At 75.6% G+C, this 56918-nt stretch carries 48 protein-coding genes (1 of these 48 running past the window's edge); 22 read left to right on the top strand and 26 right to left on the bottom strand.

The genetic code is table 11. The features are described from left to right. Positions 1-695 carry the 5' portion of an ATP-binding protein gene (locus tag ACFWDO_RS08365; RefSeq protein WP_380315737.1) on the bottom strand. The gene continues 517 nt to the left of window position 1, outside the view, so the window shows 695 of its 1212 coding nt (coding positions 1-695); it begins with the start codon at positions 693-695; its stop codon lies off the left edge, out of view. Continuing rightward, entirely contained in the window at positions 692-2113 is a 1422-nt protein-coding gene (locus tag ACFWDO_RS08360; protein WP_380315740.1) for a PP2C family protein-serine/threonine phosphatase, read from the bottom strand. The genes ACFWDO_RS08365 and ACFWDO_RS08360 overlap by 4 nt, the downstream gene beginning before the upstream one ends. Before the next feature lie 226 nt (positions 2114-2339). Here ACFWDO_RS08360 and ACFWDO_RS08355 point away from each other — a divergent pair, with 226 nt between their 5' ends. Both ACFWDO_RS08355 and serA read left to right on the top strand, forming a co-directional pair. Then, positions 2340-4652 (top strand): HelD family protein, encoded by a 2313-nt coding sequence (locus ACFWDO_RS08355; protein WP_380315743.1) that lies wholly within the window; start codon positions 2340-2342, stop codon positions 4650-4652. 69 nt (positions 4653-4721) lie between these two features. Continuing rightward, positions 4722-5960, top strand: coding sequence for a phosphoglycerate dehydrogenase (serA, locus tag ACFWDO_RS08350; protein WP_380315746.1), 1239 nt, complete (start codon positions 4722-4724; stop codon positions 5958-5960). A gap of 84 nt (positions 5961-6044) precedes the next feature. Here serA and ACFWDO_RS08345 read toward each other — a convergent pair whose 3' ends face one another. The 3 genes from ACFWDO_RS08345 to ACFWDO_RS08335 all read right to left on the bottom strand — a co-directional run bounded on the left by ACFWDO_RS08345 (position 6045) and on the right by ACFWDO_RS08335 (position 7398). Further along, positions 6045-6230 (bottom strand): DUF5302 domain-containing protein, encoded by a 186-nt coding sequence (locus ACFWDO_RS08345; RefSeq protein WP_380315749.1) that lies wholly within the window; start codon positions 6228-6230, stop codon positions 6045-6047. 169 nt (positions 6231-6399) lie between these two features. Then, positions 6400-6933, bottom strand: coding sequence for a transcriptional regulator NrdR (gene nrdR / locus ACFWDO_RS08340; RefSeq protein ID WP_380315752.1), 534 nt, complete (start codon positions 6931-6933; stop codon positions 6400-6402). A gap of 126 nt (positions 6934-7059) precedes the next feature. Then, positions 7060-7398, bottom strand: coding sequence for a LysM peptidoglycan-binding domain-containing protein (locus ACFWDO_RS08335; RefSeq protein WP_380315755.1), 339 nt, complete (start codon positions 7396-7398; stop codon positions 7060-7062). A 250-nt stretch (positions 7399-7648) separates the two neighbouring features. Here ACFWDO_RS08335 and lexA point away from each other — a divergent pair, with 250 nt between their 5' ends. After that, positions 7649-8470 (top strand): transcriptional repressor LexA, encoded by an 822-nt coding sequence (gene lexA, locus ACFWDO_RS08330; RefSeq protein ID WP_380315758.1) that lies wholly within the window; start codon positions 7649-7651, stop codon positions 8468-8470. 82 nt (positions 8471-8552) lie between these two features. Here lexA and ACFWDO_RS08325 read toward each other — a convergent pair whose 3' ends face one another. The 3 genes from ACFWDO_RS08325 to hflX form a co-directional block, all read right to left on the bottom strand. Next, positions 8553-9512, bottom strand: coding sequence for an L-lactate dehydrogenase (locus tag ACFWDO_RS08325; RefSeq protein WP_380315761.1), 960 nt, complete (start codon positions 9510-9512; stop codon positions 8553-8555). Positions 9513-9521: 9 nt separating this feature from the next. After that, entirely contained in the window at positions 9522-11579 is a 2058-nt protein-coding gene (locus ACFWDO_RS08320; RefSeq protein WP_380315764.1) for an ATP-dependent DNA helicase, read from the bottom strand. A 99-nt stretch (positions 11580-11678) separates the two neighbouring features. Further along, positions 11679-13244, bottom strand: coding sequence for a GTPase HflX (gene hflX, locus ACFWDO_RS08315; protein ID WP_380315767.1), 1566 nt, complete (start codon positions 13242-13244; stop codon positions 11679-11681). Positions 13245-13393: 149 nt separating this feature from the next. On the opposite strand from hflX, the gene ACFWDO_RS08310 reads away from it, so the two are divergent. Beyond that, entirely contained in the window at positions 13394-13996 is a 603-nt protein-coding gene (locus ACFWDO_RS08310; protein WP_380315770.1) for a class I SAM-dependent methyltransferase, read from the top strand. 12 nt (positions 13997-14008) lie between these two features. Here the strand turns inward: ACFWDO_RS08310 and dapF are convergent, their stop codons facing one another. Both dapF and miaA read right to left on the bottom strand, forming a co-directional pair. After that, on the bottom strand, positions 14009-14935 hold the full coding sequence (dapF, locus tag ACFWDO_RS08305) for a diaminopimelate epimerase (RefSeq protein ID WP_380315773.1): 927 nt from the start codon (positions 14933-14935) through the stop codon (positions 14009-14011). After that, positions 14932-15993 carry a tRNA (adenosine(37)-N6)-dimethylallyltransferase MiaA gene (gene miaA, locus ACFWDO_RS08300; RefSeq protein ID WP_380315876.1) on the bottom strand — a complete coding sequence of 354 codons (1062 nt, stop codon included), beginning with the start codon at positions 15991-15993 and terminating at the stop codon, positions 14932-14934. Before miaA ends, dapF begins: the two co-directional genes overlap by 4 nt. Positions 15994-16144: 151 nt before the next feature. On the opposite strand from miaA, the gene ACFWDO_RS08295 reads away from it, so the two are divergent. From ACFWDO_RS08295 to ACFWDO_RS08285, 3 genes are read left to right on the top strand one after another with little or no spacing between them, the layout of a single operon-like run. Then, positions 16145-16624 (top strand): YbjN domain-containing protein, encoded by a 480-nt coding sequence (locus tag ACFWDO_RS08295; RefSeq protein WP_380315776.1) that lies wholly within the window; start codon positions 16145-16147, stop codon positions 16622-16624. Further along, positions 16621-18567 carry an HSP90 family protein gene (locus tag ACFWDO_RS08290; RefSeq protein WP_380315778.1) on the top strand — a complete coding sequence of 649 codons (1947 nt, stop codon included), beginning with the start codon at positions 16621-16623 and terminating at the stop codon, positions 18565-18567. Before ACFWDO_RS08295 ends, ACFWDO_RS08290 begins: the two co-directional genes overlap by 4 nt. Further along, the gene (locus ACFWDO_RS08285; RefSeq protein WP_380315780.1) at positions 18564-20549 is read left to right on the top strand and encodes a hypothetical protein; all 1986 of its coding nucleotides are present in this window, start codon (positions 18564-18566) and stop codon (positions 20547-20549) included. Before ACFWDO_RS08290 ends, ACFWDO_RS08285 begins: the two co-directional genes overlap by 4 nt. 96 nt (positions 20550-20645) lie before the next feature. Here the strand turns inward: ACFWDO_RS08285 and ACFWDO_RS08280 are convergent, their stop codons facing one another. Continuing rightward, a complete protein-coding gene (locus ACFWDO_RS08280; RefSeq protein ID WP_380315782.1) occupies positions 20646-21395 on the bottom strand; it encodes a hypothetical protein in 750 nt (249 codons plus the stop codon). Positions 21396-21514: 119 nt separating this feature from the next. Here ACFWDO_RS08280 and ACFWDO_RS08275 point away from each other — a divergent pair, with 119 nt between their 5' ends. Further along, on the top strand, positions 21515-22093 hold the full coding sequence (locus tag ACFWDO_RS08275) for a YbjN domain-containing protein (protein WP_380315784.1): 579 nt from the start codon (positions 21515-21517) through the stop codon (positions 22091-22093). Continuing rightward, positions 22090-22677 (top strand): YbjN domain-containing protein, encoded by a 588-nt coding sequence (locus tag ACFWDO_RS08270; RefSeq protein WP_380315787.1) that lies wholly within the window; start codon positions 22090-22092, stop codon positions 22675-22677. The genes ACFWDO_RS08275 and ACFWDO_RS08270 overlap by 4 nt, the downstream gene beginning before the upstream one ends. Positions 22678-22722: 45 nt before the next feature. On the opposite strand, the gene miaB is transcribed toward ACFWDO_RS08270, so the two are convergent. Continuing rightward, complete coding sequence (gene miaB, locus ACFWDO_RS08265) at positions 22723-24366, bottom strand: tRNA (N6-isopentenyl adenosine(37)-C2)-methylthiotransferase MiaB (protein ID WP_380315790.1); 1644 nt, start codon at positions 24364-24366, stop codon at positions 22723-22725. Between the two features lie 188 nt (positions 24367-24554). Between miaB and ACFWDO_RS08260 the strand changes: the two genes are divergently transcribed. The 4 genes from ACFWDO_RS08260 to ACFWDO_RS08245 all read left to right on the top strand — a co-directional run bounded on the left by ACFWDO_RS08260 (position 24555) and on the right by ACFWDO_RS08245 (position 28023). Next, positions 24555-25349 carry an amino acid ABC transporter ATP-binding protein gene (locus tag ACFWDO_RS08260; protein ID WP_380315793.1) on the top strand — a complete coding sequence of 265 codons (795 nt, stop codon included), beginning with the start codon at positions 24555-24557 and terminating at the stop codon, positions 25347-25349. Between the two features lie 56 nt (positions 25350-25405). After that, a complete protein-coding gene (locus tag ACFWDO_RS08255) occupies positions 25406-26257 on the top strand; it encodes a glutamate ABC transporter substrate-binding protein (RefSeq protein ID WP_380315796.1) in 852 nt (283 codons plus the stop codon). Positions 26258-26419: 162 nt separating this feature from the next. Beyond that, complete coding sequence (locus tag ACFWDO_RS08250) at positions 26420-27109, top strand: amino acid ABC transporter permease (protein ID WP_380315799.1); 690 nt, start codon at positions 26420-26422, stop codon at positions 27107-27109. Next, on the top strand, positions 27106-28023 hold the full coding sequence (locus ACFWDO_RS08245; RefSeq protein WP_380315802.1) for an amino acid ABC transporter permease: 918 nt from the start codon (positions 27106-27108) through the stop codon (positions 28021-28023). The genes ACFWDO_RS08250 and ACFWDO_RS08245 overlap by 4 nt, the downstream gene beginning before the upstream one ends. A gap of 157 nt (positions 28024-28180) precedes the next feature. Here the strand turns inward: ACFWDO_RS08245 and ACFWDO_RS08240 are convergent, their stop codons facing one another. The 5 genes from ACFWDO_RS08240 to ACFWDO_RS08220 form a co-directional block, all read right to left on the bottom strand. Then, the gene (locus ACFWDO_RS08240; protein WP_380315805.1) at positions 28181-28951 is read right to left on the bottom strand and encodes a regulatory protein RecX; all 771 of its coding nucleotides are present in this window, start codon (positions 28949-28951) and stop codon (positions 28181-28183) included. Positions 28952-29030: 79 nt separating this feature from the next. Further along, entirely contained in the window at positions 29031-30152 is a 1122-nt protein-coding gene (gene recA / locus ACFWDO_RS08235) for a recombinase RecA (protein ID WP_380315808.1), read from the bottom strand. Positions 30153-30308: 156 nt separating this feature from the next. Further along, positions 30309-31217, bottom strand: a complete 909-nt coding sequence (locus tag ACFWDO_RS08230; protein ID WP_380315811.1) for an MBL fold metallo-hydrolase — start codon at positions 31215-31217, stop codon at positions 30309-30311. Continuing rightward, positions 31214-33346 carry an alkaline phosphatase family protein gene (locus tag ACFWDO_RS08225; protein ID WP_380315814.1) on the bottom strand — a complete coding sequence of 711 codons (2133 nt, stop codon included), beginning with the start codon at positions 33344-33346 and terminating at the stop codon, positions 31214-31216. The genes ACFWDO_RS08230 and ACFWDO_RS08225 overlap by 4 nt, the downstream gene beginning before the upstream one ends. A gap of 238 nt (positions 33347-33584) precedes the next feature. Then, complete coding sequence (locus ACFWDO_RS08220) at positions 33585-33818, bottom strand: DUF3046 domain-containing protein (protein ID WP_380315817.1); 234 nt, start codon at positions 33816-33818, stop codon at positions 33585-33587. Positions 33819-33907: 89 nt separating this feature from the next. On the opposite strand from ACFWDO_RS08220, the gene ACFWDO_RS08215 reads away from it, so the two are divergent. Together ACFWDO_RS08215 and ACFWDO_RS08210 are read left to right on the top strand one after the other, a co-directional pair. Beyond that, the gene (locus ACFWDO_RS08215; protein WP_380315821.1) at positions 33908-38974 is read left to right on the top strand and encodes a DEAD/DEAH box helicase; all 5067 of its coding nucleotides are present in this window, start codon (positions 33908-33910) and stop codon (positions 38972-38974) included. A 9-nt stretch (positions 38975-38983) separates the two neighbouring features. Further along, a complete protein-coding gene (locus ACFWDO_RS08210) occupies positions 38984-39787 on the top strand; it encodes a DNA-formamidopyrimidine glycosylase family protein (protein WP_380315824.1) in 804 nt (267 codons plus the stop codon). Between the two features lie 79 nt (positions 39788-39866). On the opposite strand, the gene ACFWDO_RS08205 is transcribed toward ACFWDO_RS08210, so the two are convergent. The 3 genes from ACFWDO_RS08205 to pgsA all read right to left on the bottom strand — a co-directional run bounded on the left by ACFWDO_RS08205 (position 39867) and on the right by pgsA (position 41563). Beyond that, the gene (locus ACFWDO_RS08205; protein WP_380315827.1) at positions 39867-40214 is read right to left on the bottom strand and encodes a helix-turn-helix domain-containing protein; all 348 of its coding nucleotides are present in this window, start codon (positions 40212-40214) and stop codon (positions 39867-39869) included. A gap of 234 nt (positions 40215-40448) precedes the next feature. After that, positions 40449-40946, bottom strand: a complete 498-nt coding sequence (locus ACFWDO_RS08200; RefSeq protein ID WP_380315830.1) for a CinA family protein — start codon at positions 40944-40946, stop codon at positions 40449-40451. A gap of 14 nt (positions 40947-40960) precedes the next feature. Next, positions 40961-41563, bottom strand: a complete 603-nt coding sequence (gene pgsA, locus ACFWDO_RS08195; RefSeq protein WP_380315833.1) for a CDP-diacylglycerol--glycerol-3-phosphate 3-phosphatidyltransferase — start codon at positions 41561-41563, stop codon at positions 40961-40963. Positions 41564-41661: 98 nt separating this feature from the next. Here pgsA and ACFWDO_RS08190 point away from each other — a divergent pair, with 98 nt between their 5' ends. Then, complete coding sequence (locus ACFWDO_RS08190) at positions 41662-42951, top strand: CapA family protein (protein WP_380315836.1); 1290 nt, start codon at positions 41662-41664, stop codon at positions 42949-42951. 61 nt (positions 42952-43012) lie between these two features. Here the strand turns inward: ACFWDO_RS08190 and ACFWDO_RS08185 are convergent, their stop codons facing one another. Both ACFWDO_RS08185 and ACFWDO_RS08180 read right to left on the bottom strand, forming a co-directional pair. Beyond that, complete coding sequence (locus ACFWDO_RS08185) at positions 43013-45835, bottom strand: DNA translocase FtsK 4TM domain-containing protein (protein ID WP_380315839.1); 2823 nt, start codon at positions 45833-45835, stop codon at positions 43013-43015. Between the two features lie 64 nt (positions 45836-45899). Then, positions 45900-46313, bottom strand: a complete 414-nt coding sequence (locus ACFWDO_RS08180) for a hypothetical protein (RefSeq protein ID WP_380315842.1) — start codon at positions 46311-46313, stop codon at positions 45900-45902. Between the two features lie 88 nt (positions 46314-46401). On the opposite strand from ACFWDO_RS08180, the gene ACFWDO_RS08175 reads away from it, so the two are divergent. Then, positions 46402-46983: a TetR-like C-terminal domain-containing protein gene (locus ACFWDO_RS08175; RefSeq protein ID WP_380315845.1), complete on the top strand. Its 582-nt coding sequence runs from the start codon at positions 46402-46404 to the stop codon at positions 46981-46983. Between the two features lie 37 nt (positions 46984-47020). On the opposite strand, the gene ACFWDO_RS08170 is transcribed toward ACFWDO_RS08175, so the two are convergent. The 4 genes from ACFWDO_RS08170 to ACFWDO_RS08155 all read right to left on the bottom strand — a co-directional run bounded on the left by ACFWDO_RS08170 (position 47021) and on the right by ACFWDO_RS08155 (position 51144). After that, positions 47021-47821: a DUF4328 domain-containing protein gene (locus tag ACFWDO_RS08170; RefSeq protein WP_380315849.1), complete on the bottom strand. Its 801-nt coding sequence runs from the start codon at positions 47819-47821 to the stop codon at positions 47021-47023. A 107-nt stretch (positions 47822-47928) separates the two neighbouring features. Beyond that, a complete protein-coding gene (locus ACFWDO_RS08165; RefSeq protein ID WP_380315852.1) occupies positions 47929-49614 on the bottom strand; it encodes a ribonuclease J in 1686 nt (561 codons plus the stop codon). 22 nt (positions 49615-49636) lie between these two features. Then, entirely contained in the window at positions 49637-50575 is a 939-nt protein-coding gene (dapA, locus tag ACFWDO_RS08160) for a 4-hydroxy-tetrahydrodipicolinate synthase (protein WP_380315855.1), read from the bottom strand. A gap of 41 nt (positions 50576-50616) precedes the next feature. After that, a complete protein-coding gene (locus ACFWDO_RS08155) occupies positions 50617-51144 on the bottom strand; it encodes an AAA family ATPase (RefSeq protein WP_380315858.1) in 528 nt (175 codons plus the stop codon). Positions 51145-51240: 96 nt separating this feature from the next. On the opposite strand from ACFWDO_RS08155, the gene ACFWDO_RS08150 reads away from it, so the two are divergent. From ACFWDO_RS08150 to ACFWDO_RS08130, 5 genes are all read left to right on the top strand, one after another. Beyond that, positions 51241-52707 (top strand): NAD-dependent succinate-semialdehyde dehydrogenase, encoded by a 1467-nt coding sequence (locus ACFWDO_RS08150; protein ID WP_380315861.1) that lies wholly within the window; start codon positions 51241-51243, stop codon positions 52705-52707. A 63-nt stretch (positions 52708-52770) separates the two neighbouring features. Then, a complete protein-coding gene (locus tag ACFWDO_RS08145) occupies positions 52771-53481 on the top strand; it encodes an AzlC family ABC transporter permease (RefSeq protein WP_380315864.1) in 711 nt (236 codons plus the stop codon). Next, positions 53478-53798, top strand: a complete 321-nt coding sequence (locus tag ACFWDO_RS08140) for an AzlD domain-containing protein (protein ID WP_380315867.1) — start codon at positions 53478-53480, stop codon at positions 53796-53798. Before ACFWDO_RS08145 ends, ACFWDO_RS08140 begins: the two co-directional genes overlap by 4 nt. Before the next feature lie 83 nt (positions 53799-53881). Then, the gene (locus ACFWDO_RS08135; RefSeq protein WP_380315870.1) at positions 53882-54391 is read left to right on the top strand and encodes a GNAT family N-acetyltransferase; all 510 of its coding nucleotides are present in this window, start codon (positions 53882-53884) and stop codon (positions 54389-54391) included. Positions 54392-54509: 118 nt separating this feature from the next. Further along, positions 54510-56852, top strand: coding sequence for a glycoside hydrolase family 3 C-terminal domain-containing protein (locus tag ACFWDO_RS08130; RefSeq protein WP_380315873.1), 2343 nt, complete (start codon positions 54510-54512; stop codon positions 56850-56852). Positions 56853-56918 lie beyond the last annotated feature (66 nt).

Genomic DNA, 56918 nt, shown 5'->3' with positions numbered 1-56918 from the left:
GCCAGGAGGTCCTGGATGAGCCGCTGCATGCGCAGCGCGCCGTCGACGGCGAACGCGATGTACTGGTCCGCCCGGTCGTCCAGCTGCTCGCCGTAGCGCTTCTGCAGCAGCTGGGTGAAGCTCGCGACCTTGCGCAGCGGCTCCTGCAGGTCGTGCGACGCGACGTACGCGAACTGCTCCAGGTCACGGTTCGAGCGCGCGAGCTCCAGGTTGGAACGGGCGAGCTCCCGCGCCTGCTCGGCGAGCTGAGCGTGCGTCCGCTCGGTCTCGGCGTGCGACGCGCGCACCTCCGCCACCTGCGCCACCAGCTCCCGCCGCATGTGCTCCACGTCCGCCGCGAGGGCCGCGACCTCCCCGGTGCCCTCGACCCGGATCTCGTGGTCGTGCGCCCCGGTGGCGGCCGCCCGCACCGAGTCCGCCAGCCGGGCGAGCGGCCGCGTCACCCCGCGCTGCAGGGCGCGCCACATGAACCACCCCATGAGCACGACGAGGAGCACCAGGACGACGACCACCACGAGCAGCACCCGGTGCCAGGCGTTCGCCGCGTCCACCGCCTCGTTCCCGGCCCCGACCTTGAGCAGCGAGATGGACCGCTGGACGGCCACGAGCGCCACGCCGAGGGCGAGGAGCAGCACCGCGCCGACGATGAGCAGGAGCCGCAGGACGACGTCGTGCAGCGGGCGGTCGCGTCTCACGGGCGGGCCCACTCGGCAGAGTCGGCGAGGGTCGACGACCGCTCCCCCAGGTACGGGGTGTCGCGGCCCGTCCAGCCGAGCACGAGCAGCGCCGCGTCGTCGGTCAGCGGGCCGCCGTGCAGCGCCCGCACCCGCCGCAGCACGCGCTCGACGACGCCGACGATCCCGTGCCGGTCCAGGTCGTCGGCGACGAGGTCGTGCAGGCCCGACTGCCCGAGCCGGGGCACCCGCCGGCGCAGCGGTCCGACAGGTGCTCCCCGCCCTCCCTGCAGCGCCGCGAGCCCCAGCGCGTCCCGGCCCAGCCCGTCCACCGGCGGCTCCCCCGCCGGGCCGCCCCCGGCGGTGGGCGGGCCCGCGTGCACCTCGGCCTCCACCAGCCCGTCGGTGTAGAGCATGAGGGCGAACGGCCCGTCGAGGTCGATGCGCCGCGGCCGCCAGCCGCCCTCGACCGGCACTCCCAGCGCGCGCCCGCGGCCGGTCGGCGCGAGCAGCTCGCAGCGCAGGTCGCCCACAGGACCGGTGATGAGCAGGGGCGGCAGGTGCCCGGCCAGGTAGAGGTCCACGCCCGACCGGTCGGGCGTGACGACCACCTGGGCCAGCGTCACGAAGACCTCGGGGCGCGCCCGCTCCGTGAGGAGCACCCGCTCCAGCTGCTCGAGGACATGCTCCGGCGGGGTCCCGGTCAGCACGAGCGTGCGCCACGCCGTGCGCAGCGTGGCGCCGAGGGCCGCCTCGTCGGGGCCGTGGCCCGCGACGTCGCCCACGACCGACAGGACGCTCCCGTCCGGCCGCTCGACGGTGTCGAAGAAGTCGCCCCCGAGCAGGCCGCCGCCGCCCGGCAGGTACCCCACCATGACCGAGACGCGCTCGTCCCCCACCAGCGGGTTGGGCAGCAGCGCGCGCTCGAGGCGCGCGGTCTCCTCCGCCCGGACCGCGCTGCGGTACAGCGCGCGCTGCTGGGCCGCCGAGCGACGACGCTGCAGCGCGTAACGCAGCGACCGGCCCAGCAGCCCGGCGTCCGTCTCGCCCTTCACCAGGTAGTCGTCCGCGCCCGCGGCGACGGCCTGCAGCCCCTGGTCGCCCCCGGTGAGACCGGTGAGCACCACGAGCGCGGGGACGTCGTGCACGCGCTCGGCGACCTCGCGCAGCCGGGACACCGCCGTGAGCCCGACGGCGTCGGGCAGACCGAGGTCCAGCAGGACGCAGTCCACGCCGGGCGACCCGCCGGGCCGTGACAGAGCCTCGACTGCCTCGGCGACCGACCGGGCGCGCCGCAGCACGACCGCCACCTCGGCGTCGTCGAGCAGCTCCGTCACGAGCAGCGCGTCCCCGTCGTCGTCCTCCACGAGGAGCACGGTCGCCGTCGCGTCTTCGGCGGGTCCCTCGGACCCTGCGCGCAGGACGTCGCCGCTGCTCATGCGCCAGATCCTAGCCCCGACGCCGCCGCACGCCCGGAGCCCGGCGCCCGGCGCGTCGCCCCACGACCGGGGCAGGCCGGGCGAGCGTCGGGGACCTTCGTCCGGACCGTGTGCCGGGGCGGTCGCACGGACCGTGCACCCAGGGCCCCTCGGCATCTGCAATGATGGTCCGCCGCAACGGGGCCGCGCCACCCGACGAGCGCGGCGAAGGACGCTGGGAGGATGCGTGGCGGGCAGGCACGACGAGCTGGCACGCGAGCAGGGTGTCGTCGACACCCTCTACGCCCGACTGGACGAGCTGCGGCGCGCGACGCGCGACCGGCTCGCGGAGGTCCGCCGCTCGGGCCCCTCGGGCTCGCCCCAGAACCGCAGCGAGCGGGACGCGTTCGCGACGCTCTACGAGGACCGGGTGGCACAGCTCGACGCCGTCGAGGACCGGCTCGCCTTCGGGCGGCTCGACCTCGACGACGGCGGCACCCGCTACGTCGGTCGCATCGGCCTGGCCGACGCCGACCACCGCTCGCTCCTGACGGACTGGCGCGCGCCCGCCGCGACCCCGTTCTACCGAGCGACGGCGCTGCACCCCGCCGGCGTCCGGCGCCGGCGGCACCTCGTGACCTCCGGGCGCAGCGTCACCGGCCTCGAGGACGAGGTGCTCGACCTCGACGCCCTGCAGGCCGCCGACGGCGAGGACGGCGACGGCACGCTCGCGGCCTCGACGCTCTCCGGCGAGGGAGCCCTGCTCGCGTCGCTGGCCGCACGCCGCACCGGCCGGATGACCGACATCGTCGCGACCATCCAGGGCGAGCAGGACCGGATCATCCGCGCCGAGCTCGCAGGCGCGCTCGTCGTGCAGGGCGGGCCGGGGACGGGCAAGACGGCCGTCGCGCTGCACCGCGCCGCCTACCTGCTGTACGCGCACCGCCGCGTCCTGGAGCGCAGCGGCGTGCTGCTGGTCGGCCCGAGCCGCGCGTTCCTGCGCTACATCGACCAGGTGCTGCCCTCGCTCGGCGAGACCGGCGTGGTGGCCACGACCGTCGGCGAGCTGCTCCCCGGCATCCGGGCCACCGCCGTCGACGGCCCCGCGGCCACCGAGATCAAGGGCCGCCTCCTGTGGCGGGAGGTCGTGCGCCGTGCGGTACGCGCCCGCGAGCGCGTCCCCGAGCGCGACGTGCGGTTCCGGCTCGAGGGCTACGACCTCGTCGTGCGCCGCCGCGACGTGCGCGACGCGATCGCGCGCGCCCGCCGCACCCACAAGCCGCACAACGAGGCCCGCGCGTCGTTCGTGCGCGACATGCTCGCCCGCCTGGTCGACCAGTACCGGGCCGCGGCGGACACCGAGCTCGCGCCCGAGGACGTCGCGATGGTCACGGAGGACCTGCGCTCGCACCGCGACGTGCGGGTGGCGCTCAACCTCGCGTGGTTCCCGATCTCGCCCGAGAAGCTCGTCGCCGACCTCTTCGCGAAGCCCCACCGGCTCGCCGAGGCCGCCCCCGAGCTGTCCGCCCGCGAGCGGGCGACGCTGCGGCGTGAGCCCGACGCGCCGTGGACCGAGGCCGACGTCCCCCTGCTCGACGAGGCCGCCGAGCTGCTCGGCGAGGACGGCTCCATCGCTCGCGCCGAGGCGAAGGCCCGCGCCGCGGAGCGCGCGGCCGAGCTCGAGTACGCCCGCTCGGTGCTCGAGTCGACCGGCGCCGGCGGCGGCCTCGTGGACGCCGAGACCCTGGCGTCCCGCTTCGAGTCGACCGGGCCGCGCCTGACGACGGCCGAGCGCGCCGCCGAGGACCGCACGTGGACCTACGGGCACGTCGTGGTCGACGAGGCGCAGGAGCTGTCCCCCATGGCCTGGCGCATGCTCGTGCGACGGGTGCCGACCCGCTCGATGACGATCGTCGGGGACGTCGCCCAGACGTCGTCCGCGGCGGGGGCGCGGTCCTGGGGCCAGGCCCTCGGCCCCGTGCTCGGCGACTCCTGGCGGCTCGAGGAGCTGACCGTGAGCTACCGCACGCCGGCCGCTGTCGCCGACGCCGCGCAGCGCATGGCGGCCGCCGCCGGGCTGCCGACGTCGCCCCTCACGGCGGCCCGCGAGGTGCCCGGCGCGCTGGAGCTGGCACGGGTCACGCCCTCCGGGGCGGCGCGCCCCGTGCTCGTCCAGGCGGTCCGCGACCAGGTGGCCGCGCTGGCGGCCGAGTTCGTGGGGCCGGACGGCGCGGGCCGCGTCGCCGTCGTCGCGGCCGCGCAGCAGGTCGCCGCGCTGCGCGAGGCCGTCGAGGCGATCCTCCCCGAGGCCCTCGGCCGCGCCGAGGCGGACCGCCTCCTCGCCCAGAGGCCGGAGGACGCCCAGGTGGTCGTGCTCGACCCGCGGGAGACGAAGGGTCTCGAGTTCGACGCCGTCGTGCTGGTCGAGCCGGTCGCCGTCACGGGCGGCCCCGGCGGGGCCTCCGACCTCTACGTGGCGATGACGCGGCCCACCCAGCGCCTCGTCGTCGTGCACGAGCAGCCGCTGCCCGCGGGGATCGTGGAGCTCGCCGCGGCGTGACGCCGGACGTGACGCCGGAATGGTGAGACGCGTTTGTGGGCGTGGTGCCGCGGGGCGCACCATGGCCTCGTGCTGCGAGCCCTCCTTCTCGAGAACGTCCACCCTGTCGCTGCCCAGAATCTTCGTGATGCGGGCATCGAGGTCGTCACGCGCCCCGGCGCGCTCGACGAGGCCGAGCTGATCGAGTCCCTCGCGGACTTCCAGATCCTCGGCATCCGGTCCAAGACCACCGTGACCCGCAAGGTCCTCCAGAGCGTGCCCGGCCTGCAGGCCGTCGGCACCTTCTCCATCGGGACCAACCAGATCGACCTCGAGGCCGCCGCGGCCCACGGGGTCGCGGTGTTCAACGCGCCCTACTCCAACACGCGCTCCGTGGTGGAGCTCGCGATCTCCGAGATCATCGCGCTGACCCGACGCCTCACCGTGCGCGACAAGTCGCTGCACGACGGCGTGTGGGACAAGACCGCGGAGGGCTCGCACGAGGTGCGCGGTCGCACGCTCGGCATCATCGGGTACGGGAACATCGGCTCCCAGCTGTCGGTCCTCGCCGAGAACCTCGGCATGCGGGTCGTCTTCTACGACACCGCCGAGAAGCTCGCGCTGGGCAACGCCCACCGCGTCGAGACGATCGAGGAGCTGCTCGCCGAGGCCGACGCCGTGACGATCCACGTCGACGGGCGCCCCGGCAACGCGGGCCTCTTCGGCGCGGACCTGTTCGCGGGGATGAAGCCGGGCGCGATCTTCCTCAACCTCTCGCGCGGGTTCGTGGTCGACGTCGAGGCCCTGCGGCAGCACATCCTGTCCGGCCACCTGGGCGGCGCCGCCGTCGACGTCTTCCCCACCGAGCCGAAGAAGCGCGGTGACGGGTTCACCTCCCCGCTGCGCGGCCTGCCGAACGTCATCCTCACGCCGCACGTCGGCGGCTCCACGGAGGAGGCGCAGGAGGCCATCGGAGAGTTCGTGTCGAAGAAGCTCCGCGACTTCATGGCGACCGGGTCCACCACCCTGTCCGTCAACCTGCCGAACCTGCAGCTCGCGCACACCGGCGTGGGCCGCATCATGCTGCTGCACCGCAACGTCCCGGGCGTCCTCGCCGCGGTGAACCAGGTCTTCGCGGACCACGGCGCCAACATCGAGGCGCAGATGCTCGCCACCCGCGGCGAGGTCGGCTACGTCGTCACGGACATCTCCGACGTCACCCAGCGCGGCGCGTCGGCCAAGCTGCAGGCCATGCCGTCCACGATCCGCCTGCGCATCCGCGACGCCTTCGAGCGGCCCGAGTTCCCGCCCGGCCCCGCCGCGGGCTGACGCGACGGGCACACCCGCCGACACGCGCCGAGGGCGTCCCCGGGACTCCGGGGACGCCCTCGCGTCGTGGTGGGACCGGCCCGCTCAGCCGGACTTGCGGCGGAACATCTTCTGCACCGGGCCGGAGGTCTCCGAGCCGTGCACCTGGCCGGTGTTGCCGTCCTTGCCGGCGGTCGGGTGGCTGGCGGCGTTCTTCCGCTCCAGCGCCTCCCGGAAGCGCGCCTTCGTGTCCTCGCTGGGCTTGGCCGCCCTGGAGTCGTCCGTCGTCATCACGATCACCTCGTCGTCGTCGGGGTGGACGTGCTCGCACGGCGGACCGCGCAGCACCTGGTGCCGTCCAGCATGCTCCACCCCCGCGCGTCGCGCCAAGGGCATTTCGCCCGGAGCGGGCGAACCCGGCGCCGCGAGGCGGCTCGGGGACCCCGGGAGGGGCCTCGCCTCAGCGCGACGCGTCCCGGCCGGCGACCGCGGGCTCGGCGCCACCCGTCTCGACGTCCTCGTCCTGCCCCGCGTCCTCGGCCCGCGCCTCGCGCTCCGCCCGCAGGGACGTGATCGCGCTCTCGAAGTCCTCCAGGGACTCGAATGACTGGTACACGCTCGCGAATCGCAGGTAGGCGACCTCGTCCAGCTCGCGCAGGGGCCCGAGGATGGCCAGCCCGACCTCGTTCGCCTCGATCTCGGGGCGGCCCGACGCACGCAGCGTCTCCTCGACCCGTTGCGCCAGCAGAGCCAGGTCGTCGGAGCTCACGGGCCGGCCCTGGCACGCCTTGCGCACGCCCGCGACCACCTTGTCGCGGCTGAACGGCTCGGTCACGCCGGAACGCTTGGCGACCGACAGGCTCGCCGTCTCGATCGTGGTGAAGCGGCGCTGGCACGCCGGGCACTGCCGCCGTCGGCGGATCGACGAACCGTCGTCGGAGGTGCGCGAGTCGATGACTCGCGAGTCCTCGTGGCGGCAGAACGGGCAGTGCATCGCTGGTCTCCTGCGCTCGGCTCCGGACCGGCGCCCGGCTGCCCGACAAGGTATGCGGGACGCCGCGCCCGGCGCAAGCAGGGTCCATCCTCGCATCTTCGCGGCGCCGGGTCGTGCCGCGCGCCCTCAGTCCTCGGGCAGGAGCACCACCTGACCGGCCTGCAGCTCCGCCGTCGTGAGGCCGTTCAGCTGGCGGAGGTCCGCGACGACGTCGCGCAGGTCCTCGCCCGAGTCCCGGACCGCGCGGGCGTACTGCCACAGCGTCTCGCCCGGCTGGACCGTGTGGAGCCGGACCTCCACGCCCGACCCGGGAGCGTCCGCCACCGCGCGCTGGCCGACCAGGCCCGCGCCGACGAGGACGAGAAGGACGAGCGCGGCGACCACGACACGCCCGCGTCGCGTGAGCCGGAGGCCGCCGAGCCCGAGGAACCCCGGAGCTTCGGTGGTGCTGGGCGCGTTCTGCATCGTCCTACCTCCGGTTCACGTCGCGTCGCCGCCGGTCGGGCGACTGCCGTCGAACAGCCGTTCGTCGAACACCTGTACGTCGAACGGCTGTACTAGGTGTACCACGTCACGACGACACGGTCGAGGCCTGATCGAACAGATGTTTGATGTCGGGCCGGAACTGGCCTAGAGTGACCAGCAGCGCGATGGAAGGTTTGTCGGATTTCATCGGCCCGTCAGCGGGCCGCGCCCCTGCAGGACGGAGAACGCGATGACCAGCGGACGGGACCACGCCCCGGCGTCCACGACGGTTGCCACGCCGTGGCCGGCGCAGCAGGAGACCCCTGAGGACACGTCGACAGCGGAGACGGCGCTCGCCTCGGTGAGCGAGATCGCCCCGGCGGCCGACCGGCTCACGCCGCGCCAGCGCCGTGTGCTCGAGACGATCCGCCGCTCCGTCGAGGACCGCGGCTACCCCCCGACCATGCGGGAGATCGGCGAGGCCGTGGGTCTCGCCAGCCCCTCGTCCGTCAAGCATCAGCTGACGACGCTGGAGCGCAAGGGCTTCCTGCGCCGTGACCCGAACCGGCCCCGCGCGATCGAGGTCGTCGACCCCGAGGCACCCGCCGCGACCGACGGCGGGACCCCGGCGTTCGCGCCGCGCACCCCGGGGTTCGCCGCCGGCTCGGTCGCGGGCTCCGACGCACAGCCCGCCGAGGCCCCGTCCTACGTCCCGCTCGTGGGCCGGATCGCGGCGGGCGGCCCGATCCTCGCCGAGCAGGTCGTCGAGGACGTCTTCCCGCTCCCCCGCCAGGTCGTGGGCGACGGCGAGCTGTTCCTGCTCAAGGTGGCGGGCGACTCGATGGTCGACGCGGCCATCTGCGACGGCGACTGGGTGGTCGTCCGCAGCCAGCCGGTCGCGGAGAACGGCGAGGTCGTCGCCGCCATGATCGACGGCGAGGCGACGGTCAAGACGTTCAAGCAGTCCGGCGGGCACACGTGGCTCATGCCGCAGAATGCCGCCTACTCCCCCATCCCGGGCGACGACGCCCAGGTGCTCGGCCGGGTGGTGGCCGTGCTCCGCAGCCTCTGAGCGCGACGCCGCACCCCGACGGCGCGACGAACCCCCGGCCCGTGCGGGCCGGGGGTTAGTCGCGTCAGGGCCGCGTCGCGGGTCAGAACCCGAGCCGGCGCTGCACCTCGCGCATGCCCTCGGCCGACGCCCGCAGGCCGGCGACCTCGTCGTCGGACAGCGGGGTGTCGATCGTCTCCGCCACGCCGCGCCGGTCCACCAGGGACGGCACCGAGAGGCAGACGTCGCTGATGCCGTAGAAGCCGTCCAGGCGGGACGACACGTTCATCACGCGGTGCTCGTCGTTCAGGACCGCCTCGATGATGCGGGTGGCTGCCAGGCCCACGGCGTAGTTGGTGGCCCCCTTGCCGGCGATGACCCGGTAGGCCGACTCCACGACGTCCGTGGCGATCCGGTGCCGGGCGGGCTCGTCGAGCGGCGGCCGACCACGGAAGGGGCGCCAGTCCAGCAGCGGCACCCCGGCGATCGTCGCCGAGCTCCACAGCACGATCTCCGAGTCGCCGTGCTCGCCCGCGATGTTCGCGTGCACGTTGCCGACCGCGACCCCGCAGTGGCGGGCGAGCGCGTCGCGCAGCCGGGAGGAGTCCAGGACCGTGCCGCTGCCGAACACCCGCTCGGCCGGCAGGCCGCTGATCTCCTGCGCCGCGTACGTCACCACGTCGACGGGGTTGGTCACCATGAGGTAGATCGCGTCCGGCGCGACCTCCAGCAGCCGCGGCAGGATCGTGCGGGTGAGGCCCACCGTCGCCTCGGCCAGGTCCAGGCGACTCTGGCCCGGCTTCTGCTTGGCGCCGGCGGTGACGGCCACGACGTCGGCTCCGCGGCACACCTCGACGTCGTCGGAGCCTTCGATCTCCGCCTGCGGGATGAACATGCTCCCGTGCCTCAGGTCGAGGACCTCGGCCTCGACCTTGGCGCGGTTGACGTCCATCAGGGCGATGGAGCGTGCCGCCCCTCGGGCGAGCGCTGCGTACGCGAGGGTGGAGCCCACCGCGCCGGCGCCGACGATCGCGAGCTTGGTCGTGCTGCGTGTGCCGTCCACGCGCCCAGGCTAGGTGTCCAGCCGCCGCAGCGCAGCACGGACCAGCTCGCCGTCGGTCGTGGGCCAGAAGTCTGGCATCGACCGCGTCAGGAACGACCCGTAGCGGGCCGTCGCGAGGCGCGGGTCGAGGACCGCGACCACGCCGCGATCGTCCCCCGTGCGCACGAGGCGTCCCGCCCCCTGGGCCAGCAGGAGGGCGGCGTGCGTGGCCGAGACCTGCATGAACCCGTTCCCGCCCGCCTGCTCGACCGAGCGGGCCCGCGCGGCCTTCACCGGATCGTCGGGGCGCGGGAACGGGATCCGGTCGACGAGCACGAGCTGGCAGCTGGGCCCGGGGACGTCCACGCCCTGCCAGAGCGAGAGGGTGCCGAAGAGGCACGTGGCCGGGTCGTCCGCGAACGCCTTCACGAGGGTGGGCAGCTGGTCGTCGCCCTGGCACAGGATCGGCACGTCGAGCCGCTCGCGCATCGCCTCGGCCGCCGCGACCGCCGCGCGCCGGGACGAGAACAGCCCGAGGGTGCGGCCGCCGGCCGCCTTGACGAGCCCCGCGATCTCGTCGAGCTGCGCGTCGGTGGTCGGCTCGCGGCCCGGGGCGGGCAGATGGCGGGCCACGTAGAGGATCCCCTGGCGCGGGTAGTCGAAGGGGCTGCCCACGTCGAGGCCCGTCCAGTCCGGTGTCTCGCCCGTGCCGCCCGACCCCGCGAGGCCCAGGGACCGCGCCACCGGGTCGAAGGTGCCGCCGAGGGCGAGGGTCGCGGAGGTGAAGACGCCCGTGGCCTCCCCGAGCAGGTGGGTGCGGATGAGGCCCGCCACCGCCAGCGGCGCTGCGTGCAGCCGGGTGACGCCGTCCCCGGCCCAGGGCGCGTTCTCGGGCGGCCGGGAGCACCACAGGACGTCGGCCGTCGTGTCCTGGGCCGCCATGCGCTCCGCGACCTCGAAGAGCTGCAGCACGGCGGACTGCGCCATCTTCATCCCCGCGTCCGGCGCTGACTGGCCCTTGGACTCGCCTGCGGGCTTGAGCCGGGTGAGGAGCTCGCGTGCGGCATCGCGCACGGCGGCGACGGCGGCGCGCAGCTCGTCGGGCAGGCCCAGGGGGAAGCGCTCCGCCGGGGCCGTGGCGAGCAGCGTGCCGAGCTGCTGGGACGCCGCGTCGAGCGCCGAGGTCTCGGTGCCCCCGTGGCGGCGCGCGAGGCGCGCGGCGTGCTCCACGACGGTCAGGGACAGGTCCACGGTGGCGGCCGCGGTGACCCGCTCCGCCAGCTCGTGGGCCTCGTCGACGACGACGGCGTCGTGCTCGGGCAGGACACCCGGGCTGCCGGAGACCGCGATGCCGAGCATGGCGTGGTTCGTGACGACGACGTCCGCCTCGCGCGCCGCCGCACGGGCGTGCTCGGGGAAGCACTCCGTGAGCAGCGGGCACCGCTGGCCCAGGCACTCCAGGGCCGTGACCGAGACCTGTCTCCAGGCCCGGTCCGGGACGCCGGGGACGAGATCGTCGCGGTCGCCGGTGTCGGTCTCGTCCGCCCAGGCGTGCAGGCGGCGCACGTGGTCGGCGAGGCTGGCGGCGTCGTCGCGACCGCCCCGGCCGCGCGCGCCTGTGGGCGCAGGGTGCTGCTCCGCGCCGGCACCCTCGCCGGGGCCGGGATCGGCGGGCAGGTCGAACAGGGTGGCGCCCTCGACCGGGTACCCGCCGGTGACCTTGTGCTTGCACAGGTAGTTGTGCCAACCCTTGAGCAGCGCCACCTTGGGCGCGCGGGGCAGCTTCGGGCCGACCGCCTCGGCGACGAGGGGCAGGTCGCGCGTCACGACCTGGCGCTGGAGCGCCAGGGTGGCCGTCGAGACGATGACGCGCTTGCCGTCGACGACGGCGTGGCGCACGGCGGGCACCAGGTAGGCGAGCGACTTGCCGGTGCCGGTCCCGGCCTGGACGAGCAGGTGCCGGCCTTGCTCGACGGACTCCGCGACGGCCGCCGCCATCTGGTGCTGCCCGTCGCGCCGGCCGCCGCCGAGCGCCCCCACCGCCAGGTCGAGGAGCTGCTGGGCGTCGGGGGTGTCGGCGGAGGTCACCCGACGATCCTAGGGCGGGCCACCGACCGACCGACGCCGTGCGCCGACGACGGTGGACGGCCGCGGACGCGCCCGAAGGGGCCGCCCGCGGCCGGACGTTCAGCCCGCGACGGCGACGTGCCGCAGCTCCGCCGCCAGGCTCTCGTCGACGCGGCCGCGCAGGCGCGTGCCCTCGGCGAGGTGCTCCTCCGCGACGGAGCCGCCGGTCTCGTGCGCGCGGTGCACGAGGTCGCCGCGGGAGTACGGCACCACGAGATCGATCTCGACCTGGGGCTGGGGCAGCTCGGCGGCCACCAGCTCGCGCAGCTCGGCCATGCCCTCGCCCGAGTGGGCGGACACGACGACGCTGTGCCGCTCGCGGCGCTGCACGCGGCCGACCACGGCCGGGTCGGCGACGTCGGCCTTGTTCAGCACCACGACCTCGCGCACGTCGGCGATCCCGGGGATCTCCGCCAGCACCTCGCGCACCGCGGCGATCTGCCCCTCGGGGTCCGGGTGGGAGACGTCGACCACGTGCAGGAGCAGCGCGGCGTCGCCCACCTCCTCGAGCGTGGAACGGAACGCCTCGACGAGCTGGTGCGGCAGGTGCCGCACGAACCCGACGGTGTCGGTGAGCGTGTACGGGCGCCCGTCCTCGGTGCGCGCCTTGCGGACGGTGGGATCCAGCGTGGCGAACAGGGCGTTCTCCACGAGGACGCCCGCGTCGGTCATCGCGTTGAGCAGCGAGGACTTGCCCGCGTTGGTGTAGCCCGCGATCGCGACGTTCGGCACGCCGTGCCGCCTGCGGTCGAGCCGCTTCGTCTCGCGCCCCGGCGCCATCGCGGCGATCTCGCGACGCAGCTTGGCCATGCGGTTGCGGATCCGCCGACGGTCCAGCTCGATCTTCGTCTCACCGGGGCCGCGGGAGCCCATGCCGGCGCCCTGGCCGCCCACCTGGCCACCGGCCTGGCGGGACATCGAGTCGCCCCAGCCGCGCAGGCGCGGCAGCAGGTACTCGAGCTGGGCGAGCTCGACCTGCGCCTTGCCCTCCCGCGACTTGGCGTGCTGGGCGAAGATGTCGAGGATCAGCGCGGTCCGGTCGACGACCTTGACCTTGACGATGTCCTCCAGCGCACGCCGCTGGGAGGGGGCCAGCTCGGTGTCGGCGACCACGGTGTCGGCGCCCAGGGTCGCGACGACGTCGGCCAGCTCGGCCGCCTTGCCGGAGCCGAGGTACGTGCCCGGGTCGGGCTTCTGACGGCGCTGCAGCATGCCGTCGAGGACCTGCGAGCCGGCCGTCTCGGCGAGGGCCGCGAGCTCGCGGAGCGAGACCTCCGCCTCACGGGCCGCCGCCTCGCCGCCGGAGTACAGGCCGACGAGAACGACGCGCTCCAGGCGCAGCTGCCGGTACTCGACCTCGGTGACGTCCTCGAGCTCCGTCGAGAGCCCGGCGACGCGGCGCAGCGAGATGCGCTCCTCCAGGTCGAGCTGGTCGCCGTCGTGCGCCGTGTGCACCGTGGCACCCTCGGAGCGCGCCGTCCCGGCCCGAGCGAGCACCCGAGCCACGACGTCCTGCGCGATGGCCTGCGCGTCGCGCTCCGCGGCGCGCCGGTCGGCCGCGGAGGTCTCCGCGCCGGGATTCTCGTCGGCCTGCGGGGTGTCGGGGTCGGTCGGGGTGTGGGTCAAGGTGTGCCTCTCGGGTCGGGATCGACGGCCTGGCCGTCCTTCTGCTGCAACAAGGGTCCCACGCCAGATCGTCCCGGCGGAGAGAATTTCGCGAGCCGCGTCGTGGTCCGGGACCCGGCCCGGGTCCGCGCGCGACCTAGGATCGGCGGGTGACCGAGCAGCCCGACCACTACTTCACCGCGCGCCCGGCCTCGGACGCCGAGCGCCGTCGCGCCGTCGTCCGGCTCGCGGGCCAGGATGTGGAGGTGGACGTCGCGGGCGGGGTCTTCTCCCCCGGCGGCGTGGACAAGGGCACCCAGGTGCTGCTTCGCGAGGTGCCGGCCTCGCCCGCCACGGGCGACCTCCTCGACCTGGGCTGCGGCTGGGGGCCGATCGCCCTCACGATGGCGCTGACCTCGCCCGACGCCACCGTCTGGGCGGTGGACGTCAACGAGCGCGCGCTTGACCTGCTGCGCTCGACGGCGGACCGGCTGGGCCTGGGGAACGTCCGCGCCGTGCGCGCCGAGGAGGTGCCGGACGACGTGCGGTTCGCCGCGATCTGGTCGAACCCGCCGATCCGCGTGGGCAAGGCGGTGCTGCACGACCTGATGCGCGCGTGGCTCCCCCGCCTCGCGCCCGGTGCGGCCGCGTGGCTGGTGGTGCAGAAGAACCTCGGCTCGGACTCGCTCGCCCGGTGGATCGTCGACGAGCTGGGCCGCGACGTCGAGCGCACCGCCTCGTCGAAGGGCTTCCGCGTCCTGCGGGTCGGTTGACCGACCGGCGTCTCAGAGCTCGGTCTCGCCGCTGAACACGAGCTCCGCCGGACCCGCGAGCTCCACGTGCCCGCCGTCGAGCAGGCGGACCCGCACGAGCCCACCCGGCACCTCGACCTCCCACACGTCCGGCACGGGGCCCGCCGCGCCGGCCAGCGCCCACGTGCGCACCGCGAGCGCCGCGGCGCACGCGCCCGTCCCGCAGGAGCGGGTCTCGCCGACGCCCCGCTCGTGCACCCGCATGCGCAGGCGACCGACCGCGCGCCCGTCGGCGTCCGTGGCCTCCGGCAGGGGCACGACGAGCTCCACGTTGGTGCCCTCGGGGGGCAGCGGGTCGACCTCCGGGGCGCGGGTCAGGTCGGCGTCCGCGAGCTCCTCCTCCCGCGCCAGGGCGACGACCGTGTGCGGGTTGCCCATGTCGACGCTCAGGGCGGGCCGCGGCGCCGCCCAGTCGCGCACCAGCACGGCGGCGTCCGCGCCGCGCCGCGCGGCCTCGTCCCCGCCCGGCAGGGACCAGGCCCCCATGTCGACCGCGTACCAGCCGCCGGGCTCCTTGCGGACCCGTCGCACCCCGGCCCGGGTGCCGAGGGCGAGCTCCTGGCCGTCGGCGAGGTCGGCGAGGCCGAGCTGCTCGGCGAACGCGGTGAAGACGCGCACGCCGTTGCCGCACATCTGCGCGACGGAGCCGTCGGCGTTGCGGTAGTCCATGAACCAGATCGCCGTGGGCTCCTCGGCGAGCACCGCGTCGGCGACCTTCTCCCCGGCGCGCGCGATCGCGGCCGTGGGGGTCAGGCGGATGACGCCGTCGCCGCCGATCCCGCCGCGGCGGTCGGTGAGGCGCCGCACGTGCTCGGGGGTCAGCTCGAGGTCCCCCCGGGTGTCGGCGACCAGCACGAAGTCGTTCTGGGTGCCGTGGCCCTTGGTGAAGCGCAGCGTCATGAGCCCAGACTACGGCGCACGGCCTGCGCGCCGGGCGCAGGCAGCCTGCCGGCGTCGGCGGCGCGGACCACCGCGAGCGCCTGCTCGAGCAGGTCGGGCGACCCGGCGTCGAGCCAGCACACGCGCGGGTCTCGGCCGAACCAGCCCATCTGCTTGCGGGCCAGCCGGCGCGTGTTCGCGACGATCGCCTCGCGGGCGGCGTCCGGGGTGAGCTCCCCGCGCCAGCACGCGAGGAGCTCCGCGTAGCCGACGGCACGGGCCGCCGTCGTGCCCATGCCCGCGCCCGTCCCGCCCTGCGCGGGCGACGCGAGCGACCGCACCTCCTCGACCAGGCCCTCGTCCCACATCCGGTCCACCCGGCCGGCCACCCGGGCGTCGAGCACGGCGCGGTCGCAGTCCAGCCCGATCTGCACGGCCGGGCGGACGTGCTCCTGGCGCGGCAGGTTGGCGGTGTACGGGCGACCGGTGAGCTCGATGACCTCGAGCGCCCGCACGATCCGGCGCGTGTTGTGCGGGCCGATCGACGCGGCGGCGCCGGGGTCGAGCCGGGCGAGCTCGTCGTGCAGCGCGCGCCGCCCCTCGCGCTCGGCGCGTTCCTCGAGGCGGGCCCGCACGTCCGGGTCGGTGCCGGGGAAGTCCATGTGGTCGAGCAGGGCCCGCACGTAGAGGCCGGACCCGCCCACGACGACGGCACGGGCGCCGCGCCCCGCGATGGCGTCGAGGTCGGCGCGGGCCTCGGCCTGGTAGCGCGCGACGGACGCGTCGTCGCGGGGGTCCAGGACGTCGAGCTGGTGGTGGGCGATCCCTCGCCGCTCGGCCTTCGGCACCTTCGCGGTGCCGACGTCCATGCCGCGGTAGAGCTGGAAGGCGTCGGCGTTGACCACCTCGGCGTCGGCCGCGCCCCGCAGGTCGGCCTCACCCTCGGGGGACAGGGCCTGGGCCAGGTCGAGCGCGAGGTCGGACTTCCCGGTGGCGGTGGGGCCGACGACGGCCACGACCACGGGGGCGCCCGGCGGGCTCGGGGCCGGGCTCTGGGCAGGGCTCGGTGCGGGGGGCAGAACGCTCACGCGACGACCCTAGCCCGGGGGCCACGACCCGCTCCGGGCCGCTTGTCGGACGGGCTGCATAGGGTGTCCTTCACCACCCCCACCGCTGCCCGGCGCGACGATCTCCCGCGCGCCGCTGGCCATCGCACGGAACCGAGGACCCATGGGTTACTTCACCAAGCCGACCGACGCGGCCCCCGCCGCCCCCGCCGCGCTGACGCGCGACCGGCTCGAGGCGCTCATGACGCGCCGGGACTGGTACTTCGGCATCGACGACGACGGCGACCTCGGCGGCGTCTGGGACGACAACACGTTCTACTTCCTCCTGGTGGGCGAGCCCCGCGGCATCCTGCAGATCCGCGGCCGCTGGAGCCGCACGCTGCCCCTGGCCGAGCTGGACGCGCTCACGGGGATGCTCAACGCCTGGAACGTGGAGCGGATCTGGCCCAAGGTCTTCGCCCGCCCGGAGGACGACGGCTCGGGAGTCGTCGTGTACGCCGAGGTGGCCACCGACCTGCGCAGCGGCGCGAACGACGAGCAGCTCGAGCGCATCGTCGACTGCGGCCTCGCCACAGGCCTGTCGTTCTTCGAGGCGCTCGACGAGCGGTACCCCGCGCCCGAGACCGCCGGCGACGTGCGGTGAGCAGCGGCACCGACGCGTTCCAGGTCGACCTGCGCGGGCTCGTCGAGCTGCTCAGCCGGCACCTGTACTCCAGCCCGCGGGTCTACCTGCGCGAGCTGCTCCAGAACGGCGTGGACGCGATCACCGCGCGCCGCGCCCTCGACCCCGACGCACCCGCGCGGGTGCTCCTGCGGCCCCTGGACGACGGCGGCCTCGAGGTGCACGACACGGGCGTCGGGCTCACGGCCGACGAGGCGCGCGACCTGCTGGCCACCATCGGCCGCAGCTCGAAGCGGGACGACCCGCTGGACCCCGCCACCGACCCCCTCGAAGGGGCGCTCGGCGGCGGGTTCGGGGGCGGGCGCGAGGAGTTCCTCGGCCAGTTCGGCATCGGGCTGCTGTCGGCGTTCATGGTCGCGGACGAGATCGACCTGGTCTCGCGCTCGGCCCGCTCCCCCGGGGCGCCGCCCGTGCGCTGGCGCGGCTACGCCGACGGCCGGTACGAGCTGACCGAGCTCGACCCCGCCGACCCCGAGGCGCCCGCGGAGCCCGGCAGCGTCGTGCGGCTGCGCCCACTTCGGGACGCGGAGCACTGGCTCGAGCCCGGCACGGTGGCCGCCCTCGCGGCCGACTTCGGCGGCCTGCTGCCGGTGGACGTGTCGATCGAGACGCGCCTGGACGACGGCGGCACCGCCCGTCGCCGGCTCAGCGGGGACGAGCTGCCGTGGCGGCGGGCGTACGCGGACGACGCCGAGCGCCGCCGCGCGCTGGCCGCGTACTGCGAGCGCACGCTCGGCTTCACGCCGCTCGCGCACGTCGACCTCGACCTGCCGGTCGCGGGCCTCACGGGCGTCGCCTTCGTGCTGCCCGCCGCCGTCGCCCCGTCCACCTCGGCGCACCACCGGGTGTCGCTCAAGCGGATGCTGCTCGGCACGGGCGTCGAGGGGCTGCTGCCCGACTGGGCGTTCTTCGTGCGCTGCGTCGTGGACGCCTCGGCGCTGCGCCCGACGGCGTCGCGCGAGGGCCTGTTCGAGGACGAGATCCTGCTCGCCGCGCGCGAGGCGCTCGGCGAGCGCGTGCGCGCCTGGACGATCGAGACGCTCGCCGAGCCGTCGCCGCTGGGCCGCGCCTTCCTGTCCACCCACCACCTCGCCGTCCGCGCCCTGGCCGTGCAGGACGACGCGATGCTCGACCTCGCCGCCCGCGTGCTGCCGTTCGAGACCACCGTCGGCACCCGCACGCTCGCCGACCTGGCCCAGCCCGCCGACGGCGATGCGCCGGCGCGCGTGCTGTGGACCACGAGCGTCGAGGAGTACCGCCGGGTCGCCGCCGTCGCGGCCGCGCAGGGGCTGCCCGTGCTCAACGCGGGCTACGTGTACGACGCCGACCTGCTGGCCCGCGTCGCCCGTCGGCACCCGGCCTGGCGCCTCGCCCCCGTCGCGCCGGGCGACCTGGAGGCCGTCCTCGCGGCGGTGGCGCCGGTGCGCGAGCTCGAGGTGACGGACGCCCTGTCCGCGCTGCGCGACGACCTGGCCGACCAGGACTGCGACGTCGAGCTGCGCGTCTTCGAGCCCGCCGAGGTGCCCGCGCTGCTCCTGTCCGACCGGGACGGCGAGCACACGCGCCAGGCCCGGGAGGCGGCCACGCCGGTCGACGGCACCACGGACGTGTGGGGCGCGGTCCTCGCCGGCCTCACCGGGCCGGCCCGGGCACGACGGCTGGTGCTGAACGACGCCAACCCGACGGTCCGCGCCCTGCTCGCCGCCGGGGACGCCCCGGTCCGCGCGGCCGGGGCCCGCTCGCTCTACGTCACGGCGCTCCTCGCCTCCGGCCGCCCGCTCGCGGGCCCGGAGGCCGGGCTGCTCGACGACGCCCTGCGCACGCTCCTCGAGCGCGCGCTGCCCGCCCCGCCCCACCACCCGGGCACCCAGTCCAGCCACGAGACCGAGGACGACGCACGATGACCCGCACCCTGGACGAGGCGAACAGTGCCGTCTCGACGATCATGAGCATGCCGTACGGCGTCGCCCGCAGCGCCGCCGCGGAGCAGGAGGCCGCGCGCATCACCGCGGAGGGGCCGGACGAGGCGCGGGCGTACGCCCTGTTCGCACTGGTCGACTCGTACACGTCGACCCCGGAGGCGGAGAAGGCGTTCCTGCCCTTCACGCAGCTGGTGCGTTGGTGGGACGAGCACCCGGAGCTCTTCGACGGCAGCGACCAGCACTCGCTCTTCTGGTCGTTCAAGTGGATGGTCGGGCTGCTCGCCCGCTTCCCCTCCGTCCCGACCGCTCAGATCGACGCGACGCTCGACGACATGGAGCGCCGCTACGCCCTCGCGGGCAACGGGACCAGCGCGGTGGCGGGCGAGCGGTTCGCCTGGCTCCGCTCGCAGGGCGACCCCGGCACCGAAGCCGCCTACCGCACCTGGATCACGACGCCGCGCGACAGCTTCTCCGACTGCGCCGCCTGCACCCCGAGCCAGCAGGCCGAGTACCTGGCCGAGACGGGCCGGGTGCGCGAGGCGGCGGACCTCGTCGTCGCCGCCGCACGCTCGGGAGCGAGCTGCGGGGACGAGCCGGCGGGCATGGAGGCACTGCTGGAGCTGCTCCTGCTGGACCTCGGCGACGCCGACGGCGCCGCCGCCGCGCACCGCAGCGCCATGAGCCACCTCGACGCCGCCGTGTCGAAGGAGATCTCCGTCGCCCGGCACGTGGAGTTCCTCGCCCGCGCCGGCCACCCGGAGCGGGCCCTGCGCCTGCTGCACGCCTACCCCGAGCACCTCACGGTCTCCGACTCACCGGGCGAGCGGCTCGCGGTGCTCACCCACGTGGCGGTCGCCACCGGGGTGCTGCGCGAGACGCGGGGCGACACGGCGGTCCGCCTGCCTGGCGTCCCCGCGACCACGGTCGCCGAGCTCGACGACTGGGCCCGCGCCCAGGTCGCCCCCATCGCAGCCTCCTTCGACGCACGCAACGGCACCGACCGGCACGCACGGCTCCTGGAGGCCGCGTGGGAGCGGCGGTCGCGGCTCCTTCCCGTCGAGATCGGTGTGCTCGCCGCGGCGGCCCGCGCCGCCGCCCAGGCGGCCCCCGAGGTGGCTCCAGCGGCCGGCACCGAGGTGCCCGACTTCCCCGCGGGCGTCGACGCGCAGTCCCCCGCGGGCATCGACGTCGGCCTGGTCGTCGACGCCGACCCGGTCTCCGCGGCCCTGGCCCGCGCGGAGGAGACCCCGGACCCCGTCGCGGCGTCGGGCGCCTACCTCGAGGCGTCACGCCTCGCTGAAGAGCTGGGCCGGCTCGAGGACGCCGGCTTCGCGCTCGCCGAGGCGGCGCAGATCGCCGCCGTCCTCGGCGACGACGAGGGCGCGGCCCCCGCCTTCGTTCGCGCGGTCGCGCTGCTCCGCGCGGCCGGCACCGACCCCGTGTTCGCGGGCCCGGTGGTGCGCGCCGCCGCGACCGTACAGGCGCGCACCGGTGACCTGGAGGCCGCGGTGGCCGCCGTCGAGCGAACCCTCGACGACCTCGAGCACGCGACGGACGGGCTCCCCGAGGCGCCCACACCCGACCTCGCGCAGCAGCTGGCCGAGCGGCGCGGCGCACAGGTGACGGCCGAGGCACTCCAGCTGCGCGACGTCCGCGCCCGGCTCGTCGCGACCGCCGGCCGGCACGCGGAGGCGGCGGCCGAGGCGGAGCGCGTCGCCGAGGAGCTCGGCCGCGCCGGCCTTCTCCGTGACGCCGCCCACGCGTTCTGGCTGACCGGCAGCGCCCGACGCGCGGCCGGAGACGCCGCCTCGGCCGCGGACCCGCTGCGAGCGGCCCTGGAGGGCCTGACCGCGGTCGGCGACCGCGACGCGCGCACCGCCGTCGCCGACGAGCTCGTGGGCACGCTGCGAGCCCTCGGGCGCGACGAGGAGGCCGATGCCGTCGCCGCTTCCCTGGTCTCCTGACGTCGTCGGGTCTGCTGACGCCATCGGTCTGCTGACGCCGTCGGTCTGCTGAACCCGTCGGCCCCCACGAGGCCGGAGGCCGGTCCCGCGCGGGCGCTACGCCCGTGCGGGCCGGTCGGCGCCGACGATCTCGCCCTCGGCCACCGGGTAGGACGCCGGGAGGTGCTCGTGCCCGCCCGGTACAGCGCCGACCTGCCAGGCCCAGGCTCCCGGCGCGGCCGTCGCGTCGAGGGCGACGCGGACGGCCGGGGCAAGCGCCAGCGCAGCCGATGCTCCCCGTTCGGCGGCCAGGTCCGCTGCAAGGTCGGAGCCCAGGTCCGGAGCCAGGTCCGCAGCCGTGTCCGGGGTCGGGTCTGCGGCCGCGCCGGACGTCCCGGGGACGGCCCCTCCGGCCACGACGATCCCGCGCGCCCGGCCGAGCGCGGCGCGGGCGTCGGCGCCGGGTCCGTCCGCGCCCACCTCCACCACCACGACGTCGGCCACGTCCGCCTCACGCCCCGCCCGGACGAGCGCCGCCCGCAGGGCGACGAGCGCGACCGACGCCGGCACGTGCGCGGTCGTGGCGCCCGCGTCCGGCCAGCCGGCGACCGCGGGCACCCAGCGGTCCGCCACCCCCGCGCCCGCGAGCGACGGGCGCAGCCGGCCGACCCGGCCGTGCCCGGCGCGCGGGACGGGCGCCAGCACGACGAGAGTTCCGTCACCCGCCGTGGTCGCCGCCGGCCCGGACACGAGACGGTCCAGCGCCTCGTCGACCGCCCGCCGGACGTCGCCCAGCCGGTCGACGTCCCCGCCGGCACCGGGCACGAGCAGGGGCGTTGCGGGCAGGACCACGGCACGGGCTGGCACCCGGCCAACCTACCGCCGCGGCGCGGCGGGTCGCCGCGTCACGCCAGGTGGGCGCCGCGCCCGCACCATCACCCGGTCGCCCGCCTCGTCGTCCGGCCCACGACGTGTAGCGTGGACGGGTGAGGTTCTTCGGTCCACGCCGGGCAAGCAAGGTCCGGCCGACCTCCGTCGGCCGGGACGACGAGTTCGCGGACGACCTGCGCGACGACGAGCTCCACGACCGCATCGAGGGCCTGCTCGCCGACGAGGTCGGCAGCCCGGACGACGTGCTGTCCCCGCTCTCGCGCGACCGCGTCACCGACTGGATGGAACGGTCCGGCTTCTCCTACTTCGTCGACTCGGACGGCGACGTGGGCGGCCTGTGGCACGGCTGGCTCTTCTACTTCCTGGTCCTGGGCGAGCGCGCCGAGGTGCTCCAGGTGCGCGGGCAGTGGCACCGCGACCTGAGCATCGACCGCCTGGGCGAGATCCTCGAGATCTGCAACGAGTGGAACGCCGAGCGGATCTGGCCCAAGGCCTACGTGCGGGTGCGCGACGACGGCTCGGTGGTCGTCTGCGCGGAGGTCACGGTGGACGTGGGCAGCGCGGTCGGCGAGGCGCAGCTCGACCAGTTCCTGCAGTGCGGGCTCAGCACCGGCTCGATGTTCTTCGAGCACCTCGACGGCACGTTCCGTGACCCCCTGCGGGACGCGTCGTGACCGGCACCGACCGGGCGGACGGCGTGGGCCGTCGCGTGCTGCGCGGCGCCCGGCGGGCCGCCGGCGCCGTGGGCCGGGCCGTCCAGGACGCCGGGGCCCGGGTCGCCGCGCGCAGCGAGACGGCTCCCGCCCGGACCGGCCGTCCCGCCGCCGGTCCGCGCCCCCTCTCGAGCGCGCGCGTCGCGGACGACCTCTCGCGCCGTGGCTACCGGTTCCGCACGGACGACGACGGCGACGTCACGGGCACCTGGGACGGCAACCGGTTCTGGTTCCTGCTGCTCGGCGACCACGAGGAGATCCTCCAGGTCCGCGGCCGCTGGGCCGGCACCGTCCCCGAGGGCTCGCGCATGGCGGTGCTGCAGGCGGTCAACGACTGGAACCGCGAACGGGTGTGGCCCAAGGTCTACACCCGCCCGGAGGGCGACGGGCTCGCCCTCTACGCCGAGGTCTCGGCGGACTTCGAGCACGGCGCCACCGACGAGCAGCTCGCCGCGACCGTGTCGTGCGGACTCGTGACGTCGTCCCAGTTCTTCAGCACCGTGGGCGCGCTGGCGCCCGGCCCGGACCCGGACGACCTGGACTGACGGGCCCTGCGCCCGTCGCCGCGCAGCCCCTCGCCGTGCGCGCCCTCAGGCGCGCAGTGAGGGCATCCCCAGCGACACCGGGCCGCCGGAGGCAGCGGCACCGCCGTGGCCGTGCTCGTCCTCACCGCCGCCGAGGCGCGCGGTCTCGCGCTGCGCCCACGCGTCCCCCGAGCGGGTGCGCCGCACGGCGTACGTGCCGCCGTCCAGCGCGGAGTCCGCGATGAGGTGGTGCGGGGCGGCGCGCGTGACGTCCACGGTCACGACGTCGCCCGGCCGCGGAAGGCGCGGGTCGAGCGCGTCGCGGTCGGCCAGCCGCGGGTCGTCGAGCGACGCGGGCGCGCCGGTGGCGCGGTCGTCGCCGGCCAGGACGTCGACCGGCAGCGCGACGTGGACGAGCCGGTTGTCGGGCGCCCGCCCGGACAGGCGGTGCGCCGCGCCGTCCTTCTTGCCGGCACCTTCGGCGACGAGGACCTCCACGGTGCGGCCCACCTGGCGGTCGGCCTCCTCGCCGGCGATGCGCTCCTGGAGCTCCAGAAGGCGCTCGAAGCGCTCCTGCACGACCTCCTTCGGCAGCTGCTCCTCCATGGTCGCGGCGGGGGTCCCCGGGCGCGGCGAGTACTGGAACATGAACGCCGAGCTGAAGCGCGAGGCCTCCACGACGCGCAGCGTGTCGCGGAAGTCCTCCTCGGTCTCGCCCGGGAAGCCGACGATGATGTCGGTGGTGATGGCGGCGTCAGGCATGGCGTCCCGGACCCGGTCCAGGATGCCCAGGAACTTCGCCGACCGGTACGACCGCCGCATCGCGCGCAGCACGCGGTCCGACCCGGACTGGAGCGGCATGTGCAGGCTCGGCATGACGTTGGGGGTCTCGGCCATCGCCTCGATGACGTCGTCCGTGAACGCCGCCGGGTGCGGGGACGTGAACCGCACCCGCTCCAGGCCCTCGATCGCGCCGCAGGCGCGCAGCAGCTTCGCGAACGCTCCCCGGTCGCCGAACTCGACGCCGTAGCTGTTGACGTTCTGGCCCAGCAGGGTCACCTCGACCGCGCCGGCGGCCACGAGCGCCTCCACCTCGGCCAGGACCTCGCCCGGCCGCCGGTCGCGCTCCTTGCCGCGCAGGTGCGGCACGATGCAGAACGTGCACGTGTTGTTGCAGCCGACGGAGATCGAGACCCAGCCCGCGTAGACCGACTCGCGCCGGGTGGGCAGCGTCGAGGGGAAGACCTGCAGCGACTCCGCGATCTCCACCTGGGCCTCGGCGTTGTGTCGCGCGCGCTCGAGCAGCACGGGCAGCGCGTCGAGGTTGTGGGTGCCGAAGACGACGTCGACCCACGGCGCCTTCGAGACGATCTCGCCGCGGTCCTTCTGGGCGAGGCAGCCGCCGACGGCGATCTGCATGCCCGGCCGGTCCGCCTTGATCCCGGCGAGCTGCCCGAGGTTCCCGTAGAGGCGGGTCGCGGCGTTCTCGCGCACGGCGCACGTGTTGATCACGACCACGTCGGCGCGGCTCGCGGCCTCGTCCTCGGCGGTGGCGCGCGCGTACCCGGCCTGCTCGAGCATGCCCGCCATGTGCTCGGAGTCGTGGACGTTCATCTGGCAGCCCAGGGTGCGCACCATGTAGGTGCGACGGCCGGGCGCCTCGTCCGTGGGACGGACCGGCGCGGCGGGGCTCTGCGTGGTACTGGACATCGCCTCTAGGGTACGGTGCCGGACGGCCGGGCCCCGACGAGGCGACCCACCTTCTCCTGCGCGACGTGGTCGACGACGCCAGAGGCTCGGGCCCGCACGCACGTCCGTGCCGGCACTGTTACGCAACCGTTGCGGAACCGCACCCACCGGTGCTGGTCGCGGAAACACCGAGTGGATAGGTTCGACAGATGGATCACGACGGCGCGACCACGACGACCGACCCCGCGGGGTCGTCGTCCTCCCTCGGAGCCCCCCTCGTGGAGCTCAAGGACGTGAACAAGCACTTCGGCGACCTGCACGTGCTGAAGGACATCGACCTCACCGTCCGTCGCGGCGAGGTCCTGGTCGTCATCGGGCCGTCAGGCTCCGGCAAGTCGACGCTCTGCCGCGCGATCAACCGGCTCGAGACGATCGACTCGGGCGAGATCCGCATCGACGGGCAGCCGCTGCCCGAGGAGGGCAGGGCGCTGGCCAAGCTGCGCTCCGACGTCGGGATGGTGTTCCAGTCCTTCAACCTCTTCGCGCACAAGACGATCCTCGAGAACGTCACGCTCGGGCCCGTCAAGGTCCGCCGGGAGAAGACGTCGGCCGCGAAGCAGCGTGCGCTGGAGCTGCTCGACCGGGTCGGGGTGAAGAACCAGGCCCAGAAGATGCCCGCCCAGCTCTCGGGCGGCCAGCAGCAGCGCGTCGCGATCGCCCGGGCGCTGGCCATGAAGCCCAAGGTGATGCTCTTCGACGAGCCCACCTCGGCGCTCGACCCGGAGATGATCAACGAGGTCCTCGACGTCATGGTGGCCCTCGCCAAGGAGGGCATGACGATGATCGTCGTCACCCACGAGATGGGCTTCGCGCGCAAGGCGGCCCACCGCGTCGTCTTCATGGCCGACGGCCAGATCGTCGAGGAGGCCACGCCCGAGGAGTTCTTCACCGCGCCCAAGAGCGACCGGGCGAAGGACTTCCTGTCCAAGATCCTCTCCCACTGACCCCGGCAGGGACCGGAACAACGGGACCGGCCTCTCAACGACGAAGGGTAAGAACGATGCGCACACGACACATGGGTGCCGCCACGCTCGCCGCACTGACCGCACTCACGCTCGCCGCCTGTGGTGGCGGCGACGTCGGCGGCGGCGGTGAGGAGACCGGCGGCTCCGGCGGCGGCGACACCATCAAGATCGGCATCAAGTTCGACCAGCCGGGCCTCGGCCTGCAGGAGGGCAGCGACTACACGGGCTTCGACACCGACGTCGCCCGCTACGTCGCGGACAAGCTCGGCTATTCCGAGGACCAGATCCAGTGGGTCGAGGCGCCGTCGGCCAACCGCGAGACCATGCTGCAGACCGGCCAGGTCGACATGATCTTCGCGACGTACTCCATCACCGACGAGCGCAAGGAGCAGGTCGCGTTCGCGGGCCCGTACTTCGTCGCCGGCCAGGACCTCCTCGTCGCACAGGACAACACGGACATCACCGGCCCGGAGTCGCTCGAGGGCAAGAACCTCTGCTCGGTGACCGGCTCGACCTCCGCGCAGCGGATCAAGGACGAGTACGCCACGGGCGTCCAGCTCGTCGAGCGGCCCAGCTACGTCGAGTGCGTCACCGCGCTCACCGCTGGCCAGGTCGACGCCGTCACGACCGACGACATCATCCTCGCCGGCCTCGCGGCCCAGCCCGCCAACAAGGGCAAGGTCAAGGTCGTGGGCAACCCGTTCTCCGAGGAGAAGTACGGCGTGGGCCTGCCGCAGGACAACGACACCTGCTCCAAGATCAACGACGCCATCACGTCGATGATCGACGACGGCTCGTGGCAGAAGGCGATCGACTCGAACACCGAGGGCACCGGGTACACGCCGAACGCGGACCTCAACCCGCCGACGCCCGAGCCTTGCGCCTGACGTCGACGACCTGACCGATCGGCCGAGGGGAGCGGTGTGCCGCGCCGCTCCCCTCGTTCGTCGGCCACCGTTCGTCGACCACCGCTCGTCGACCACCGCTCGTCGACCACCAGCCCGTCCACCGCGGCCCCGCCGCACCACCCCCCGGGAGGCTGACACACCGTGGGTGACTACCTGTCCCAGTTCGGGGCGCTGCTCGGCGAGTACCCCGTCGCGAGCGCGTTCTGGGTCAACATCCAGCTGACGTTCTGGGCCGCCATCGGGTCGCTCGTCCTCGGCACCCTGCTCGCGCTCATGCGCATCTCCCCCATCGCGAGCCTGCGGTGGGCCGGAGCCGCCTATGTCAACATCCTGCGCAACACGCCGCTGACCGTCATCATGACGTTCCTGTTCCTGGCCGTCTGGACCCAGCTCCAGATCACCCTGTCGGACAACTTCGCCACGAACTTCTTCCTCTTCGGCGTGATCGGCCTCACCGTGTACCACGCGGCGTTCGTGTGCGAGGCGATCCGCTCGGGCGTCAACACCGTGCCCCTCGGCCAGGCCGAGGCTGCCCGCGCGATCGGGCTGCCGTTCCTTCCCTCCGCGCGGCTCATCATCCTGCCGCAGGCGTTCCGCGGGGCCATCGCGCCCCTGGGCAACACCCTCATCGCCCTCCTGAAGAACTCCACGGTGGCCGCCGCGGTGAGCGTCTCGACGGAGACCTCGACCCTCATGCGGGAGATGATCGACAGCAACGCGAACTACATCTACGCGATCTTCGCCCTGTTCGCGATCGGCTTCGTGATCCTCGTGATCCCCATCGGCCTGCTCACCACGTATCTCTCCAACCGACTGGCGGTGCGCCGATGAGCACGCAGCAGACCGTCCTCTTCGACGCGCCCGGTCCCCGCGCGCGCCGCCGCATCCTCCTCGGCAACATCGTGGGGGCGCTCGTCGTGCTCGGCGTCGCCGCGGCCGTCGTGGTCGCCCTCGCGAACAAGGGGCAGTTCGCCGCCGCGCTGTGGAGCCCGATCTTCACGTCGAGCGCGTGGGAGAACTACTTCATCCCCGGCCTGCGGAACACCTTGCGCGCCGCCGGCTGGGCCATCGTCGGGGCCGTCATCTTCGGCCTCATCCTCGGGTCGGGCCGCCTCGCCCGGTCCCGGACCGTCCGCTGGGTCAGCGGCGTGGTCGTGGAGTTCTTCCGCGCTGTCCCCGTGCTGCTGATGATGATCTTCTTCTGGCTGCTGCTCGGCTTCAACCACGTGGAGACGCCCGAGTTCCTCGCGGTCGTGATCGCGCTCATCCTCTACAACGGCTCCGTCATCGCCGAGCTCGTGCGCTCCGGCGTGGGCAACCTGCCCAAGGGGCAGTCGGAGGCGGGCCTCGCGATCGGGCTCACCGGAGGCCAGACCCTGAGGTCCATCCAGCTCCCGCAGGCGCTCATCGCCATGCTGCCCGCCCTGGTCTCGCAGCTCGTGGTCGTGCTGAAGGACTCCGCACTGGGGCAGATCATCAGCTACCCGGAGCTGCTCCGCGCCGCGCAGATCTTCGGGAACCTCAACAGCAACAACCTGCAGACGCTGACGGTGGCCGCGCTCGTGTTCATCGTCATCAACTGGGCGCTCACCGCGGTGGCCCGCTGGCTGTCCCGCTACCTCAGCGGGCGCACGTCCGGCGCGACGGGGACCGGTCCCGGCATCGGCAACCCGACCGCCGTCGCCGGCGGGACGACCGGGCCCGGCAACGCCATCGCCGCCACCGGGGACCCGAGCGCGACCTGACGCCCGGCACGCGCCCCCACGAGGACGGCTGCCCCGGACCCTTCTCGCGCCCGGGGCAGCCGTCGTTCCGTGCGGGGCTCCGATCCCGAGGCGTCATGACCGACGTGGACGTGGCGGCGACGCCACCGAGGCTGCGGAGACCGGGGCAGCGCTCAGGTCAGTCCTCCGCGCCGGGATAGTCGTCGTCGAGGTCGTCGGCGCCGTCCTCCGCGAGCGCGTCCTTCACGACGGCGAACGAGACCCCGGGCGCGTACCCCTTGCGCCCTAGGGCGCCGACAGCCCGCCGCACGCGCACGTCGCGCTCGAGCCCGCGGGTGCGCGCGACGTGCTTGCGGGCGAGGGCGAGGGCGGCCTCGTGCTCGTCGTCGCCGTCCACCTGCTCGAGGGCGTCCGCGGCGGTCTCCTCGTCGATGCCCCGCCTCCGGAGCTCCATCGCGAGGGCGCGGCGCGACAGCCCGCGCTCCGCGTGCCGGGTGCGCACGAGCATGTCCGCGTAGGCCGCGTCGTCGACCAGGCCGACCTCGTCGAACCGGTCGAGCACGGGGGCGACGACCGCCTCCGGGTACCCCTTGCGCGCCAGCGACTGCTCGAGCTCGGCCCGGCTCTTGGGCGCGGCGGTGAGGATCCGCAGCAGCGTCTCGCGGGCCTTCTCCGCGGCGTCCTCGACGCTCAGGTCGCCCGACTCCAGCCGCTCCGCCACGGTGCGCCGCGGCTGGCGGGAGCCCGACCGGCGCCGGCCGCCGGGCCCGTCGCCGGCCTCGTCCTCCGCCACTCCGGCGACGGCGAGTCCCGCGTCATCCGAGGCGGCACCGTCGTCGTCGGGGACGGCGCGGCTCTCGCGCGCGTCGACCCAGCCCTGCGACCGTGCGCCCTGCGGGCGGCCGCGGCGCTTCCCCACGCCGCGACCGCCCAGGGCGTCCGTGGTCACGCGACCCTCCTCGGCACGACACGCCGGCGTGCGCGGCTCCGCCTGCGAGCGGCGCCGCACACGCCGGTGACCGCGCGGATCAGAACGGCGCCTTCTTGCCCTTGGCGCCAGCCTTGGCCGGAGCCGGGTCGACCGACAGCCCGGTCGCGGAGGCCGCGGCACCGGCGGCCGGCGCGGCCGTGTCCTCGGCGGGGGCGTCCAGCTTGGCGCCGACGCCCAGCTTCTCCTTGATCCGCTTCTCGATCTCGTTCGCCAGGTCCGGGTTGTCCCGCAGGAAGGCCCGGGCGTTCTCCTTGCCCTGGCCGAGCTGGTCGCCCTCGTAGGTGAACCACGAGCCGGACTTGCGCACGAACCCGTGCTCCACGCCCATGTCGATCAGGCCGCCCTCGCGGGAGATGCCCACGCCGTACAGGATGTCGAACTCGGCCTGCTTGAACGGCGGCGCCATCTTGTTCTTGACGACCTTGACGCGGGTGCGGTTGCCGACGGGCTCCGTGCCCTCCTTGAGGGTCTCGATGCGGCGGATGTCCATGCGCACCGAGGCGTAGAACTTCAGCGCCTTGCCACCCGTGGTGGTCTCCGGGGAGCCGAAGAACACGCCGATCTTCTCCCGGAGCTGGTTGATGAAGATCGCGGTGGTGCCCGACGCGCTCAGCGCGCCGGTGATCTTGCGCAGCGCCTGCGACATCAGGCGGGCCTGCAGGCCCACGTGGCTGTCGCCCATCTCGCCCTCGATCTCGGCCTTGGGCACGAGCGCCGCGACGGAGTCGATGACGATGATGTCCAGCGCACCGGAACGGATCAGCATGTCCGTGATCTCCAGCGCCTGCTCGCCGGTGTCCGGCTGCGAGACCAGCAGCGCGTCGGTGTCGACGCCGAGCTTCTTGGCGTACTCCGGGTCCAGCGCGTGCTCGGCGTCGACGAACGCCGCGATGCCGCCGGCCCGCTGGGCGCTGGCGACGGCGTGCAGGGCGACGGTCGTCTTGCCGGAGGACTCGGGGCCGTAGATCTCCACGACGCGGCCGCGCGGGAGGCCGCCGATGCCGAGCGCGACGTCGAGCGCGATCGAGCCGGTGGGGATGACCTCGACGGGTGCACGACCCTCGTCGCCGAGGCGCATGACCGAGCCCTTGCCGAAGCTGCGGTCGATCTGGGCGAGCGCGGCCTCGAGTGCCTTCTCGCGGTCTGCCGTTGCGGGCATGTCGGTCACCTTTGCGTTCTGGGCGCGGCGGCTGCGCGCCGGCGTTCGTGGCTGCGTGCTCATGTTGCCTCGACCGTACGCGGCGCCACCGACACGGTCGGGACGGTCCGTCGCGGGTGTGGACAACGACGTTCGAGGTCCTCCTGGGGGCAGACTCTACCCGAACACGTGTTCGACGACGTCCTCGCCGCCCGGCGTGTCGCGCCAGGACTCCCCCGGCCGCAGCACCACCGCGCGCACCTCGGGCGCGACCCGCCGGACCGCCGCCGCGAAGGCCTCGCCGGCGTGGTCCATCCACCCCCGCGGCAGGTGCTCCCCGCCGGGCACGTGCAGGGTGCCCCAGTGCACCGGGATCGCGACCCGAGGCCGCACCTGGGCGCAGACCTCCGCCGCGCCGCCCGGCCCCAGGTGGCCGCCCGACAGGCGCGGCCCCCACCCGGAGACCGGCACCAGCGCCACGTCGACGCGCCCTCCGGCCAGCTCCCGCACGCGACCGATGCCGGGGAAGTGCTCCGTGTCGCCGACGGCCCAGACCGTGGGGCCGCCGTCGTCCCCGCCGGCGCGCACCAGGTGCCCCGTCGCCGCGTTGGGACGGTGCGGCATGGGCCGGTCCCCGTGCACCGCGGTGACCAGGCGCACCCGTGCGCCGCCCACGTCGTGCCAGGCGCCGCCGTGCGCCACACCCTCCTGCGCGGGTCGGGCGCCCGGCCCGGTGCGGCCGAGCGAGCCCGCGGGCGGCTCGAGCCCCACGCCCCGCAGGCCCTTGCCACGCAGCCACCGGGCGTTCGCGGGGGCCGTGAGGACCGGCACGTCGCCGAGCAGGCGCAGCGAGCCCAGCTCCGCGTGGTCGTGGTGCAGGTGCGACAGGAGCGCCGCGTCCGCGCCGCGCCAGGCGTCGGCCGCGGGCCGGGCGCCGCGGCGGCGCAGCACCCCGGCGTGCCGGCGCAGCAGCGGGTCCGTCACGAGCCGCGTCGTGCGCCCGTCCGGGCCGGTCAGGTCCAGCACGACGGTCGAGTGGCCGAGCCATGTGACGCGCAGCGGCGGGGCGGGGTCGGCGGCGCTCATGCGTCCTCCCGCAGCCCGAGCTGCGCCAGCCAGCCGACGAGCCGGCGGTGCACCGCCTCGGCGCCCACGAGCATGCGCGTGCCGTCGACGTCGTCCCGCTCGTCGTCCGGCACCTCGAGGTCGTCGGGGTACAGCAGGAGCGCCTCGCTCTGCGCACCGCCGAGCCCGCCGTGGGAGCCCACCAGCTCCTCGAGCGCGTGCACGCGGCCCAGCGGTCCGACGGCCGAGACCACCACCAGGTCGCCCGCGTCCTCCAGCCGGGCGACGCGCTCGAGGTCCGCCCGGGCGCGCGAGCCGTACGCCGCGAGCGGGTCGCGGCCCGACACCAGGCCCGACACCAGGTGGTGCGTCCCGGCCGGCCCGTGCGCGACCGGGCCTTCGTCGTCGTGCACGACGACGAGACCCACCGCCGGGCTCGCGAGGAGCCCCGGCACCAGGGCGGGCCACCGCAGGGCGATCTCGGCGGCGCCGAGGCGGCGCGGCTCGCGGCAGAACCAGACCATCCCGAGGTTCCCGGAGCCGATGACTGCCACCTCGGGCGGGGCCTCGGGCGACCCGTCCTCCGGGGCCGTCGCCGGCGCGTCGCGGTCCGGCCCCACGAGGACCCGGCCGTCGGCCGCGCGGCCCGGCCGCAGCGCGTGCAGGGCGGTGTTCGCGGGCCCCCACGCCTCGCCGTCGGCCCGTTCGCGGAGCGCCGGCGACCGGCGCGAGACGGCGTCCCGCGCCGGGGGCCGCTCGCGCAGCAGGCGGCGGACCTCGTCGCCGAACGAGCGCCCGACGACCTGCTCGAAGGTGTCGCCGAGCGACTGCCCGTGGTCGGAGAGCACCACCACCCGGTAGCGCCTCGGCGCGCCGCGGGCGATCTCCTCCCACAGCCCGAGCACCCGGTCGAGGCCCTCCAGCGCGCGCAGCGCCTCCGGCCGCAGCGGCCCGGCGTGGTGAGCGATCTCGTCGTAGTCGACCAGGTCCACGCACACCACGGGCGCCCCGCGCACGAGCTGCTCCGCCACGAGCGCCGTGTTGAGGTCGCGCAGCAGCACGTTCGTCACGGCGCGCAGCACCGGGTACCAGCCGCGCCGCGAGACGCGCGGGCGCACGCCGCGCACCACCTGCTGCCACCCCTGGTAGAGCTCCTTGAGCGTCTCTCCGACCGTGCCCGCCACGGCCCGCACCAGCACGAACGGGCTGGCGAAGAAGCGGACGAACAGCTGCCCCGGCCCCAGGCCCTCGGCCGCGCGGCTCATCACGAGCAGGCTGGTCGGCGCGTCGCCGGAGAACATCGTCGACACGGCCACGCCGCCGTCCGCGAGCAGGCCTCGGCCGTCGGACGCCCCGCGCTCCACCGCGGCCGCGTCCGCGGGGCGGTTGGTCACGACCATCCGCCCGAGCCGCCGCGACCACCACCGGAACGCGGGCACCGGGTCCGTCGTGCCGTGCAGCAGGCCGAGCGTGCTGGCCGGGGTGGTGCACGGCACCCGCGCCCACCAGGACTCGAGGCGGTGGGAGCCCGACCCGAGCCAGCGGTCGAGCGTCGGCGCCAGGCCCGCCTGCAGCGCGTGCTCGAGCGTCGGCCGGGCGACGCCGTCGAGCATGACGACGAGGACGCCCGCGGGCCGCTCGTCCACCTCCGCGTCCGGGCCGTCCTCGGCCGCGCCGTCACGCCCCGCGGCGGCGCGCACGGCGGCACGCGGCAGCCCGGCGGCCCGCCGGGCGCGGCGCAGCAGGTCCCCCACGACGTAGGCGTTGTCGCGCGCGCCGACCACCCAGTGCCCGCACGCCATCACGACCCCCGCCACGACCAGCACGGCGAGCACCGCCGTCCAGGAGGTGCTGGTGATCCCGGGCAGGAAGGTCAGCGCCGCCCAGACCACCAGGACCTGGGCGCCCAGCCCGAGGGCCAGGGCCCCGACGGCACCGCCTGCCCGGGCGACCCGGCGCAACGGCACGCGCAGCAGCGCGTCGCCCACCCCGACCACGAGCGCCGCCAGCAGCACCGACCAGGGGGTCGAGGCGTGCACGCCGTCGACCAGCGCGATCGCGACGCCGAGGCCGGCCGCGGTCGACACCAACGACCAGAGCGCGGCGCGGACGTCCGCCACCGTGACGTGCGGGGGACGGGCGCGGGGCATGGCGCCATGATGCCGCGCGCGCCCGGCGTCGGCGCGGCCGGTGCCCGCTCGGCGCGGCCGGGGCACGGTCGGCGCGGCCGGTGCCCGCTCGGCGCGGCCGGGGCACGGTCGGCGCGGCCGGGGCACGGTCGGCGCGGTCAGCGCGTGGTCAAGGCCCGCTCGGCGCGCGTCCGACGTCGGCGCGGCCGGGCCCGGCCAGTGTCGGCCGGTGCACCCCCGGTCATCGGTCGGCGCGCGGTCACCGCGCGGGCGGCGCCTGCCTGCGGTCGTCGCGGCCCCAGCGCTCGGGCTCGGGCACGTCGAGCGCGTCGCAGAGCGCGTGCCAGACGTCGCGGGGATCGAGGCCGGCCTCCAGCGCCTCCGCCGGGGTGCGCCCGTCGAGCCGCGGCAGCACCTGCTCGCGCACGAGGGCGCGCCCGTAGGCGGGCCCGAAGACCTCGTCGACCAGCTCGGCGAACTCGCGATAACGCACGTCACCAGCCTCGCACGGGTCCGGGGGTGCCCGGTCCCCCGGGCTCGCCCGTCCTGCGGGCTGTCGGTCCCCCCTGCCAGGATGGCGAGGTGGCCGTCCCCCCGTCCGCCGTCCCCGGCAGCCCCGACGACGTGCTCGCCCGGTTCGGACCCGCGACGCGCTCGTGGTTCGCCGGCGCGTTCGAGGCGCCGACCGCGGCGCAGGCCGGGGCATGGGACGCGATCAGCTCCGACCGGCACGCGCTGGTCGTCGCGCCGACCGGGTCCGGCAAGACGCTCGCCGCGTTCCTCTGGGCGATCGACCGCCTCACGACCGAGCCGCCGCCGGAGCGGGCCCGCCGCTGCCGCGTGCTGTACGTCTCCCCCTTGAAGGCGCTGGCCGCCGACGTGCAGCGCAACCTGCGCTCCCCGCTCGCCGGGATCCGGCAGGCCGCCGCCCGCGAGGGGCTGACGGTCGAGGAGGTGACCGTCGGCGCCCGGACGGGCGACACCCCGCCGTCCGAGCGGCGCGCTTTCGCCACCCGGCCGCCGGACGTGCTGGTCACCACCCCCGAGTCCCTCTTCCTGGTGCTCACGTCCCAGGCTCGGGCCGGGCTGGCGGGGGTGCAGACAGTCGTGCTGGACGAGATCCACGCCGTCGCCGGCACCAAGCGAGGGGCGCACCTCGCGCTCAGCCTCGAGCGCCTCGACGAGCTGCTCGACAGGCCCGCGCAGCGCATCGGGCTGTCGGCCACGGTCCGTCCCGTCGAGACGGTCGCGGGGTTCCTCGCCGGGCACCGCACGCCCGACGACGGCGGCCGCGAGGTGGTGGTCGTGCAGCCACGGGCCACCAAGAAGTGGGACATCGAGGTCGTCGTCCCGGTGCCCGACCTGGCGGACCTGGACGCCGCGTCGACCGTGCCCGACCCGACCGCGCCCGGCGCGGCGTCCACGGCCCCGCGGACAGGCCCGCCCGCCGGGCTCGCGGACGAGGAGGTCGACCTGAGCGGCGACGCCGCGTCCCCGCTGCGCCGGGCGTCGGTCTGGCCGCACGTCGAGGAGCGGGTGGTGGACCTCGTCGCCGCGCACACCTCCACGCTGGTGTTCACCAACTCCCGCCGCGGGGCCGAGCGCCTCACCGCCCGCGTGAACGAGATCTGGGCCGAGCGCTCCGGCGTCGAGCTCCCCGCCGCGGGCTCCCAGTGGCCGGCGCAGGCCCAGGGCCAGTCCGGCGCCTCCGTGGGCCTGGCGCCCGCGGCGGACGGCGGGGCCGACGTGCTCGCGCGGGCGCACCACGGGTCGATGAGCCGGGCCGAGCGCACCCGCACCGAGTCGGACCTCAAGGCCGGGCGCCTGCCCGCCGTGGTCGCCACCTCGTCGCTCGAGCTCGGCATCGACATGGGCGCGGTCGACCTCGTGGTGCAGGTCGGGGCCCCGCCGTCCGTCGCGAGCGGGCTCCAGCGCATCGGCCGCGCCGGGCACCAGGTGGGCGCCGTCTCGCACGGCGTCGTGTTCCCGACGTTCCGGGGCGACCTCGTGCCGGCCACCGTGGTCGCGCAGCGGATGCGCGCGGGCGAGATCGAGCACCTGCACGTGCCGGCCAACCCGCTGGACGTGCTCGCCCAGCAGGTGGTGGCCGCGCTCGCGACCGACGACTGGCAGGCCGACGACCTGCTCGCCGCGTTCCGTCGTGCGCACCCGTTCCACGCCCTCGGCGACGCGACCTGGCGGGCCGTGCTGGACATGCTCGCCGGCCGCTACCCCAGCGAGGACTTCGCGGAGCTGCGCGCCCGGATCGTGTGGGACAGGGCCACCGGCCTGCTCTCCGGCCGGCCCGGCGCGCTACGGCTCGCGGCCACGAGCGGCGGCACCATCCCCGACCGGGGCCTGTACGGCGTCTACCTCGCCACGGAGGCGCCGGCGTCGGGCGCGCCGGCGGACGGCGGCGGCACGGTCGACCGGCCCCGCGGCGGCAAGCGCGTGGGCGAGCTGGACGAGGAGATGGTCTACGAGTCGCGCGTCGGCGACACCTTCACGCTCGGCTCGTCGACGTGGCGCATCGAGGAGATCACCCCCGACCGCGTCCTCGTCACCCCCGCCCCGGGGCTGCCCGGGCGCCTGCCGTTCTGGAAGGGCGACTCCCCCGGCCGCCCCGCCGAGCTGGGGCGGGCCGTGGGCGCCTTCGTGCGCGAGACGGACGCGCTGCTCGCCGACGACGAGGCGCGCGGCCGCGCCGGCCTGCGGGACGCCGGGCTGGACACGTGGGCGGCCGACAACCTCGCGTCCTACCTGGGCGAGCAGCGCCGCGCCACGGGCCGGCTCCCGGACGACCGCACGGTCGTCGTCGAGCGGTTCCGCGACGAGCTGGGCGACTGGCGGGTGGTCATCCACTCGCCGTTCGGCGCCCCGGTGCACGCGCCGTGGGCGCTGGTCGTGGCCGCGCGGCTGCGGGCGCGCTACGGCACCGACGTCGCCGCGATGCACGCCGACGACGGGATCGTGCTGCGCCTCCCCGACGCGGGCGACTCCGGCTGGGACCTCGGCGGTCCGGGCTGGGACGCCGCGCCCGGCCCGGACGACGGCGGGGCAGGGCACGGCGGCGGGGACGGGCCCGCGGTCACCGCGGAGGACCTGCTGGTGGACCCGGACGAGGTGCTCGCCGCGGTCCGCGACGAGCTGGGCGGCTCCGTGATGTTCGCCGCCCGGTTCCGGGAGGCCGCCGCGCGGGCGCTGCTGCTGCCGCGCCGCCGGCCCGACCGGCGCCAGCCGCTGTGGCAGCAGCGGCAGCGGGCGTCGCAGCTGCTGCAGGTGGCGTCGCAGTTCCCGGACTTCCCGATCATGCTCGAGGCCGCCCGCGAGTGCCTGCGCGACGACTTCGACGTGGCCGCCCTCGCGGAGCTCATGGGCGACCTGCAGGCGGGCCGCGTGCGCCTCGTGGAGGTCACCACCTCCACGCCGTCGCCCTTCGCGCAGGCGCTGCTGTTCGGCTACACGGCGCAGTTCCTGTACGACGGCGACGCCCCGCTGGCCGAGCGGCGCGCGGCCGCGCTCTCGCTGGACCCGGACCTGCTCACCGAGCTCCTCGGCGAGCAGGGCGCGACGCCGCTCGCGGACCTGCTGGACCCCGGCGCGGTGGAGCGCACCGAGGCGCAACTGCAGGCGCTGGCGCCCGACCGGCAGGCCCGGGACGCGGAGGGGCTGTGGGACGTGCTGCGCCGCACCGGGCCGCATCCCCTCGCGGGGCTCGCGGCCCGCACGCGCGAGGAGTCCCGGGACGACGTCGCCGGCTGGCTCGCGGACCTGGAGCGCTCGCGGCGCGTGATCCGGGTGCGGCTCGGCGGGGGCGGCGCGGGCGCCGACGCCGAGCAGTGGGCGGTCGTCGAGGACGCCGGCCGGCTGCGGGACGCCCTCGGCGTGGCCCTGCCCGTCGGGGTGCCGGAGACGTTCACGGAGCCCGTCGCCGACCCGCTGGGCGACCTCGTGCGCCGGCACGCGCGCACGCACGGGCCGTTCCCCGCGGCGGACGTCGCGCGGCGCTACGGCCTCGGGATCGCCGTCGTCGGCCAGGTCCTGGCACGTCTCGAGGCGCTCGGCGCGGTCGTGCGCGGGGCGCTGCTCCCGTCGTCGCTGGGTGGGACAGGCGACGAGTGGTGCGACCCGGAGGTGCTGCGCACGCTGCGGCGCCGCTCCCTGGCCGCGCTCCGCGCCGAGGTGGAACCGGTGGAGCCCGAGGCGCTCGGCGTCTTCCTGCCCCGCTGGCACGGCATCGGCGTGCGCGTGGGCGGCGCCGGGTCCGCCGGGGGTTCCCTGCGCGGGGCCGACGGCGTGCTGCGCGCCGTGGAGCAGCTCTCCGGGGCCGCCGTGCCGGCGTCCGCGCTCGAGACGCTCGTGCTGCCCGCGCGGGTGGCCGACTACTCCCCCGCGGTCCTCGACGAGCTCACGACGGCGGGCGAGGTCCTGTGGTGCGGGCACGGGCGCCTGCCCGGCTCGGGCGGCGGCGACGGCATGGTGAGCCTGCACCTGGCCGACGGCGCCCCCCTCACCCTGCGCGTCCCCGACCCCGTCGAGGAGAGCGGGCCCCTCGACACGGACCTGCACCGCGCGGTCCTCGACCTCCTCACCGGGTCGGGCGGCTACTTCCTGCCGCGCCTCGCGGAGCTCGCGGACGCCGGGCAGGGCGCCACCCTCGACGCGCTGTGGGACCTGGTGTGGGCGGGCTGGGTGACGAACGACCGCCTCGGCCCGCTACGGGAGTCGCTCGGCGGCTCGTCGCGACGCGGCGGCGGCGCCCACCGGGCCCCCGCAGCACCCGCCCGCGCCCGGCCGGTGCGGGCGTCGCGCTTCGGTCTGGCCCGGCCCACGTCGGCCGCGGCCGTGCCCCGCACCGGCGGCGGGCGCTGGGCGGCGCTGCCCGCCGTCGAGCAGGACCCGACGGTCCGCGCCCACGCGCTCACGCAGGTGCTGCTGGAGCGCCACGGCGTCCTGACCCGGGCGGCGGCGCCCGCGGAGGGCGTGACCTCCCGCTTCCGGGACGTGTACCGGGTGCTCACCGGGCTCGAGGAACGCGGCGCCGCGCGCCGCGGCTACTTCGTCGAGGGACTCGGCGGCTCCCAGTTCGCGCTGCCGGGCGCCGTCGACCAGCTGCGCACCGACGCGGCCGACCGGGACCGCGCGCTCGACGCGCTCGTGGAGGGCACAGGCGCCGCGGGGATCGTGCCCGGGGCCGTGCTGCTGGCCGCCACCGACCCGGCCAACCCGTACGGCGCCGCCGTCGCGTGGCCGCGCGCGGGCGGGGCCGGTGCGGCAGGCGCCACGGGCCGCTCCAGCGGCTCGGCCACGGCGAGCCCAGCCGGCGAGGACGGTGCCGGCACGCACCGCCCGGGCCGCAAGGCGGGCGCCGTCGTGGTGCTCGTGGACGGCGAGCTCGTGCTGTTCGTCGAGCGGGGTGGGCGCACCGTGCTCTCCTTCGGGCGCGGCGACGCGGGGGACGGCGCCCGGCTCGCCGCGGCGGCGCGGCTCCTGGCGGCCGAGACCCGGGCGGGCCGGCTCGGGCGCGTGACGGTGCAGCGGGTGGACGGCGTCCCCGCGCTCGCCGCCGCGCGCGACCGCACCCCAGCCGCGGCCGCCCTGCTGGACTCCGGCTTCGGCGTCACGCCCCGCGGGCTCCGGCCGGCCTAGGCGGCGACCGTGCCCGAGGGAGACGTGCTGCGGCTCACGGCCGAGCGGCTCGGGGCCGCCCTCGTCGGCTCGCCGCTGGTGCGCGCCGACCTGCGCTGGCCGTCGGCGGCGGGCGTCGACCTCGTGGGCGCCACGGTGCGCGAGTCCGTCGCGTACGGCAAGCACCTGCTGCTGCGCACGGACGACGGCCGCACCCTGCACACGCACCTGCGCATGGACGGGTCGTGGCGCGTAGCCCGGACCGGCACCCCGGCGGCCGCGGGGCGCAACCCCGCGGTCCGTGCCGTGCTCGCCACCAGCGCCTGGACGTGCCTGGGCCTGCAGCTCGGCATGCTGGACGTGCTTCGTACGCGCGACGAGCCCCGCCTGCTCGGCCACCTCGGGCCCGACGTGCTCGGCGACGACTTCCCGGACCGCCTCGAGGAGGGCGCCAGGCGGCTGGGCTCCGACCCTCGCCGCCCGGTGTGCGTCGCCCTGCTGGACCAGCGCACCGTCGCCGGCATCGGCACGATCTGGACGGCGGAGTCGCTGTTCGCCACCCGCCGCTGGCCCTGGACCCCCGTGGGCCACCTGGACGACGCGGCCCGTCGCGAGCTGCTCGCCACCGCCCGGCGCCTCATGTCCCGCAGCGTGGACGTGGGGCGCCGCGCGGGCCTCGGCGCGGTCGAGCTGGCCGTGCACGGGCGCCACCGCGCGCCCTGCCGCCGCTGCCGCACCCCCGTGGCGCTGGGCAGCACGGCCGGCCCCGGCCTGCGCCCGGACGGCGGGGAGCGGGCGATCTACTGGTGCCCCACCTGTCAGGCGCCGCCGTGACAGGCCCGGACACGGCAGGAGCCGGTCCCGCGGGTCGTGCTCGCGGGACCGGCTCCGTGCAGTGCCGTGCGGCCGGGCGTCAGCCGACCGGTGCGAGGTCTCCTCGCAGCGCCTGGTCGGCGTCGCGCGACTCGCCGCGGCTGAGCATGCCGGCGAACACGTCGGCCGGGATGGTGTCGGGGATGTGCAGCCCCTCGGCCACCGCGATCCGGTCGCTCACCTCGCGCAGCACGAGGGACATCGGTACGTCGAGCGCCTCGCAGATCGACGCCAGCAGCTCCGACGACGCCTCCTTCTGCCCGCGCTCCACCTCGCTCAGGTAGCCGAGCGAGACCCTGGCGGCAGAAGACACCTCACGCAGGGTGCGCCCCTGGCGCTGCCGCGCATCGCGCAGCACGTCGCCGATCTCACGTCGCAGTACGACCATCTCGCGCCCCCTCTCCGTGGCCGATCGTCCCGGGTTCGGACCGGTCGTGACCGGGTTCCTCGTCCGTCCTGTCGTTCCCCTGGCAGCAGGGGTGGCACTACCGTACCGCGCGCGCGGTCCGCCCGGCCTGGTGTGGCGCGGATCGAGACGGGTTCGTGCCCTGTCAGTCATCACGCCAGCACAACGCCCGCACCCGGGGGCTTGTTCCCGCCCTCCCGAGCCCCGACACCCTCGTCACGCGTCCTTCACAGGTACGGCCGGCACCCCGCCCCAGGCCTCGAGCGCCAGCTCGAGCACGGCCCGGACCGCCGCCGCCCGCACGGCCGGCCGGTCGCCCGGCAGGTCGAGCCGGCGGACCCGGTCCCCCGCGGGTGTGCTCACCGCGACGTGGACCTCCCCCGGGGCGTGCCCGTCCTGCGGGTCCGGCCCCGCCACCCCCGTCGTGGCGAGCCCGACGTCGGCGGCCAGCACCCGACGCACGCCCGCCGCCATCTGCGCGGCCACGTCCGGGTCCACCGCGCCGCGGCGCGCCAGCAGCGCCCGGTCGACGCCCAGCACCGAGCCCTTGACGTCCGTGGCGTAGGCGACGACGCCTCCGCGCACCACGGCGGACGCGCCGGGGACGTCCACGAGCGTCGCGACCACGAGGCCTCCGGTGAGCGACTCCGCGGCGCCGAGCGTCCAGCCACGGGCCCGTGCGCCGTCGAGCACGTCGCGCGCGAGAACATCCATCGGGGGCGTCGCGATCATGCCGCCGGGCGCGGGCCGGCCTGCCGGCGCCCGTCCGCGAGCAGCCGCCCGCCCTGCACGAAGTAGTCGACCCCCGTCACGACGGTGACCGCGATCGCCAGGCCCAGCACGACCCAGGCCACGACCAGCACGGCGTCCGGCAGGGACGCCAGCGGCAGCAGGAAGAGGGTGATCGCCACGGACTGCAGGACGGTCTTCAGCTTGCCGCCGCGCGAGGCCGGCATCACGGCGTACCGCAGCACGACCATGCGCAGCACCGTGACGCCGAGCTCCCGCACGAGGATGACGGTCGGCACCCACCAGGGCAGCTCGCCCAGCGGCCAGCAGAGCAGGATCAGGGCCGTGCCGATGAGGGCCTTGTCGGCGATCGGGTCCAGCAGCTTGCCGAGGTCGGTGACGAGGTTGCGCGACCGGGCGAGATAGCCGTCGACCCGGTCGCTCACCGCCGCGAGCACGAACACGCCGGTGGCGACGAGGCGCCAGGTGACGGAGTCGCCGCCCTCCGTCAGGAGGGCCCAGGCGAAGACGGGAACGAGCGCGATGCGCACGAGGGTCACCGCGTTGGCGACGTTCCAGGGCGAGGGCGCTTCATTGACCACCGGAACACCCTAGCGGCGCCAGGGGGCCCCGGTCGCGCCGCCGCCCGCCCACCGTGCAGCGCGGGCAGCTGCCCGGCCCGCGGCAGTACCCTCCTGCCGTGCCCCACCACGCGTCCGAGGACGGACCACGGCGACGACGCCGCGCAACCCTGGCCGCGATCGTCGGCACCACCGTCGGCGTGACCGCCGCCCTGGCCCTCGGCGACGTCCTGCCGGGCGGGCGGCCCGGCGTGGACCCCACCGTCCCGGACGGAGGCCCGGCGGCGTCGTCGTCAGCGCCGTCGCCGTCCCCCACGCCGCTGCCGGCCACCTTCACGCTCCTCGCCGCGGGGGACGTGCTGCCGCACGGCCCGGTCGTCGACTCGGCCGGTGGGGACGCCGACCCCGACTTCTCTCCCCTCCTCGCGGGCATCGACCCCTGGGTCCAGGGCGCCGACCTCGCCCTGTGCCACCTGGAGGTGCCCGTCGCGCCGAAGGGCACGCCGCCGAGCGGCTACCCGCTGTTCGGCGCTCCTCCCGGACTGGTCCGCGACCTGCGCGAGCAGGGCTGGGACGGCTGCTCGACCGCCTCGAACCACTCGGTCGACCGCGGCTACGCCGGGGTGCAGGCCACGCTGCGGCGCCTGGACGCCGCAGGCATGGGGCATGTCGGGACGGCGCGCAGCGCCGCCGAGCAGGACGCTCCCCAGCTCTACGTCCTCCGGCGTGCGGACCGCGACGTCACCGTCGCCCACCTGGCCGCCGCGTACGGCCTCAACGGCCTGGCGATGCCGTCCGACGCGCCCTGGGCGGTGGACCTCATCGACGCCGACCGCCTGATCGCCCAGGCGAAGGAGGCCCGCGAGGCCGGGGCCGACGTCGTCGTCGTGAGCCTGCACGCCGGGGTCGAGTACACGGAGGTGCTCACCGAGCAGCAGGAGGAGGTCGTGCGGCGGCTGGCCAGGTCCCGCGAGGTCGACCTCGTCATCGGGCACCACGCGCACGTGCCGCAGCGCATCGACCGCGTCGGCAAGGGCCCCGGGGGTCACGGCATGTGGGTGGCCTACGGGCTGGGCAACCTGCTGTCGAACCAGAGCGCCGACTGCTGCGACGCCCGGACCAACAACGGCGTCCTGCTGACCGCCACGTTCACGCAGCGGGCGCCCGATGCGGCGACGCGCGTCACGGACGTGCGATGGACGGGGACCACGGTGGACATCGCGGCCGGGCACCGCGTGCACGCGCTGCCCGACGTCCTCGACGACCCCGGGAGCACCACCCTCTCCGCCGCCGAGCTCCGAGCCCGGCAGGACCGGGTCCGCGAGGCCGTGGGCGACGTCGCGCGTCAGCGTCGCCAGCCACCGGCGACCAGCGGGCCGCCGCCCGAGGTCGTGCACCGGGACGGCTGAGACCGAGCCCTCGCCGCCGCGACCCACGACGACGGGCCGACGACGGTGCCGCTGCGCTGGCTCAGCGCCAGCCGTGCTCCGGGTCGGTGTCGGCGTCGTCGTGGTAGTCGGTCGCCACGGGCGGGGCGTGCCCGTCCGTGCCGTCGGCGTACGGGTCGGCCGGGGAGTCCGCGTCGGCGTCCTGGTCGTAGGCCTGCGGCGTCTCGCCGCGGATCAGCGCGAGGGCCGAGGGCAGGTCGTCCGGCGTCACGAGAACCTCGCGCGCCTTGGAGCCCTCGGACGGGCCGACGATCTCCCGCGACTCGAGCAGGTCCATGAGCCGGCCCGCCTTCGCGAAGCCGACCCGCAGCTTGCGCTGCAGCATCGACGTGGAGCCGAACTGCGTGGTCACGACGAGCTCCGCGGCCTGCAGCAGCAGGTCCAGGTCGTCGCCGATGTCCTCGTCCACCTGCTTCTTGGCCGCCGCCGGCGCGGTGACGTCCTCGCGGTAGATCGGCTTGAGCTGGGCCTTCACGTGCTCGACGACGCTGTGCACCTCGGACTCGGTGACCCAGGCGCCCTGCACGCGCATCGGCTTCGCCGCGCCCATCGGCAGGAAGAGCGCGTCGCCCTGCCCGATGAGCTTCTCGGCGCCGGGCTGGTCGAGCACGACGCGGGAGTCGGCGAGCGACGACGTCGCGAACGCGAGGCGGGACGGCACGTTCGCCTTGATGAGGCCGGTGACGACGTCCACGGACGGCCGCTGCGTGGCGAGGACGAGGTGGATGCCCGCCGCGCGCGCCAGCTGCGTGATGCGCTGGATCGAGGCCTCGACGTCACGGGGAGCCACCATCATGAGGTCGGCGAGCTCGTCGACCACGACCAGCAGGTACGGGTACGGCGCGATCTTGCGCTCCGAGCCGGGCAGCGGCTTCACCTTGCCGGCCCGCACGGCCGCGTTGAAGTCGTCGACGTGCTTGTACCCGAACGTCGCCAGGTCGTCGTACCGGGCGTCCATCTCGCGCACCACCCAGTCCAGCGCCTCCGCGGCCTTCTTGGGGCTGGTGATGATGGGCGTGATGAGGTGCGGGATGCCCTCGTAGATCGTCAGCTCGACGCGCTTCGGGTCGACGAGGATGAGCCGCACCTGCTCGGGCGTGGCGCGCATGAGGATCGAGCAGATCATCGAGTTGATGAAGCTCGACTTGCCCGCGCCGGTGGCGCCGGCGACGAGGATGTGCGGCATCTTCGCCAGGTTCGCGACGACGTAGCCGCCCTCGACGTCCTTGCCCACGCCCATGACCATCGGGTGCTCGGTGCGGCGCGCGGCCGAGGACCGCAGCACGTCGCCCAGGACGACCGTCTCGCGGTCGGAGTTCGGGATCTCGATGCCGATCGCGGACTTGCCGGGGATCGGCGACAGGATCCGCACGTCCGCGCTGGCGACGGCGTACGCGATGTTGTTGGAGAGCGACGTGATGCGCTCCACCTTGGTCTTGGCGCCCACCTCGACCTCGTAGCGGGTCACCGTGGGACCGCGGGTGAAGCCCGTGACCTGCGCGTCCACCCCGAAGTCCTCGAAGACCTTCGTCAGCGACTCGACGACGCGGTCGTTCGCCGCGGACCGGGTCTTGTGCGGCGCGCCCTGGACCAGGGAGTCCTCGTTCGGCAGCAGGTAGACGGTGTCGCCGTCGAGCATCGGCTGCTCCGCGCGCCCCATCGGCGGCAGGTCGCCCGCGGGAGCCTGCCCGGCGCCTGCCTCGGCCGGCGGCACGGCGGCGGAGACCGACTCGACCGGGGCCGTCGCGGCGGCGCCGACACGCTGCGTGGCCTTGCCCCGGGCCCCCTTCGCCCCGCGGGCGGCGGCCTCCTCCTTCTCCTGGTTGGCCCGATCCAGCATGGCCGCCTTCTCGAACGCCTCGTCCCCCGCGTACTCGTCCAGCCCGTCGGCCTCGGCCGCCTCGGCGGCGCGCTGCGCCTTGGTCTTGCGGGTGCGCTTCTTGCGCGGCGCCGGGTCGGAGCCGTCGTGCCGGGAGACGCCCTCGGCGAGCGGGAGCCCGTCCTCGTCGACGTCCTCGGCGCCACGGTGGTTCCCCGTGAGCCGGTCGTACAGGCCGCGCAGCCGCTCCGGGATGCGGTGCACCGGCGTGGCCGTGACCACCAGGAGCCCGAAGAACCCGAGCAGCAGGAAGAGCGGCACGGCCACCCACTCCGTCAGCCCGGTCACCACGGGGGTGGCGGCGAGGTAGCCGATGATGCCGCCGCCGTCCTGCAGCGCGGCGAAACCGTCCGCCGGCGCCGGGGTGCCCTCGGCGATCGCGACGAGCGCGCACACCGACACGACGATGAACGTGAGGCCGATGGCGACGCGCGAGTTCGCCTGGGCGCGTTCGGGGTGGCGCATGACGCGGAAGCCGAGCCACAGCAGCAGCACGGGCACGGCCACGCCGGCCAGGCCGACGGTGCCGGCGACGACGGCGTGGACGACGGTGCCGAACGTGCCGGAGATCCCCCACCACTCGCGCGCGGCGACGACCAGCGCGAGGGCGATGAGGAAGAAGGCGACGCCGTCTCGGCGGTGCTCGGGTTCCAGGTCTCTTGCTCCCTTGGTGATGCTGCGGGTCAGGCTGCCGACCCCGTGCGCGACGCCCAGGTACAGGCCGCGCACGGCCCGGACAGGCCAGGACGGCCCGGACCGCGCCGGCCGACGGGCCGGCGCGCGGCGCGCGCTCCCCCGGCCGGAGCCCTTGCCGGAGCTCCTGCCCGACCCCGTGCCGGACCGGCCGGACGACGAGGTGCGGGCGGGCGCGCGCCGGGTGGGGGCGGCCACGGATGCGGTCCGCCCCGTCCTCGCCGTGCCCCGCGGAGTCCCGGTGATCCTGCGGGCGGGTGTCCGGGTCGCCATGATGCTCCCACGGTACCCGGGCCCCGGGTCACGACGCCGCAGGTCCCGGGCGCGTGTTGCCGGCTCAGCCCGCTGACAGGAGCCCCACGGCCAGCGTGACGACGCCGGCGGCCAGCACCGCGGCCCCGGCGGGGAGCAGCAGGACCGCGCGGCTGGGGGCCGTCCGACCGCGGCCGACGGCGGCGAGGAAGAACCCGGCCGGCATGAGGATCGCGGCCACGAGCACGCCGGTCGCCGCGAGCCAGCGCCATGCCCCGGTGAGGTCGGTGGCCTCCGCGAGGACCACGCAGAGCAGCCCGAGGATGACGAGGACACCGGCGTGGGCGTGGCCCGCCCGGAAGAACGACGTCTGGAACGGCGTCGCCGCCACCCGCCCGGTGACGACCTTGACGAGGAAGTACCCGCCGGACTCGATCCCGACGACGGTCAGCAGGACGACGCCCGCGGTGATGCGGGCGGCGTCGGTGAGCTCGAGCACGATGACCTCCGGAGAGCGGCGCGATGTTTGCGAACACTGTTATAAAACAACGTTCGCAAACCCGCGTCAAGAGGTCTAGGCTCGCGGCATGCCCCGCCCCCGGCTCCACGACGACGCCCTGCGCACCCGCCTGCTCGAGGTCACGTCCGAGGCGCTGTCCACCGGAGGCGAGGCGGCCGTGACGGTGCGCGCGGTCGCCGCGGCGGCGGGCACCAGCGCGTCGGCCGTCTACGCCCTCTTCGGCTCCCGCGAGGACCTCCTCGCCGCCGTCAGCTGCGAGGGCTTCCGCCGTTTCGCCACCCACCTCGCCACCGTGCCGCGCACCGACGACCCCGCCGCCGACCTGCGCGCCCTCGGGGTGGCCTACCGTCGCAGCGCGCTGGCCGACCCGCACTTCTACCGGGCGATGTTCGACCGCGCCGTCCGGCCCGGGGCCGCCGCCCCGCCCGCCACCGAGCAGCCCACCTTCCTGGTGCTCCGCGACGCCGTGGCGCGCGTCCTCGCCGCCGCCCCGGACGACGTCGAGCCCGTGGCCGTCGGCCTCTGGGGCCTGGTCCACGGGCTCGTGTCGCTGGAGCTGTCCGGGCTGCTGCCCGGGGACGAGGGTGCGCGCGCCGCGCGGTACGACACCGCCGCCGGCGCCGTCGGGCCGGCGCTGCTCGCCCGCTGACGTCGCCTGCCGAGGTCGCCGGGTCAGGCCCACCGGGTCAGGCCACCGGTGCGGCCTTGGACCGCAGGCCGCGGGTGATCTCGCGCACCAGCCCGACCCAGAGGATCGCACCGGCCACGGTCGCGACCGCGGCGATCCCCTCGAACACCGGGATGGTCTCGGGGTCCCGGGTGCCGAGACCCGTCCCCGCGAAGGCGGCCTGGTTCGAGGCCCACAGCCCGACGAGCCAGCACGCCCACCACCAGCCGAACGCGGCGGACGGCGGACGCCCGACCACGGCGGCGCGCACGTCCCGCACGACCTGGAACGGGAACCACAGGGACACCACGGGGACCACCCAGCCGAGCCAGACCCACACCGGACGGCGGACCTGCCGCGCGCCGGGCGCCAGCGCCGTGGCGGCGGCGCGGGCCTGCTGCAGCCAGAGGCACGCGACCACGAACGTGGCCACCTGGACAGGGATGGCGACCGAGCCCAGCCCGTCGTACGCCGTCCAGACCGACAGGGCGTCCGTCCCCTCAGCGAGGGCCCGCTCGTACGGCTCGACCGCGGCGAACGACGTGGCCAGGAGGAGCACCTGCATCGCCGTCCAGGCGACGGCCATGGTGACGGCCGCGGTCGCGAGACCGGTCGGTGCGGCGGGCGCCGGGACCCAGCCGGCCGGACCCGGTCCGTACGGCCCGGGCGCCGCCGGGCCGGGTGGCGGCGGGAGCGGCGTCCCCGGCGGCGCGTAGGCGCCGTAGCGGGGCTGCGGCGCCGAGGACTCTGCGGGCACGGCGGGCGGCGTCGCGGGCGGGACCGCGCCGGACGGCGGGGCGAACGGGTCGGGCTGCGTCATCGAAGTCCTCCAGGAAAGGCGGCAGGGCCGCGCCAGCATAGTGGCGCGGCCCCGTGACCTGGGCTACCGCCCGACGGGCGGCGTGAGCGGTGCCCTCCGGCGTCCGCTCAGGCCTCGACGACCACCGGGACGATCATCGGGCGACGGCGCAGGCGCCGGTTCACCCACTGGCCGATGACGCGCCGCATCACCTGCTGCAGCTGGTAGGTGTCGGTGGCGCCGCCGGCGATCGCCTTCTCGAGCGCCGCGACCACGTCGGGCTGGACCTCCTCGAAGACCGCCGCGTCCTCGGCCATGCCGCGCGCGAGGATCTGCGGGCCGGCGAGCACCTTGCCCGTGGCGGTGTCGACCACCGCGAAGACCGAGACGAAGCCCTCCTCGGACAGCGTGCGGCGGTCCTTGAGCTCGTTCTCGGTGACGGCGCCGACGGTCGAGCCGTCGACGAAGACGTAGCCGCAGGGCACGGCGCCGACCACCGAGGCCTTGCCGTCCACGAGGTCAACGACGACGCCGTCCTCGGCGAGGACGACGCGGTCCGCGGGCACGCCGGTGCGGACCGCGAGCGCCCCGTTGGCCACCAGGTGGCGGACCTCGCCGTGCACCGGCATGACGTTCTTCGGCTTGAGCACGTTGTAGCAGTACAGGAGCTCGCCGGCGCTCGCGTGCCCGGAGACGTGCACCTTGGCGTTGCCGGAGTGCACGACGCGGGCGCCGAGGCGCGTGAGGCCGTTGATGACCCGGAACACGGAGTTCTCGTTGCCCGGGATGAGGGACGACGCGAGGATCACGGTGTCGCCGTGGCCCACCTGCACCTTGTGGTCGCCGTTGGCCATGCGGCTCAGGGCGGCCATCGGCTCGCCCTGGGAGCCGGTCGACATGTAGACGATGCGGTCGTCGGGCAGGCTCGCGGCCTGCTTCAGCTCGATGAGGACGCCCGGCGGGACGTCGAGGTAGCCGAGCTCGGCGGCGATGCCCATGTTGCGCACCATCGAGCGGCCCACGAGCGCGACCTTGCGGCCGTGCGCGTGCGCGGCGTTGAGCACCTGCTGCACGCGGTGCACGTGCGAGGAGAACGAGGCGACGACGATCCGCTTCTCCGCCTGCGCGAAGGCGGCGTCCAGCGCCGGCCCGATCTCCACCTCGTTGGTGACGAACCCGGGGACCTCGGCGTTGGTGGAGTCGACCATGAACAGGTCGACGCCCTTCTCCCCCAGGCGCGCGAAGGCGCGCAGGTCGGTGATGCGCCCGTCGAGCGGCAGCTGGTCCATCTTGAAGTCGCCGGTGTGCAGCACGGTGCCGGCGCCGGTCGTGACGGCGACGGCGAGCGCGTCCGGGATGGAGTGGTTGACGGCGACGAACTCGCAGTCGAAGGGGCCGAACCGCTCGGTCTGGTCCTCGGCCACGACGCGGAGCACCGGCTTGATGCGGTGCTCCTTGAGCTTCGCCTCGACGAACGCGAGCGTGAGCCGCGAGCCGACGAGCGGGATGTCCCGGCGCAGCCGCAGCAGGTAGGGCACGGCGCCGATGTGGTCCTCGTGCCCGTGGGTGAGGACGATCGCCTCGATGTCGTCGAGACGGTCCTTGATGTAGTCGAAGTCCGGCAGGATCAGGTCCACGCCGGGCTGGTGGTCCTCGGGGAAGAGGACGCCGCAGTCGATGACGAGCAGCCGCCCCTCGTACTCGAGGACGGCCATGTTGCGGCCCACCTCGCCCAGGCCGCCGAGGGCCACGATGCGCAGCCCCTTCGACGGGAGGGCGGGGGGCAGGGGAAGTTCGGGGTGAGGGTGGCTCACGGGGCCTCCAGGCCGGTCGGTCTTACGGAAGTGTGGTGGCGCCCGCACGGACGCCGTCGTTCAGGTAGCCCGCCGTCACGAGGGCGTCACGCAGCCGCGCGACGTCGTCCTCGGAGGCGGCCACGTTGGGCAGGCGCAGCTCGCGGTTGTCGAGCACGCCGAGCGCCTCGAGCGCGGCCTTGGCCATCACGGCCTGCGCACCGGCGCCGTTGAGCGCGTCGATCACGGGCACGGTGGGCAGGTAGGCCTGCAGGGCGCCGGCGGTGTCCCCGGCGTCCCAGCGGCGGACGACCTCGGCGAACGCCCCGCCCACGACGTGCGCGGAGACGGACACGACGCCGGCGCCGCCCATGGACAGGAACGGCAGCAGCAGGCTGTCGTCGCCCGAGTACCAGGCGAGGCCCGTCGCGGCCGCCAGGGGCGCGACGGACGACACGTCTCCGGTGGCGTCCTTCGTCGCGACGACCTGCGGGTGCCGCGCGATGCGCTCGTAGGTCGACGCCGCGATCCGGACGCAGGTGCGCCCCGGGACGTCGTAGAGCATCACGGGGAGCTCGGTGGCGTCGGCGACCGTCGCGAAGTGCCGGTACAGGCCGTCCTGCGACGGACGCGAGTAGTAGGGCGAGACGACGAGCAGCCCGTGCGCGCCGGCCTCCGCCGCCTGCTCCGCCATGCGCACGGCGTGCACGGTGTCGTTGGAGCCGGCGCCCGCAAGGACGTACGCCCGATCGCCGACCGCGTCCACGACGGCGCGCACGAGGTCGGCCTTCTCAGGGGCGTGGGTGGTCGGCGACTCGCCGGTGGTCCCCGACAGCACGAGCCCGTCGTTGCCGTCGTCCACCAGGCGCTTGGCCACCTTGACCGCCGCGTCCAGGTCCAGGTCGCCCGAGGGCGTCATGGGGGTCACCATCGCGGTGAGGACAGCGCCGAAGGGGCGCGCGGCGGAGGCGGCGAGCGTCATAGGGCAACCGTACCGGGCGCGGCCGCCCAGGGCGGACGGGATCACCCGTCGAGCAGGGCCCGCACCCGGCCCGCGACGGCGTCCACGTCGCTCGTCCCGGCGTCGACGCGGACCACGCCGGGCAGCGTCGCGACCGCGCGCAGGCCCGCGGCGTAGGCGGCCACCGCGTCCGCGTCCAGGCCCCGCCGGTGCGCCGCGTCGTCGTCGGCCACCCGGCGCGCGAGGGTCGCGGGGTCGGCCTCCAGGACCGCGTGCGCGAACCGCGCCCCGCCGTCGTCGGCGGCCCGCGCGAACCGCTCCACCTGGTCCGGGCGCGCCACGAGCTGCGGCACCACCACGTCGCCGCCGGTGCCCAGGTGCGAGCGCGCCATGTCGAGGGCGAGCCGCCGGGCCGGCTCCGCGGTGCCCGCGGGGTCGCCCGAGATCAGGGTGCGCACCACGTCCACGTCGAGCACGAGCGTGCCAGGCCGGCCCGCCGCGAGCGCCGTCGCGACGCTCGACTTCCCGACGCCGGGCAGCCCGTTGAGCAGCAGCAGCGTCACCGCGCCCTCGCTCCGCCCGTCGCCCACCCGTCGATCGTAGGGACACCTGCGCGGACCCTGCAGCGGGCGAAGGTCGTCCGCTCCCCGTGTCGAGCGGACCGAGCCCTGTGCATACTCGGGGGCATGAGCTCGCTCTCCCCCGCGCTCGTGGCCCACCTGCCGACCGGCATGCTCGCAGGCGGGCAGTGGACCGCGGCCTCGGGCGGGCGGACGTTCGAGGTCACCGACCCGGCCACCGGCGAGGTGCTGTTCGACGTCGCGGACGCCTCGCCCGAGGACGGGCGGCGGGCGCTCGCCTCCGCCGCCGACGCCGCGGCCGCGTGGCGCGCGGTGGCGCCCCGCGAGCGCTCGGAGCTCCTGCGCGCGGTCTACGAGCGGATCGTGGCGCGCGCCGACGCCTTCGCCTCCCTCATCACCGCCGAGTGCGGCAAGCCGCTCGCCGAGGCGCGGGCCGAGGTGGCGTACGGCGCGGACTTCCTGCGCTGGTACGCCGAGCAGGCCGTCCGCGCCGACGGGCTGGTGTGCACCGCTCCCGCCGGCGCGAACCGGCAGCTCGTGCACCGCCGCCCCGTCGGCCCGGCGCTCCTGATCACCCCGTGGAACTTCCCCATCGCGATGGCGACCCGCAAGATCGGGCCGGCGCTCGCCGCCGGCTGCACCATCGTGGTCAAGCCCGCCCACCAGACCCCGCTCACGACGATGCTCGTGGCCGAGGTGATCCGCTCCGAGCTCGCCGAGCGCGGCCTGCCCCGCGGCGTCGTGAACGTCGTGCCGACGGCGACCTCCGGCGACCTGGTCGCCCCGCTGCTGGGCGACGACCGGCTGCGCAAGCTCTCCTTCACGGGCTCCACGGCCGTCGGGCGCACCCTGCTGGGCCAGGCGGCGGGCCAGGTGCTGCGCACCTCGATGGAGCTCGGCGGCAACGCGCCGTTCGTCGTCTTCGCGGACGCGGACCTCGACGCGGCGGTCGACGGCGCCACCGTGGCCAAGCTCCGCAACGCCGGGCAGTCGTGCGTCGCGGCCAACCGCTTCCTGGTGCACGACTCCGTCGCCCGCGAGTTCGCGCGGCGGCTCGCCGACCGGTTCGCACGTCTGCGGGTGGGGCGGGGCGACTCCGACCGCGTCGACGTCGGGCCCCTCATCGACGCGAAGGCCGTCACCAAGGTCGCCGAGCTCGTCGACGACGCCACCGGCCGCGGCGCCCAGGTGCTCACCGGCGGAGGCCGCCCCGACGGGCCAGGCACGTTCTTCGAGCCCACCGTGCTGGCGGGTGTCGACGCGGACGCGCGGGTGGTGCGCGAGGAGATCTTCGGCCCGGTGGCGCCCGTCGTCGCGTTCGGGGACGACGACGAGGCGATCGCCCTCGCCAACGACACGGAGTACGGGCTCGCCGCCTATGCGTACACCACGTCCATCGACCGCGCCCTGCGCGTGGGGTCCGAGATCGACGCCGGGATGATCGGGATCAACCGCGGCATGGTCTCGGACGCGAGCGCGCCGTTCGGCGGCATGAAGCAGTCCGGCCTCGGGCGCGAGGGCGGCGAGGCGGGCCTCGAGGAGTACCTCGAGACCGTGTATGTCGCGCTCTGATCCGACACCTCGCCGCGACCGCTCTGTTTCCGCGGCGCCGCCGCGCCGTGATTTCCTACCGGCGTGACACGTGGACAGGGGCGAGACCCGGCGGTGCGCTCCGCCGTCCGCCAGGGGGCGTCGGTCGCGCTGGCCACCGGCCTGTACGGGATCTCGTTCGGTGCCCTGTCGGTCGTGGCGGGCGTGAGCGTGCCGCAGACGATGGCCCTCAGCCTCCTGCTCTTCTCCGGGGGGTCACAGTTCGCGCTCATCGGCGTGGTCGCCGCCGGCGGCTCCCCCGTCGCCGCGATCGCCACGTCCACCCTGCTCGGCGTGCGCAACACCCTGTACGGCGCCGTCGTCGCCCCGCTGCTCGAGGTGCGCGGCTGGCGGCGGCTGGCCGCCGCGCAGCTCACGATCGACGAGTCGACCGCGGTCGCCGTCGGGCAGCGGGAGCGGGCCGCGACGCGCGCCGGGTTCTGGGTCACGGGCGTCGGCGTCTTCGTCCTGTGGAACGCGTTCACCCTGCTGGGCGCGCTCGCCGGCGACGCGCTCGGCGACCCGCGCGCCTGGGGGCTGGACGCCGCGGCCGGCGCCGCGTTCCTCGCCCTCGTGTGGCCGCGGCTCGCGGCGCGGCAGGCGCAGGTCGTCGCCGCGATCGCCGTCGCCGTGACCGCCGCGCTGATCCCCCTGGTGCCCGCAGGGCTGCCCGTGCTTGCCGCGGCCGCCGCCGCGATCGTCGTCGGGGCCGTCGCCGGACCGCGCCCCGCCGACGGCCGGAAGGAGGCCGCATGACCACCACCGTGCTGTGGGTGACCGTGCTCGTCGCGTCCCTGCTCAGCTTCGCGCTCAAGCTCGCCGGCCACCTCGTGCCCGAGCACTGGCTCGCCACCGAGCGGGTGCAGCGCACCTCGACGCTCGTCACCGTGGCGCTGCTGGTCTCCCTCGTCGTCGTCCAGACGTTCGCGGACGGGCAGGCCCTCGCCGTGGACGCCCGGGTGCCCGCGCTCGCCGTCGCGGCGATCGCCCTCGCGCTGCGCGCGCCCTTCATCCTCGTCGTCGTGCTCGCGGCCGCCACCGCGGCGGGCCTGCGCGCCCTCGGCTGGGGCTGAGGCGCTGTTCCCGGTCTCGGACCGCCCGGGAGCCGCCCCGGACCCTGCGCCGGACCCCGCCCCGAACTCACTAGGGTGGCCCGATGGCACTCTTCCGCGAGACGGCCGACGTCTCGGTCCGCCCGGCCGTCCCCGGCGACGAGGACGCGGTGACCCGCGTCCAGGTGTCCGCGTGGCGGCGGGCGCACGAGACGGCGCTCGGCGACGGCGTCGTCGACGCGCTCGACGTCGCGACGATGCGCGAGCGCTGGTCGCAGGCGATCACCGCGCCGCCCGGGCCCGGCTTCGCGGTGTTCGTCGCGCTCGACGGCGCCGAGGTCGTGGGGTTCGCGGCCGTCGGTCCCGGCCAGCTCGTGGGGCTCGAGGTGGAGCCCCGCCACCAGCGCGGCGGCCACGGGTCGCGCCTGCTGTCGGCGGCGGTGGACCGGCTGCGCGCCGACGGCGCCGAGGAGCTCGTCACCTGGGTGCTCGACGACGACTCCGCCCGCGAGCAGTTCCTCTCGTCGGCGGGCCTGGGGCCCGACGGCATGACCCGCACCCTGGCGACGGGCGTGCGGGACGTCGTCGAGCGTCGCTGGTCCGCCGCGATCTGACCGGGGCGCGCCGAGCGCACGCGCGTCGGAGACGGCGGCGATCACGTTTCCTACCGAACGGTAGGGTTCTTGTTACGCTGGCTCCGTCGTACCGTCGCCGACCCTTGGAGCGCCCACCGTGACCCTCGACCAGACCGCGCCAGCCAGCACGCCCGCCACCACCTCCCCCGCCACCCCGGGCGCGCCGTTCGACGTCGAGCGCGTGCTCGCGTCCCTCACGCTCGAGGAGAAGGCGTCCCTGCTGTCCGGCCTCGACTTCTGGCACACCCAGCCCGTCGAGCGCGACGGGGAGACCCTCGTCCCGTCGGTCATGGTCACCGACGGCCCCCACGGCCTGCGCAAGCAGGACGAGTCCGCCGACCACCTGGGCCTGGGCGCCAGCGTGCCCGCCACCTGCTTCCCCACGGCCGCCGCGCTCGGGTCCAGCTGGGACGCCGACCTGCTGCGCCGCGTCGGCGAGGCGCTCGGCCGCGAGACCCGCGCGAACGACGTCGCCGTCCTGCTGGGCCCGGGCGTGAACATCAAGCGGTCGCCGCTGTGCGGGCGCAACTTCGAGTACTTCTCCGAGGACCCGGTGGTGGCCGGCGACCTCGCCGCCGCGCTCGTCGACGGCATCCAGTCCCAGGGCGTCGGGACCTCGCTGAAGCACTTCGCCGCCAACAACCAGGAGGCGGACCGGATGCGCGTGTCCGCCGACGTGGACGAGCGCACGCTGCGCGAGATCTACCTGCCGGCCTTCGAGCGGGTCGTCAGGCGGTCGCGGCCGTGGACCGTCATGTGCGCCTACAACAAGGTCAACGGCGTCTACGCCTCGCAGCACGACTGGCTGCTGACCACCGTGCTCCGCGACGAGTGGGGCTTCGACGGCCTCGTCGTCTCCGACTGGGGCGCCGTGCGCGACCGGGTCGCCGGGGTCGCCGCCGGCCTCGACCTGGAGATGCCGTCCTCGGGCGGCCGCACCGACGCCGAGGTCGTCGCCGCCGTCCGTTCCGGCGCGCTCGACGAGGCCCTCGTGAACGCCGCCGCCCGCCGCGTGCTGCGGCTCGTCGCCCGGTCGCTCCCGGCAGCCGAGGCCCCCGGGACGTTCGACGTCGACGCCCACCACGCGCTGGCCCGCGAGGCCGCCGCCGCGGGCACGGTGCTGCTCAAGAACGACGCCGTCGACAGCCCGACCGGCACGGCGCCGTTGCTGCCCCTGGCGCCCGAGGCGCTCGCCGGCGTCGCCGTCGTCGGCGAGCTCGCGCGCACCCCGCGCTACCAGGGCGCCGGCTCCTCGCAGGTCAACCCGACCCGGCTCGACGACGCCCTCACCGCGCTCCGCGAGGCGGCGGGGGCCGACGTCCCGTTCGCCCCCGGCTACCCCCTCGCCGAGGGCCCCGACGACGACCGGCCGGCCGAGGCCCTGGTCGCCGAGGCCGTCGAGACCGCGCGCGGCGCGGGCACGGTCCTGGTGTTCCTCGGCCTGCCCGCCGCCTACGAGTCCGAGGGCTACGACCGCGACCACCTCGACCTCCCCGCCGACCAGGTGGCGCTGCTGGAGGCCGTCGCGGCGGTCAACCCGCGGGTCGTCGTCGCCCTCGCGGGCGGTTCCGCGATCTCCGTCGCCGGCTGGCAGGACGCCGTGCCCGCGCTGCTCACCGGCTGGCTCGGCGGGCAGGCCGGCGGCTCCGCCGTCGTCGACGTCCTCACCGGCGCCGTCGCGCCGTCCGGCCGCCTCACCGAGACGCTGCCGCTGCGCCTCGAGGACACCCCGGCGTTCGGGAACTTCCCGGGCGAGCTCGGCCACGTCCGCTACGGCGAGGGCGTGCTGGTGGGCTACCGCTGGTACGACGCCCGCAAGGTCGGCGTCGCCTACCCGTTCGGGCACGGCCTGACCTACACGACGTTCGCCTACGACGACGCCACCGCCGAGGTCACCGGCGCCGGGGCGGACGCCCGCGTGCGCGTGGCGGTGCGCGTGACGAACACCGGCGCCGCTGCGGGCGCCGAGGTCGTCCAGGTGTACGTGGGCGACCCGCAGGCCCAGGTGCAGCGCCCCGAGCGCGAGCTCAAGGCGTTCGCCAAGGTGTTCCTCGAGCCCGGCGCGTCCCAGGTGGTGACGCTCGACCTCGACGCCCGCGACCTGTCGTACTGGCACCCCGTGCTGCGCCGCTGGGTGCTCGAGGGCGGCGAGTTCCGGATCGGGGTCGGCGCGTCGTCGCGCGACCTGCGCGCCGAGCTCGTCGTGGACGTCGTCGGCGAGGACGTGACGCTCCCGCTGCACGAGCTGTCCACCCTCGGCGAGGCGCTGGCGCACCCCGTCGCCGCGGCCGCGATCCGGCCCGCGCTCGAGGCGACGCCGCTCGACCCGACGATGCTCGCCATGGCCACGGACATGCCCCTGGCCGTCATCGCGGACTTCGGGCTCGCCGGGTTCGACCGCGCCGCGCTGGCCCACCTCGTCGAGGCCGCGAACGCCTGACACCCCGGCCCGCCTCGAGCAAGCGATCCGTCGCGCCATCCGCGCCGATGGCGCGACGGCTGTCTC

Source organism: Isoptericola sp. NPDC060185, from assembly GCF_042728595.1.
Taxonomy (GTDB): domain Bacteria; phylum Actinomycetota; class Actinomycetes; order Actinomycetales; family Cellulomonadaceae; genus Isoptericola.
The sequence above is the reverse complement of the archived record's forward strand: the minus strand, read 5'-3'. Positions and strand labels throughout refer to the sequence as shown.

What these genes read in the sequence shown, in the direction of transcription:
- ACFWDO_RS08360 (WP_380315740.1), bottom strand. Translation starts at nt 2,113, where the DNA reads ATGAGCAGCGGCGACGTCCTGCGCGCAGGGTCCGAGGGACCCGCCGAA.
- ACFWDO_RS08345 (WP_380315749.1), bottom strand. Translation starts at nt 6,230, where the DNA reads ATGACGACGGACGACTCCAGGGCGGCCAAGCCCAGCGAGGACACGAAG.
- nrdR (WP_380315752.1), bottom strand. Translation starts at nt 6,933, where the DNA reads ATGCACTGCCCGTTCTGCCGCCACGAGGACTCGCGAGTCATCGACTCG.
- ACFWDO_RS08335 (WP_380315755.1), bottom strand. Translation starts at nt 7,398, where the DNA reads ATGCAGAACGCGCCCAGCACCACCGAAGCTCCGGGGTTCCTCGGGCTC.
- lexA (WP_380315758.1), top strand. Translation starts at nt 7,649, where the DNA reads ATGACCAGCGGACGGGACCACGCCCCGGCGTCCACGACGGTTGCCACG.
- dapF (WP_380315773.1), bottom strand. Translation starts at nt 14,935, where the DNA reads ATGACGCTGCGCTTCACCAAGGGCCACGGCACCCAGAACGACTTCGTG.
- ACFWDO_RS08295 (WP_380315776.1), top strand. Translation starts at nt 16,145, where the DNA reads ATGGGTTACTTCACCAAGCCGACCGACGCGGCCCCCGCCGCCCCCGCC.
- ACFWDO_RS08285 (WP_380315780.1), top strand. Translation starts at nt 18,564, where the DNA reads ATGACCCGCACCCTGGACGAGGCGAACAGTGCCGTCTCGACGATCATG.
- miaB (WP_380315790.1), bottom strand. Translation starts at nt 24,366, where the DNA reads ATGTCCAGTACCACGCAGAGCCCCGCCGCGCCGGTCCGTCCCACGGAC.
- ACFWDO_RS08260 (WP_380315793.1), top strand. Translation starts at nt 24,555, where the DNA reads ATGGATCACGACGGCGCGACCACGACGACCGACCCCGCGGGGTCGTCG.
- ACFWDO_RS08255 (WP_380315796.1), top strand. Translation starts at nt 25,406, where the DNA reads ATGCGCACACGACACATGGGTGCCGCCACGCTCGCCGCACTGACCGCA.
- ACFWDO_RS08245 (WP_380315802.1), top strand. Translation starts at nt 27,106, where the DNA reads ATGAGCACGCAGCAGACCGTCCTCTTCGACGCGCCCGGTCCCCGCGCG.
- recA (WP_380315808.1), bottom strand. Translation starts at nt 30,152, where the DNA reads ATGCCCGCAACGGCAGACCGCGAGAAGGCACTCGAGGCCGCGCTCGCC.
- ACFWDO_RS08230 (WP_380315811.1), bottom strand. Translation starts at nt 31,217, where the DNA reads ATGAGCGCCGCCGACCCCGCCCCGCCGCTGCGCGTCACATGGCTCGGC.
- ACFWDO_RS08225 (WP_380315814.1), bottom strand. Translation starts at nt 33,346, where the DNA reads ATGCCCCGCGCCCGTCCCCCGCACGTCACGGTGGCGGACGTCCGCGCC.
- ACFWDO_RS08205 (WP_380315827.1), bottom strand. Translation starts at nt 40,214, where the DNA reads ATGGTCGTACTGCGACGTGAGATCGGCGACGTGCTGCGCGATGCGCGG.
- ACFWDO_RS08200 (WP_380315830.1), bottom strand. Translation starts at nt 40,946, where the DNA reads ATGGATGTTCTCGCGCGCGACGTGCTCGACGGCGCACGGGCCCGTGGC.
- ACFWDO_RS08185 (WP_380315839.1), bottom strand. Translation starts at nt 45,835, where the DNA reads ATGGCGACCCGGACACCCGCCCGCAGGATCACCGGGACTCCGCGGGGC.
- ACFWDO_RS08175 (WP_380315845.1), top strand. Translation starts at nt 46,402, where the DNA reads ATGCCCCGCCCCCGGCTCCACGACGACGCCCTGCGCACCCGCCTGCTC.
- ACFWDO_RS08170 (WP_380315849.1), bottom strand. Translation starts at nt 47,821, where the DNA reads ATGACGCAGCCCGACCCGTTCGCCCCGCCGTCCGGCGCGGTCCCGCCC.
- dapA (WP_380315855.1), bottom strand. Translation starts at nt 50,575, where the DNA reads ATGACGCTCGCCGCCTCCGCCGCGCGCCCCTTCGGCGCTGTCCTCACC.
- ACFWDO_RS08150 (WP_380315861.1), top strand. Translation starts at nt 51,241, where the DNA reads ATGAGCTCGCTCTCCCCCGCGCTCGTGGCCCACCTGCCGACCGGCATG.
- ACFWDO_RS08140 (WP_380315867.1), top strand. Translation starts at nt 53,478, where the DNA reads ATGACCACCACCGTGCTGTGGGTGACCGTGCTCGTCGCGTCCCTGCTC.
- ACFWDO_RS08135 (WP_380315870.1), top strand. Translation starts at nt 53,882, where the DNA reads ATGGCACTCTTCCGCGAGACGGCCGACGTCTCGGTCCGCCCGGCCGTC.